56 protein-coding genes are annotated in these 42,325 nt (G+C 68.6%); 45 read left to right on the forward strand and 11 right to left on the reverse strand.

Translation table 11 applies throughout. The annotated features are described in order from the left end of the window. From F0Q34_RS18550 to F0Q34_RS18720, 35 genes are all read left to right on the forward strand, one after another. Window positions 1-70, forward strand: a 70-nt coding sequence (locus tag F0Q34_RS18550; RefSeq protein WP_149813807.1) for an EF-Tu C-terminal domain-related protein, incomplete at its 5' end; no start/stop codon positions are given. 32 nt (window positions 71-102) lie between these two features. After that, entirely contained in the window at window positions 103-411 is a 309-nt protein-coding gene (gene rpsJ / locus F0Q34_RS18555; protein ID WP_007004401.1) for a 30S ribosomal protein S10, read from the forward strand. Between the two features lie 19 nt (window positions 412-430). Continuing rightward, complete coding sequence (gene rplC / locus F0Q34_RS18560) at window positions 431-1,117, forward strand: 50S ribosomal protein L3 (protein WP_149813748.1); 687 nt, start codon at window positions 431-433, stop codon at window positions 1,115-1,117. 10 nt (window positions 1,118-1,127) lie between these two features. Next, window positions 1,128-1,748: a 50S ribosomal protein L4 gene (gene rplD / locus F0Q34_RS18565; RefSeq protein ID WP_149813749.1), complete on the forward strand. Its 621-nt coding sequence runs from the start codon at window positions 1,128-1,130 to the stop codon at window positions 1,746-1,748. A 26-nt stretch (window positions 1,749-1,774) separates the two neighbouring features. Continuing rightward, the gene (locus F0Q34_RS18570) at window positions 1,775-2,071 is read left to right on the forward strand and encodes a 50S ribosomal protein L23 (protein WP_456316252.1); all 297 of its coding nucleotides are present in this window, start codon (window positions 1,775-1,777) and stop codon (window positions 2,069-2,071) included. 4 nt (window positions 2,072-2,075) lie between these two features. Continuing rightward, a complete protein-coding gene (gene rplB, locus F0Q34_RS18575; protein WP_149813751.1) occupies window positions 2,076-2,909 on the forward strand; it encodes a 50S ribosomal protein L2 in 834 nt (277 codons plus the stop codon). A 5-nt stretch (window positions 2,910-2,914) separates the two neighbouring features. Continuing rightward, the gene (gene rpsS, locus F0Q34_RS18580) at window positions 2,915-3,193 is read left to right on the forward strand and encodes a 30S ribosomal protein S19 (protein WP_149813752.1); all 279 of its coding nucleotides are present in this window, start codon (window positions 2,915-2,917) and stop codon (window positions 3,191-3,193) included. 6 nt (window positions 3,194-3,199) lie between these two features. Then, window positions 3,200-3,604: a 50S ribosomal protein L22 gene (rplV, locus tag F0Q34_RS18585; RefSeq protein ID WP_149813753.1), complete on the forward strand. Its 405-nt coding sequence runs from the start codon at window positions 3,200-3,202 to the stop codon at window positions 3,602-3,604. Window position 3,605: 1 nt separating this feature from the next. Beyond that, window positions 3,606-4,283 (forward strand): 30S ribosomal protein S3, encoded by a 678-nt coding sequence (gene rpsC / locus F0Q34_RS18590; RefSeq protein ID WP_149813754.1) that lies wholly within the window; start codon window positions 3,606-3,608, stop codon window positions 4,281-4,283. Between the two features lie 12 nt (window positions 4,284-4,295). After that, window positions 4,296-4,718, forward strand: coding sequence for a 50S ribosomal protein L16 (gene rplP / locus F0Q34_RS18595; RefSeq protein ID WP_149813755.1), 423 nt, complete (start codon window positions 4,296-4,298; stop codon window positions 4,716-4,718). Between the two features lie 4 nt (window positions 4,719-4,722). Continuing rightward, window positions 4,723-4,929, forward strand: coding sequence for a 50S ribosomal protein L29 (gene rpmC, locus F0Q34_RS18600; RefSeq protein ID WP_149813756.1), 207 nt, complete (start codon window positions 4,723-4,725; stop codon window positions 4,927-4,929). 16 nt (window positions 4,930-4,945) lie between these two features. Further along, entirely contained in the window at window positions 4,946-5,239 is a 294-nt protein-coding gene (rpsQ, locus tag F0Q34_RS18605; protein ID WP_149813757.1) for a 30S ribosomal protein S17, read from the forward strand. A gap of 14 nt (window positions 5,240-5,253) precedes the next feature. Beyond that, window positions 5,254-5,622, forward strand: a complete 369-nt coding sequence (gene rplN, locus F0Q34_RS18610) for a 50S ribosomal protein L14 (RefSeq protein WP_109517958.1) — start codon at window positions 5,254-5,256, stop codon at window positions 5,620-5,622. Window positions 5,623-5,624: 2 nt separating this feature from the next. Next, complete coding sequence (gene rplX, locus F0Q34_RS18615; RefSeq protein WP_149813759.1) at window positions 5,625-5,945, forward strand: 50S ribosomal protein L24; 321 nt, start codon at window positions 5,625-5,627, stop codon at window positions 5,943-5,945. After that, complete coding sequence (gene rplE / locus F0Q34_RS18620; RefSeq protein ID WP_149813760.1) at window positions 5,942-6,502, forward strand: 50S ribosomal protein L5; 561 nt, start codon at window positions 5,942-5,944, stop codon at window positions 6,500-6,502. The genes rplX and rplE overlap by 4 nt, the downstream gene beginning before the upstream one ends. Before the next feature lie 66 nt (window positions 6,503-6,568). Beyond that, the gene (rpsN, locus tag F0Q34_RS18625) at window positions 6,569-6,874 is read left to right on the forward strand and encodes a 30S ribosomal protein S14 (RefSeq protein ID WP_149813761.1); all 306 of its coding nucleotides are present in this window, start codon (window positions 6,569-6,571) and stop codon (window positions 6,872-6,874) included. Between the two features lie 9 nt (window positions 6,875-6,883). Then, window positions 6,884-7,282 carry a 30S ribosomal protein S8 gene (rpsH, locus tag F0Q34_RS18630; protein WP_149813762.1) on the forward strand — a complete coding sequence of 133 codons (399 nt, stop codon included), beginning with the start codon at window positions 6,884-6,886 and terminating at the stop codon, window positions 7,280-7,282. Between the two features lie 13 nt (window positions 7,283-7,295). After that, window positions 7,296-7,832: a 50S ribosomal protein L6 gene (gene rplF / locus F0Q34_RS18635; RefSeq protein WP_149813763.1), complete on the forward strand. Its 537-nt coding sequence runs from the start codon at window positions 7,296-7,298 to the stop codon at window positions 7,830-7,832. Between the two features lies 1 nt (window position 7,833). Further along, window positions 7,834-8,196, forward strand: coding sequence for a 50S ribosomal protein L18 (rplR, locus tag F0Q34_RS18640; protein WP_149813764.1), 363 nt, complete (start codon window positions 7,834-7,836; stop codon window positions 8,194-8,196). Between the two features lie 12 nt (window positions 8,197-8,208). Then, window positions 8,209-8,820, forward strand: coding sequence for a 30S ribosomal protein S5 (gene rpsE / locus F0Q34_RS18645; protein ID WP_149813765.1), 612 nt, complete (start codon window positions 8,209-8,211; stop codon window positions 8,818-8,820). Then, window positions 8,813-9,013: a 50S ribosomal protein L30 gene (gene rpmD / locus F0Q34_RS18650; RefSeq protein WP_174242076.1), complete on the forward strand. Its 201-nt coding sequence runs from the start codon at window positions 8,813-8,815 to the stop codon at window positions 9,011-9,013. The genes rpsE and rpmD overlap by 8 nt, the downstream gene beginning before the upstream one ends. Window position 9,014: 1 nt before the next feature. Continuing rightward, window positions 9,015-9,506 carry a 50S ribosomal protein L15 gene (gene rplO / locus F0Q34_RS18655; protein WP_149813768.1) on the forward strand — a complete coding sequence of 164 codons (492 nt, stop codon included), beginning with the start codon at window positions 9,015-9,017 and terminating at the stop codon, window positions 9,504-9,506. 106 nt (window positions 9,507-9,612) lie between these two features. Continuing rightward, on the forward strand, window positions 9,613-10,971 hold the full coding sequence (gene secY, locus F0Q34_RS18660; RefSeq protein ID WP_149813769.1) for a preprotein translocase subunit SecY: 1,359 nt from the start codon (window positions 9,613-9,615) through the stop codon (window positions 10,969-10,971). A gap of 43 nt (window positions 10,972-11,014) precedes the next feature. Then, window positions 11,015-11,662 carry an adenylate kinase gene (locus F0Q34_RS18665; protein ID WP_149813770.1) on the forward strand — a complete coding sequence of 216 codons (648 nt, stop codon included), beginning with the start codon at window positions 11,015-11,017 and terminating at the stop codon, window positions 11,660-11,662. Window positions 11,663-11,884: 222 nt separating this feature from the next. Further along, a complete protein-coding gene (rpsM, locus tag F0Q34_RS18670; protein WP_149813772.1) occupies window positions 11,885-12,262 on the forward strand; it encodes a 30S ribosomal protein S13 in 378 nt (125 codons plus the stop codon). Between the two features lies 1 nt (window position 12,263). After that, on the forward strand, window positions 12,264-12,656 hold the full coding sequence (rpsK, locus tag F0Q34_RS18675) for a 30S ribosomal protein S11 (protein ID WP_040613074.1): 393 nt from the start codon (window positions 12,264-12,266) through the stop codon (window positions 12,654-12,656). 22 nt (window positions 12,657-12,678) lie between these two features. After that, window positions 12,679-13,698: a DNA-directed RNA polymerase subunit alpha gene (locus tag F0Q34_RS18680; protein WP_149813808.1), complete on the forward strand. Its 1,020-nt coding sequence runs from the start codon at window positions 12,679-12,681 to the stop codon at window positions 13,696-13,698. A gap of 27 nt (window positions 13,699-13,725) precedes the next feature. Next, window positions 13,726-14,157: a 50S ribosomal protein L17 gene (rplQ, locus tag F0Q34_RS18685; RefSeq protein WP_149813773.1), complete on the forward strand. Its 432-nt coding sequence runs from the start codon at window positions 13,726-13,728 to the stop codon at window positions 14,155-14,157. A gap of 169 nt (window positions 14,158-14,326) precedes the next feature. Next, complete coding sequence (locus F0Q34_RS18690) at window positions 14,327-15,154, forward strand: NAD kinase (RefSeq protein ID WP_149813774.1); 828 nt, start codon at window positions 14,327-14,329, stop codon at window positions 15,152-15,154. Between the two features lie 203 nt (window positions 15,155-15,357). Then, window positions 15,358-16,950, forward strand: coding sequence for an ABC transporter substrate-binding protein (locus F0Q34_RS18695; RefSeq protein WP_149813775.1), 1,593 nt, complete (start codon window positions 15,358-15,360; stop codon window positions 16,948-16,950). A 4-nt stretch (window positions 16,951-16,954) separates the two neighbouring features. Then, window positions 16,955-17,926 (forward strand): ABC transporter permease, encoded by a 972-nt coding sequence (locus tag F0Q34_RS18700; RefSeq protein ID WP_149813776.1) that lies wholly within the window; start codon window positions 16,955-16,957, stop codon window positions 17,924-17,926. 1 nt (window position 17,927) lies between these two features. Continuing rightward, window positions 17,928-18,860, forward strand: a complete 933-nt coding sequence (locus F0Q34_RS18705) for an ABC transporter permease (protein WP_149813777.1) — start codon at window positions 17,928-17,930, stop codon at window positions 18,858-18,860. 12 nt (window positions 18,861-18,872) lie between these two features. After that, a complete protein-coding gene (locus tag F0Q34_RS18710) occupies window positions 18,873-19,901 on the forward strand; it encodes an ABC transporter ATP-binding protein (protein ID WP_149813778.1) in 1,029 nt (342 codons plus the stop codon). Further along, window positions 19,898-20,899, forward strand: coding sequence for an ABC transporter ATP-binding protein (locus F0Q34_RS18715; protein WP_149813779.1), 1,002 nt, complete (start codon window positions 19,898-19,900; stop codon window positions 20,897-20,899). The genes F0Q34_RS18710 and F0Q34_RS18715 overlap by 4 nt, the downstream gene beginning before the upstream one ends. Window positions 20,900-20,978: 79 nt before the next feature. Further along, window positions 20,979-21,389: a hypothetical protein gene (locus F0Q34_RS18720; protein WP_149813781.1), complete on the forward strand. Its 411-nt coding sequence runs from the start codon at window positions 20,979-20,981 to the stop codon at window positions 21,387-21,389. Between the two features lie 6 nt (window positions 21,390-21,395). On the opposite strand, the gene F0Q34_RS18725 is transcribed toward F0Q34_RS18720, so the two are convergent. From F0Q34_RS18725 to F0Q34_RS18740, 4 genes are all read right to left on the reverse strand, one after another. After that, window positions 21,396-21,860 (reverse strand): Lrp/AsnC family transcriptional regulator, encoded by a 465-nt coding sequence (locus F0Q34_RS18725; RefSeq protein ID WP_149813782.1) that lies wholly within the window; start codon window positions 21,858-21,860, stop codon window positions 21,396-21,398. A gap of 98 nt (window positions 21,861-21,958) precedes the next feature. After that, window positions 21,959-23,089 (reverse strand): type III PLP-dependent enzyme, encoded by a 1,131-nt coding sequence (locus F0Q34_RS18730; protein WP_149813783.1) that lies wholly within the window; start codon window positions 23,087-23,089, stop codon window positions 21,959-21,961. Between the two features lie 429 nt (window positions 23,090-23,518). Next, complete coding sequence (locus F0Q34_RS18735) at window positions 23,519-23,779, reverse strand: hypothetical protein (protein ID WP_149813784.1); 261 nt, start codon at window positions 23,777-23,779, stop codon at window positions 23,519-23,521. Between the two features lie 214 nt (window positions 23,780-23,993). Further along, window positions 23,994-24,689 (reverse strand): hypothetical protein, encoded by a 696-nt coding sequence (locus tag F0Q34_RS18740; protein WP_149813786.1) that lies wholly within the window; start codon window positions 24,687-24,689, stop codon window positions 23,994-23,996. 194 nt (window positions 24,690-24,883) lie between these two features. Here F0Q34_RS18740 and F0Q34_RS18745 point away from each other — a divergent pair, with 194 nt between their 5' ends. The 8 genes from F0Q34_RS18745 (at window position 24,884) to aat (ending at window position 34,048) form a co-directional block, all read left to right on the forward strand. Further along, window positions 24,884-26,863: a BCCT family transporter gene (locus F0Q34_RS18745; protein WP_149813787.1), complete on the forward strand. Its 1,980-nt coding sequence runs from the start codon at window positions 24,884-24,886 to the stop codon at window positions 26,861-26,863. A gap of 61 nt (window positions 26,864-26,924) precedes the next feature. Further along, window positions 26,925-27,257 (forward strand): four-helix bundle copper-binding protein, encoded by a 333-nt coding sequence (locus F0Q34_RS18750; protein WP_149813789.1) that lies wholly within the window; start codon window positions 26,925-26,927, stop codon window positions 27,255-27,257. Between the two features lie 165 nt (window positions 27,258-27,422). Further along, window positions 27,423-27,878, forward strand: coding sequence for a type II 3-dehydroquinate dehydratase (aroQ, locus tag F0Q34_RS18755; RefSeq protein WP_149813790.1), 456 nt, complete (start codon window positions 27,423-27,425; stop codon window positions 27,876-27,878). 34 nt (window positions 27,879-27,912) lie between these two features. Then, window positions 27,913-28,389, forward strand: coding sequence for an acetyl-CoA carboxylase biotin carboxyl carrier protein (accB, locus tag F0Q34_RS18760; RefSeq protein WP_149813791.1), 477 nt, complete (start codon window positions 27,913-27,915; stop codon window positions 28,387-28,389). Between the two features lie 12 nt (window positions 28,390-28,401). Continuing rightward, window positions 28,402-29,745, forward strand: coding sequence for an acetyl-CoA carboxylase biotin carboxylase subunit (accC, locus tag F0Q34_RS18765; RefSeq protein ID WP_149813793.1), 1,344 nt, complete (start codon window positions 28,402-28,404; stop codon window positions 29,743-29,745). Between the two features lie 146 nt (window positions 29,746-29,891). Further along, a complete protein-coding gene (gene mprF / locus F0Q34_RS18770) occupies window positions 29,892-32,540 on the forward strand; it encodes a bifunctional lysylphosphatidylglycerol flippase/synthetase MprF (RefSeq protein WP_149813794.1) in 2,649 nt (882 codons plus the stop codon). Further along, window positions 32,537-33,247, forward strand: coding sequence for an AcvB/VirJ family lysyl-phosphatidylglycerol hydrolase (locus F0Q34_RS18775; RefSeq protein WP_149813795.1), 711 nt, complete (start codon window positions 32,537-32,539; stop codon window positions 33,245-33,247). Before mprF ends, F0Q34_RS18775 begins: the two co-directional genes overlap by 4 nt. Before the next feature lie 156 nt (window positions 33,248-33,403). After that, entirely contained in the window at window positions 33,404-34,048 is a 645-nt protein-coding gene (gene aat / locus F0Q34_RS18780; RefSeq protein ID WP_149813797.1) for a leucyl/phenylalanyl-tRNA--protein transferase, read from the forward strand. Window positions 34,049-34,126: 78 nt separating this feature from the next. Here aat and F0Q34_RS18785 read toward each other — a convergent pair whose 3' ends face one another. From F0Q34_RS18785 to F0Q34_RS18815, 7 genes are all read right to left on the reverse strand, one after another. Beyond that, window positions 34,127-35,554: an alpha,alpha-trehalose-phosphate synthase (UDP-forming) gene (locus tag F0Q34_RS18785; RefSeq protein WP_149813798.1), complete on the reverse strand. Its 1,428-nt coding sequence runs from the start codon at window positions 35,552-35,554 to the stop codon at window positions 34,127-34,129. Continuing rightward, window positions 35,542-37,335: a glycoside hydrolase family 15 protein gene (locus F0Q34_RS18790; protein WP_149813799.1), complete on the reverse strand. Its 1,794-nt coding sequence runs from the start codon at window positions 37,333-37,335 to the stop codon at window positions 35,542-35,544. The genes F0Q34_RS18785 and F0Q34_RS18790 overlap by 13 nt, the downstream gene beginning before the upstream one ends. After that, complete coding sequence (gene otsB, locus F0Q34_RS18795) at window positions 37,332-38,111, reverse strand: trehalose-phosphatase (protein ID WP_149813800.1); 780 nt, start codon at window positions 38,109-38,111, stop codon at window positions 37,332-37,334. The genes F0Q34_RS18790 and otsB overlap by 4 nt, the downstream gene beginning before the upstream one ends. Before the next feature lie 153 nt (window positions 38,112-38,264). Beyond that, entirely contained in the window at window positions 38,265-38,642 is a 378-nt protein-coding gene (locus tag F0Q34_RS18800; RefSeq protein ID WP_241665579.1) for a DUF2155 domain-containing protein, read from the reverse strand. A gap of 11 nt (window positions 38,643-38,653) precedes the next feature. Next, window positions 38,654-38,875 (reverse strand): hypothetical protein, encoded by a 222-nt coding sequence (locus F0Q34_RS18805; RefSeq protein ID WP_149813802.1) that lies wholly within the window; start codon window positions 38,873-38,875, stop codon window positions 38,654-38,656. Beyond that, the gene (gene mlaD / locus F0Q34_RS18810) at window positions 38,872-39,426 is read right to left on the reverse strand and encodes an outer membrane lipid asymmetry maintenance protein MlaD (protein ID WP_149813803.1); all 555 of its coding nucleotides are present in this window, start codon (window positions 39,424-39,426) and stop codon (window positions 38,872-38,874) included. Before mlaD ends, F0Q34_RS18805 begins: the two co-directional genes overlap by 4 nt. After that, window positions 39,426-39,782 carry an NADH-ubiquinone oxidoreductase subunit NDUFA12 family protein gene (locus F0Q34_RS18815; RefSeq protein WP_149813804.1) on the reverse strand — a complete coding sequence of 119 codons (357 nt, stop codon included), beginning with the start codon at window positions 39,780-39,782 and terminating at the stop codon, window positions 39,426-39,428. Before F0Q34_RS18815 ends, mlaD begins: the two co-directional genes overlap by 1 nt. A gap of 256 nt (window positions 39,783-40,038) precedes the next feature. On the opposite strand from F0Q34_RS18815, the gene F0Q34_RS18820 reads away from it, so the two are divergent. Together F0Q34_RS18820 and F0Q34_RS18825 are read left to right on the forward strand one after the other, a co-directional pair. After that, entirely contained in the window at window positions 40,039-41,565 is a 1,527-nt protein-coding gene (locus F0Q34_RS18820) for a hypothetical protein (protein ID WP_149813805.1), read from the forward strand. 19 nt (window positions 41,566-41,584) lie between these two features. Then, a complete protein-coding gene (locus F0Q34_RS18825; protein ID WP_149813806.1) occupies window positions 41,585-42,049 on the forward strand; it encodes a RidA family protein in 465 nt (154 codons plus the stop codon). The last annotated feature ends 276 nt before the right edge of the window (window positions 42,050-42,325 follow it).

The following is a 42,325-nucleotide window of genomic DNA, read 5'->3' on the forward strand; positions in this document are numbered from 1 at the left end:
CCTGCGCTTCGCCATCCGCGAAGGCGGCCGCACCGTCGGCGCCGGCGTCGTCGCCTCCATCTCCGCTTAAGCCGGACAGCGGGAAAGAGATAGGCGCCAGTCATGGATAGCCAGAACATCCGCATCCGCCTCAAGGCGTTCGATCACCGCGTGCTGGATGGCAGCACGCGGGAGATCGTCAACACCGCGAAGCGGACGGGCGCGCGCGTGCGCGGGCCCATCCCCCTGCCGACCGAGATCGAGCGTTTCACCGTGAACCGCTCGCCGCACGTCGACAAGAAGAGCCGTGAGCAGTTCGAGATCCGGACGCACCGGCGTTTGCTTGATATCGTCGACCCCACTCCGCAGACCGTGGACGCGCTGATGAAGCTCGACCTGGCTGCCGGCGTGGACGTCGAGATCAAGCTCTGAGGCCGGGGAGTATCTCGCCATGGCCGCGAAGAATGGTCGCACCGGCCTGATCGCGAAGAAGCTGGGCATGACCCGCTTGTTCAATGACGACGGCTCGACCGTGCCCGTCACCGTGCTGCACCTGGACCAGGTGCGCGTGGTGGCGCAGCGCACGGAAGAGAAGGACGGTTACGCAGCGGTTCAGCTGGGCATTGGCCTGGCGAAGCCGAAGAACGTCACGAAGCCCAACAAGGGACATTTCGCCAAGGCGGGTGTCGAGGCTCCGAGGAAGGTGGTCGAGTTCCGCGTTGCGGCCGACGCCCTGCTGGAGCCCGGCGCCAAGCTTTCGGCGGACCACTTCGTGAAGGGGCAGATCGTCGACGTGACGGGCACCTCGAAGGGCAAGGGATTTGCCGGCGCCATGAAGCGCTGGAACTTCGCCGGCCTCGAGGCGACGCACGGCGTGTCGATCTCGCACCGCTCGCACGGCTCCACCGGCAACCGCCAGGATCCGGGCAAGACTTTCAAGAACAAGAAGATGGCTGGCCATCTGGGTGTTGAGCGCGTGACCACGCAGAACCTGGAGGTCGCCGGTTTCGACCTCGAGAAGGGTCTGCTGATGGTCAAGGGCGCGGTGCCCGGTGCGAAGGGCGGCTACGTGCTGGTTCGCGACGCTGTGAAGCGCGCGCGCCATGCCGATGCCCCGTTCCCCGCGGCCGTGGCCTGAGGGTAAGGACATGCAGGTTCCTGTCATCACCCTGGACAACGGCCAGGCCGGCGAGATCGATCTCCCGGATGTGCTGTTCGCCGCCTCGCCCCGCGCCGACATCATGGCGCGCGTGGTTCACTGGCAGCTCGCCAAGCGCCGTGCCGGCACCCACAAGGTGAAGGGCATGGCCGAGGTTTCGGGCACGACCAAGAAGCCGTACCGGCAGAAGGGCACCGGCAACGCCCGTCAGGGCTCGCTGCGTGCGCCGCAGTACCGCACCGGTGGTGTGGTGCACGGCCCCGTCGTGCGCGACCATGGCTACTCGCTGAACAAGAAGGTCCGCCGCCTGGGCCTGATCAGCGCGCTGAGCCAGAAGGCCGCCGAGGGCAAGCTGATCGTGCTCGACACCGTGTCGCTCGGCGACGCGCCGAAGACCTCCGCCCTGGCCTCTAAGGTCAAGGCGCTGGGTTGGAAGAGCGCGCTGGTCGTCGACGCCTCGGTCGAGGAGGGCTTCGGCCGCGCGGTGCGCAACCTCCCGCATGTGAACGTCCTGCCGACGCTGGGCGCCAACGTGTACGACATCCTGAACCATGATGTGCTGGCGGTGACCCGCCAGGGCATCGAGGCTCTGAAGGAGCGGCTGGCATGAGCGAGACCGCGACCAAGAAGCCCATGATCTCGCGCGAGAAGATGTATCTGACCATCCTCGCGCCGGTCATCACCGAGAAGGCCACCGGCCTCGCCGAGCAGAACCAGGTCACCTTCAAGGTGCCGCTGTCTGCCACGAAGCCGGAGATCAAGGCCTCGGTGGAGGGTCTGTTCGGCGTGAAGGTTCTCGCCGTCAACACGATCCTGACCAAGGGCAAGACCAAGCGGGTGCGTGGCCGCGAGGGCCAGCGCTCCGACTGGAAGAAGGCGATCGTCCGCCTGGCCGAAGGCCAGAGCATCGATCTCACGACGGGGCTCGCTTAACGCCATGGCGCTGAAGCACTTTAACCCGGTCACCCCGAGCGCGCGCGGCACGATCCTCATCGATCGTTCCGAGCTGTACAAGGGCAAGCCGGTCAAGCAGCTGACGGAGGGCAAAAGCCACTCCGGCGGCCGCAACAATCATGGTCGGATCACCGTCCGGTTCCGTGGGGGTGGGCACAAGCAGTCCTACCGCATCGTCGACTTCAAGCGGCGCAAGTTCGATGTGCCGGCCACGGTCGAGCGGCTGGAATACGACCCGAACCGCACGGCCTTCCTGGCGCTGCTGAAGTACGAGGATGGGGAGCTTTCCTACATCATCGCGCCGCAGCGCCTGAAGGTGGGCGACAGCGTGGTCGCGGGTGAGCGCGTCGACATCAAGCCGGGCAACGCGATGCCGCTTGGCTCGATCCCGGTCGGCACGATCATCTACAACATCGAGATGAAGCCCGGCGCCGGCGGCAAGATCGCCCGTTCGGCTGGCACCTATGCCCAGCTGGTCGGCAAGGATGCCGGCTACGCGCAGGTCAAGCTGCAGTCGGGCGAGCTGCGCCTGGTGCGCGGCGAGTGCATGGCCTCGATCGGCGCGGTGTCCAACCCGGACAACCAGAACCAGCATCTGGGCAAGGCCGGCCGTTCGCGCTGGCTGGGCCGCAAGCCGCATCAGCGCGGTGTCGTGATGAACCCGGTCGACCACCCGCATGGCGGTGGTGAAGGCCGCACCTCCGGTGGCCGCCATCCGGTGACCCCGTGGGGCAAGCCGACCAAGGGCTACAAGACCCGCACCAACAAGCGCACGGACAAGCTGATCGTCCGTCGCCGCAACGTGACGAAGGGCTGACCGCGATGTCGCGCAGTGTCTGGAAGGGGCCGTTCGTCGACGGCTACCTGCTGAACAAGGCGGAAGCGGCGAGGAACTCCACGCGCAACGAGATCATCAAGATCTGGTCGCGCCGGAGCACCATCCTGCCGCAGTTCGTCGGGCTGACCTTCGGTGTCTACAACGGCAAGAAGTTCATTCCTGTCCAGGTGAGTGAGAACATGGTGGGGCACAAGTTCGGCGAGTTCTCGCCGACCCGCACCTTCACCGGCCACTCCTCGGACAAGAAAGCGAAGCGGGGCTAAGGCATCATGAGCAAGCCGAAGCACATTCGCGCCCTGGCCGAGACCGAGGCGAAGGCCGTGACCCGCAACATCCGGGTCTCGCCCTACAAGCTGAACCTGGCCGCCGGCCTGATCCGCGGAAAGAAGGCGCAGGACGCGGTCGCGATCCTGACCTTCTCGAAGCGCCGGATCGCGCAGACGGTCAAGGCGACGCTGGAAAGCGCCATCGCCAATGCGGAGAACAACCACCAGCTCGACGTCGACCAGCTGGTCGTGTCGCGGGTGGAAGTGGGCCGCGCCGTGGTGATGAAGCGCTTCCATGCGCGCGGCCGCGGCAAGGCGGCGCGGGTGGAGAAGTGGTTCAGCCACCTTTCCATCGTGGTTGCCGAAAAGCAGGCGGAAGCCGCGCCCGCAGAGCAGGAGGCCGCGTAACATGGGCCATAAAGTCAACCCGATCGGGCTGCGGCTCGGCATCAACCGGACCTGGGATTCCCGCTGGTTCGCCGATGCCGATTATTCCCGGCTGCTGCACGATGATCTGAAGCTGCGGAATACGCTGAAGACCCGCCTGAAGGGCGCCGGCGTTTCCAAGGTGGTCATCGAGCGCCCGGCGAAGAAGCCCCGCGTGACGATCCATGCCGCCCGCCCGGGCGTCGTGATCGGCAAGAAGGGCGCCGACATCGAGGTGCTGCGCAAGGACCTGGCCAAGCTGGCCGGGGCCGAGGTGGCGCTGAACATCGTCGAGATCCGCAAGCCGGAGATCGAGGCGCAGCTGGTGGCCGAGAGCATCGCGCAGCAGCTGGAGCGCCGCGTGGCGTTCCGCCGCGCGATGAAGCGCGCCGTGCAGTCCGCCATGCGCCTCGGCGCCGGCGGCATCCGGATCAATTGCGGCGGCCGCCTCGGCGGCGCCGAGATCGCCCGGATGGAGTGGTACCGCGAAGGGCGCGTGCCGCTGCACACGCTCCGCGCCGACATCGATTACGGCACCGCGACCGCGAAGACCACCTATGGCACCTGTGGTGTGAAGGTCTGGATCTTCAAGGGCGAGATCATGGCGCATGACCCGCTCGCGCAGGATAAGCGCGCGGCGGAGCAGGCGCCGCAGCGCTGAGGATAACAGACAATGCTTTCCCCGAAGCGCACGAAGTTCCGTAAGGCGCACAAGGGCCGGATCAAGGGCGTGGCGAAGGGCGGGTTCACCCTGTCCTTCGGCGGCTTTGGCCTGAAGGCGCTGGAGCCGGAGCGGGTGACCGCCCGGCAGATCGAGGCCGCGCGCCGCGCCATCACCCGTGCCATGAAGCGTCAGGGCCGGGTGTGGATCCGCATCTTCCCGGATGTTCCCGTGTCCACCAAGCCCGCGGAAGTCCGCATGGGCTCGGGCAAGGGCGCGCCGGAATACTGGGCGGCCCGCGTCAAGCCCGGCCGCATCATGTTCGAGATCGACGGCGTCTCCGTGGAGACGGCGCGCGAGGCCCTGAGCCTCGGCGCGGCGAAGCTGCCGATCAAGACCAAGCTCGTGACCCGTCTGGGCGCGGCGGAGGCCTGAGGCGATGACGAAGATCGTGGATGTCCGGACAAAGTCCCCGGATGAATTGAAGGCGATGCTGCTGGACCTCCGCAAGGAGCAGTTCAACCTGCGCTTCCAGCGCGCGACAGGCCAGCTTGAAGCGGTTTCCCGCATCAAGGTGGTGCGCCGCGACATCGCCCGTGTTAAGACCGTCCTGGCCGAGCAGTCCCGCTCGGCCGCCAAGGCCTGACGAGGAGACCCCGGCTATGCCGAAGCGCGTCCTCACCGGGCGGGTGGTCAGCGACAAGATGGACAAGACCGTGACGGTCTTGGTCGAGCGTCGCGTGATGCATCCGCTCTACAAGAAGTTCATCCGGCGCTCCAAGAAGTACGCCGCGCATGACGACGCCAACCTGTGCAAGGAAGGCGATGTCGTGTCGATCGAGGAGTGCCGCCCGATCAGCAAGCGGAAGACCTGGCTGGTGATCGAGCGCAATGGCGCCTCGGTCGAGACCCAGGGCTTCACCGTGGGCTCTGCCCCCGCTGCGGCGCAGGCCTGAAAGTAGGCTGACCGATGATTATCGTTGAGTCCAACCTGGAGGTCGCCGACAATTCCGGCGCCCGCCGGGTTCAGTGCATCAAGGTCCTGGGCGGCTCCAAGCGCCGTACGGCCTCGGTGGGCGATGTGATCGTGGTGTCCGTCAAGGAAGCGATCCCCCGCGGCAAGGTGAAGAAGGGCGACGTGCAGCGCGCCGTGATCGTGCGCACGGCTTATCCCGTGCGCCGTCAGGACGGCACGGTCATCCGCTTCGACCGCAACGCCGCCGTGCTGCTGAACAAGCAGAACGAGCCGATCGGCACCCGTATCTTTGGCCCGGTGGTCCGTGAACTGCGCGCGCGCAAGTTCATGAAGATCATCTCCCTGGCGCCGGAGGTTCTGTAACCATGGCTGCCAAGATCAAGAAGGGCGACCGCGTCCAGATCCTGACGGGCAAGGACAAGGGCAAGCGCGGCGAAGTGCTGCGCGTGCTGCCCGCCGAGAACCGCGCCCTGGTGCAGGGCCTGAACATGGTGAAGCGCCATACCAAGGCGCGCGGCATGGGCGAGCAGGGCGGCATCGTGGAGAAGGAGGCGTCCATCGACCTCTCCAACATCGCGCTGATCGATCCGAAGTCCGACAAGCCGACCCGCGTCGGCTTCAAGGTGCTTGAGGACGGCAAGAAGGTCCGTGTGGCGAAGGCCTCCGGCGAGGTGATCGACGCATGAGCGAGGCAAAGGAACTGCCGCGCCTGCAGCAGCATTACGCTGAGGCGGTGCGCAAGCGGCTGGTCGAGGAGTTCGGCTACGAGAACCCGATGGAGGTTCCGAAGCTTTCCAAGATCGTCATCAACATGGGTGTGGGCGAGGCGGCTGGCGACAGCAAGAAGCTCGACGCCGCGCTGGGTGACCTGACGCTGATCGCCGGCCAGAAGCCGGTGAAGACGCTGGCGAAGAAGGCGATCGCCGGCTTCAAGATCCGCGAAGGCCAGGCCATCGGCTGCAAGGTGACCCTGCGCCGCGCCCGGATGTTCGAGTTCCTCGACCGTTTGGTGACCATCGCCCTGCCGCGCATGCGTGACTTCCGCGGAATCCCTGGTAATAGGGGCTTCGACGGCCGTGGGAACTATTCCCTGGGCCTGAAGGAGCAGATCGTGTTCCCCGAGATCAGCTATGACAAGGTGGACGCGGTTCGCGGGATGGACATCGTGTTCGTCACGACGGCGAAGACGGACAAGGAAGCCAAGGCTCTGCTGAAGGCTTTCGATTTCCCCTTCGTCAACTGAGTTTTTGGAAAACCGCCCCGGCCGCCACTCGCGCGGACCGGGCAGGTTCCGGAGGATTAGACCGCTATGGCCAAGACCTCGGCTGTCGAGAAGAACAAGCGCCGCGAGCGCCTCTCGAAGCTGCACTCCGGCAAGCGCGCCGCCCTGAAGGACGTGATCATGAATCGCGAGCTTCCGGTCGAGGAGCGCTTCGAGGCGACGTTGAAGCTGGCTGAGATGCCGCGCAACGCCTCCAGGGTTCGGGTGCGCCTGCGCTGCGAGCTGACCGGCCGCCCGCGCGGCAACTACCGTAAGTTCAAGCTGAGCCGTAACATGCTCCGTGACTTGGCCTCGAATGGCCAGATCCCGGGTCTTGTTAAGGCGAGCTGGTAAGGGGGCCGCATGTCGCTGTCCGATCCGCTGGGCGATATGTTGACGCGCATCCGCAACGGGCACCAAGCCCGTAAGGCGCGCATCTCCTCGCCAGCCAGCCGTCTTCGCGCCGATGTGCTCGAAGTCCTGAAGCGCGAAGGCTTCATCCGCGCCTACCGCACCGAGCAGGTGCGCCCGGGCGTGAGCATGCTCGATATCGAGCTGAAGTATTCGGAGGGCGAGCCCGCCATCAAGGAGATCATGCGTGTCTCCAAGCCTGGCCGGCGCGTTTACTCCAAGATCAAGGAGCTGCCGAAGTTCTACAACGGCCTCGGCATCTCCATTCTGTCCACGCCGCGCGGCGTGATGAGCGACAACGAGGCCCGCGCCGCCAATGTTGGCGGCGAAGTCCTCTGCCGCGTGTTCTGAGGGAGGGATAAGCATGTCGCGCGTCGGCAAATATCCCGTCACGGTTCCCGCGGGCGTCACTGTCGCCATGAAGGACGGCATCGTTTCCGCCAAGGGCAAGCTCGGCGAGCTGACCCTGCCGGTGGTGACGGATGCGGTGGCCGTGGACATCGAAGGCAGCCAGGTTTCGGTGAAGCCGCTCGGCTCCGACCGTCGCAGCCGCACGCTGTGGGGCACCACCCGCAGCCTGATCAACGGCATGGTGACGGGCGTGTCCACCGGCTTCTCCAAGTCCATGGAGATCACCGGCACGGGTTACCGCGCCGCGGTCCAGGGCAAGGATCTGGTGCTGAACCTCGGTTACAGCCACGAGATCCGCTACCCGATGCCGGAAGGCATCAAGATCACCTGCGAGCGTCCCACGGCCATCAAGGTCGAGGGGATCGACAAGCAGAAGGTCGGTCAGGTGGCTGCCGAGATCCGCGGCTTCCGTGGCCCCGAGCCCTATAAGGGCAAGGGCGTGCGGTACTCGGATGAGGTCATCCTCCGGAAGGAGGGGAAGAAGAAGTAAGATGGCGAACAAGCTCAATCTGCAGGAGCGGCGGCGCGCGCGTCTGCGTTACCAGCTGCGCCTCAAGAGCGGTGGTCGGCCCCGTCTTTCGGTCTTCCGCTCCGGCAAGCACATCTACGCCCAGGTCATCGACGACAAGGCCGGGCGCACGCTCGCTGCCGCGTCCTCGCTGGAGAAGGCGCAGCGCGACGCGCTCCGCACGGGTGCGGACCGCGATGCGGCGAGCATCGTCGGCAAGCTGCTGGCCGAGCGCGCCGTTGCCGCCGGGGTGACCGAGGTCGTGTTCGACCGCGGGCCCTACCTGTATCACGGCCGGGTGAAAGCCCTGGCGGACGGCGCCCGCGAGGGCGGGCTGTCGTTCTAAGGAGCACAGAATATGGCACGTGAACCGAGGAGCGGCGGCAGCGGCGATCGCGACCGCGGCCGCGGCCGTGGCCCCGAGCGCAACAATGAGCGCGAGCCGGGCGACGAGCTGAAGGACAAGCTGGTCACCATCAACCGCGTCGCCAAGGTGGTGAAGGGTGGCCGTCGCTTCTCCTTCGCCGCCCTGGTGGTGGTCGGTGACGAGAAGGGCCGCGTGGGCTGGGGCGCCGGCAAGGCGCGCGAGGTCCCCGAGGCGATCCGCAAGGCGACCGAGCGGGCGAAGAAGACGATGATCCGCGTGCCGATGCGCGAGGGTCGGACCCTGCATCACGATGTGATCGGCGAATTCGGCGCCGGCCGCGTGATCCTGCGGGCCGCCCCGGCCGGCACCGGCATCATCGCCGGTGGCCCGATGCGCGCGGTGTTCGAATCGGTGGGCATGGGCGACGTCGTCGCCAAGTGCACCGGCTCGACCAACCCGCACAACATGGTCAAGGCGACCTTCGCCGCCCTGGCGCGCTGCACCAGCCCCCGCGCTGTGGCCGCCCGCCGTGGCAAGAAGGTGTCCGACCTGTTGGGTTCCCGCAAGGATGCGGAGCCGGTGCAGGAGGCCGCCAGTGTCTGAGACCAAGAAGACCGTTCGGGTGACGCAGGTCGCGTCCCCCATCGGCCGCAAGCCCGGTCAGCGCGAGACGCTGATCGGCCTGGGCCTCAACAAGATCCGCCGTTCGCGCGAGCTGGAGGATACTCCGGCCGTGCGTGGCATGATCCGCAAGGTCGCCCACCTGATCCAGGTTGGCGAGACCACGGAGAAGTAAGATGAAGCTCAACGAGCTGCGCGATAACGAGGGCGCCCGCCCGAAGTTCAAGCGCGTTGGCCGTGGCATCGGGTCGGGCAAGGGCAAGACCTCCGGCCGCGGCGTCAAGGGCCAGAAGGCGCGCACCGGCGTGTCGCTGAACGGGTTCGAGGGCGGTCAGCTCCCGATCTACCGGCGGCTGCCGAAGCGGGGCTTCGTCAACCTGTTCCGCAAGGAATACGCGCCGATCAACATCGGCACGCTGGACGCGGCGATCGAGTCCGGCCGCCTTCCGGCGGACCAAGCGATCGACGAGGCGGCGCTGGAAGCGGCAGGCCTGGTCCGCACCGGCGCCAAGATCGCCGGCGTGCGCCTGCTGGCGCGCGGCGAGATCAAGCGCGCGGTGAAGATCAGCGTGGCCGGCGCCTCCGCGGCGGCGATCGCGGCGGTCGAGGCGGCGGGCGGCAGCGTCACCGTCCTGGCGCCTGCCAAGGAAGAGAAGCCCGAGGCGTAAGCCTTGCGCCTCCCACCCTTGGGAGGTTAGGCAGTCATCACTGGGCTGGCAGCGGCGCCGCGGGAATAGCCCCCTGGCGCCGCAGTCATGTTGAAGGGGCGAAATCATGGCGTCCGCCGCCGAACAGCTCGCGGCCAACCTCAATCTCGGTGTGCTCAGCAAGGCCACCGAGCTCAAGAAGCGCATCTGGTTCACGCTGGCCGCGCTGATCGTCTACCGCATCGGCACCTACATCCCGGTGCCGGGGGTGGACGCCAATGTGATGGCGGAAATCCTGCGCCAGCACGGCAGCGGCATCCTGGGCATGTTCGACATGTTCACCGGCGGCGCCCTGGGGCGCATGACGGTGTTCGCGCTGAACATCATGCCCTACATCTCGGCCAGCATCATCATCCAGCTCATGTCGGCGGCCGTGCCGACGCTGGAAGCCCTCAAGAAGGAGGGCGAATCCGGCCGCAAGAAGCTCAATCAGTACACGCGCTACCTTACCGTGCTGATCGCCACGTTCCAGGCCTATGGCATCGCCGTGGGGCTCGAGAGCATGCAGGGCAGCTTCGGCCCGGCGGTGTATGATGCGGGCCTGTTCTTCCGCATTTCCTGCGTGGTCACGCTGGTGGGCGGCACCATGTTCCTGATGTGGCTGGGCGAGCAGATCACTGCCCGCGGCATCGGCAACGGCATCAGCCTGATCATCTTCGCGGGCATCGTGGCCAATGTGCCCTCCGCCCTAGCCGCCACGCTGGAGCTTGGCCGCACCGGTGCGCTGTCCACCGTGTTCATCATTGCCTTCCTGGTGATCGCGCTCGCCGTGATCGCCTTTGTGGTGTTCATGGAGCGCGCGCAGCGCCGCATCCCGATCCAGTACCCGAAGCGCCAGGTCGGCAACCGGATGTATGGGGGGGAGAACACCCATCTTCCGCTGAAGCTGAACACGGCCGGCGTGATCCCGCCGATCTTCGCGTCCTCCCTGCTGCTGCTGCCGGCCACCTTCGCGGGCTTTTCCGGGGTGCAGACCAGCGACGGGTGGCTGTCCTCGATCACCGCTGCCCTGGCGCATGGCCAGCCGCTCTACATGGCGCTTTATGTGGCGCTGATCGTCTTCTTCGCCTTCTTCTACACGGCGGTGGTGTTCAACCCCGTGGAAACGGCCGACAACCTGAAGAAGCATGGCGGCTTCGTGCCCGGCATCCGCCCCGGCCAGTCCACCGCCGACTACCTGGACCGCGTGCTGACCCGGCTGACGGCCGTCGGCGCCATCTATATGAGCGTCGTCTGCCTGCTGCCCGAGATCCTGATCAGCCAGTATGGCGTGCCGTTCTATTTCGGTGGCACTTCCCTTCTGATCATTGTTTCGGTCACCATGGACACGGTGGCCCAGGTGCAGTCGCATCTGTTCGCCCACCAGTATGAAGGGTTGATCCGCAAGGCCCGCCTGGGCGGCCGCGGCGCGCCCCGCATCCGGTGAGGGAACAGGCCATGTCAGGATGGAAGCTGGGAACGGAGAGGCGATGAACCTGATTCTGCTGGGGCCTCCGGGGGCCGGGAAGGGCACCCAGGCCAAAAGGCTGGAGGAGCGCCACGGCATCGCGCAGATCTCCACCGGGGACATGCTGCGCGCCGAGGTCAAGAGCGGCAGCGAGATCGGCCGGCAGGCCAAGGCGATCATGGAAAGCGGCGCTCTGGTGCCGGACGCCATCATCACCGCCATGCTGGCCAGCCGGGTGTCGCAGCCCGACTGCGCCCGGGGCTTCATCCTGGACGGCTTCCCGCGCACCACGCCGCAAGCCGAGGCGCTGGACGTCATGCTGCGGGACAAGGGCCTGCAGCTGGACCACGTGATCGAGCTGAAGGTGGATGACGCGGCGCTGGTGGAGCGGATCGCAGGCCGCTTCACCTGCGCGCAATGCGGAACGGGCTACCACGACAGCTTCAAGCCGACCTCCAGGCCGGGGGTCTGCGACTCCTGTGGCGGCACCGAATTCGTCCGCCGCGCCGACGACAAGGCGGAAACCGTGGCCGCGCGTCTGGAAGCCTATCACCGCCAGACCGCGCCGCTGCTGCCCTACTACAAGGCGCAGGGCAAGCTGAGCCAGGTGGACGGCATGGCCTCCATGGACGAGGTCGGCCGGCAGATCGAGGCCATTCTCCAGGCCTGAGCCAGGATGGGCCGAGCCGGAAGGCCCAGGGGCGGGATGCGGATCCCGCCCTTGACTCATCGGGCCTTGACTCGTTAAACCCGCGCCTCTCTCGGACGGGGTCCTCCCCGGCCGCGAATTTGGTTGTGTCTGGATCAATACCGTCCGGGCATGACGATCACCTCTTCGCCGGTTCAGGCCGGTACGAACGGGGGTCCCCAGGACCTCAGGAGCAGGCAATCAATGGCACGCATTGCAGGCGTGAACATTCCCACCAACAAGCGCGTTCTCATTTCCCTCCGCTACATCTACGGCATCGGTCCGGCGAATGCGAAGGTGATCTGCGACCAGCTCGGCATCCCCGATGATCGCCGCGTGAACCAGCTGACGGATGACGAGATCGTCAAGATCCGCGAGCTGATCGATCGCGAGTACCGGGTTGAGGGCGATCTGCGTCGCGAGAACGCGATGAACATCAAGCGCCTGATGGACATGGCCTGCTATCGCGGCCTGCGTCACCGCCGCGGCCTGCCCGTTCGCGGCCAGCGCACCCACACCAATGCCCGCACCCGCAAGGGCAAGGCCGTGGCGATTGCCGGCAAGAAGAAGGTGACGAAGTAAGATGGCCCGTCAGCCCAGCGGTCGCCCCCGCAAGAAGGAACGCAAGAATATTGCGTCCGGCGTGGCCCACGTCCTCGCCTCCTTCAACAACACCATCGTCACCATCACCGACAGCCAGGGCAACGCCATCGCGTGGTCCTCGGCCGGCAGCCAGGGTTTCAAGGGCAGCCGCAAGTCGACCCCGTACGCCGCCCAGGTCGCCGCGGAAGACGCCGGCCGCAAGGCGCGCGAGCACGGCATGGAGACGCTGGAGATCATGGTCTCGGGCCCTGGCTCGGGTCGCGAGTCCGCCCTGCGCGCCCTGCAGGCCGTTGGCTTCTACGTCACGGCCATCAAGGACGTGACCCCCATCCCGCACAATGGCTGCCGTCCGCGCAAGCGGCGTCGGGTCTGAGGCGAGGCTGCAGGAGAAAACCATAGTGCTCGAGCGCAACTGGCGTTCCCTGATCCGTCCCGAAAAGCTCGATGTCGAGCCCGGGGCCGACCCTTCGCGCATCGCGACGGTGGTGGCGGAGCCGCTCGAGCGCGGCTTCGGCATGACGCTGGGCAATGCCCTGCGTCGCGTGCTGCTGTCGTCCCTGCAGGGAGCCGCGGTTACGGCGATCCGCATCGACGGCGCGCTGCATGAGTTCAGCAGCCTGCAAGGCGTCCGCGAGGACGTCACCGACATCGTCCTGAACATCAAGCGCCTGGCCATCCGGATGCAGGGCGAGGGCGCCAAGCGCCTGCAGCTCACCGCCTCCGGCCCGGGCGAGGTGACGGCGGGGCAGATCCAGACCACCGGCGACATCGAGATCGCCAATCCGGAACTGGTCATCTGCACGCTCGACGACGGCGCCAAGCTGTCGATGGAGCTGACCGTCGACACCGGCAAGGGCTATGTTCCCGCTTCCGAGAACCGCCCGGAAGACGCCCCGATCGGGCTGATCCCGGTGGATGCCATCTATTCCCCTGTCCGCCGCGTGGCGTACCAGGTGCAGCCGACCCGCGTCGGCCAGCGCACCGACTACGACAAGCTGGTGCTGACGGTGGAAACGGATGGCACGGTGGCGCCGGACGATGCCGTGGCGCTCGCCGCCCGCATCCTGCAGGACCAGCTCCAGCTGTTCATCAACTTCGATGAGCCGCGCCAGCGCGTGGTGGAGGAAGTGCAGGACGACCTGCCCTTCAACCGCAACCTGCTGCGCAAGGTGGACGAGCTGGAACTGTCGGTCCGCAGCGCGAACTGCCTGAAGAACGACAACATCGTCTATATCGGCGACTTGGTGCAGAAGACGGAGCAGGAGATGCTCCGCACTCCGAACTTCGGCCGCAAGTCGCTGAATGAGATCAAGGAAGTCCTCGCCTCCATGGGGCTGAGCCTGGGCATGACCGTGCCCGGCTGGCCGCCGGAGAACATCGAGGACCTCGCGAAGAAGATCGAAGAGCCGTTCTGATTTTCGGCCACCTGAAGGAATAGACCCATGCGTCACGGGGTTGCCGGCCGGAAGCTCGGCGTCACCTCCACCCACCGTATTGCGATGCTCCGCAATATGGCGACCAGCCTGCTCAAGCACGAGCAGATCACCACGACCCTGCCCAAGGCGAAGGAACTGCGCCCCTATGTGGAGCGCATCATCACCCTGGGCAAGCGCGGTGACCTGCATGCCCGCCGTCAGGCTTATGCCCAGATCATGGACCCGAAGGTGGTGGACAAGCTCTTCACCACCATCGCGGAGCGCTACAAGGCGCGCCAGGGTGGCTACACCCGCGTCCTGAAGGCGGGCATCCGCTATGGCGACGCCGCCGACATGGCGGTGATCGAGCTGGTGGAGCGCGACGTTTCCGCCAAGGGCCTGGATTCCGGCCCGAAGCCCGAGCCGGTCGAGACCGAAGGCCAGCAGGACGCGGCCTGAGCCGCTTCCGCGTCTGGCGGGATTGCCTGGAAGGGGCGGGTGGGGAACCATCCGCCCCTTTCGCATGCGTGGCCCCTTGCGGCGGCCGCCGCCGCGCGGCTTGATGGGCGCCCGTGGATGAAAGGCCCATCCCCATGACCATTCCCATGACCCTGCCGCAGCGCCGGCCATGACCGCCGCCCTGCTCGGGCAATCCGCCGGCTTCGGGGACACGCCGGAGCTTCCGGCCGATCTGCATGGCCGCATCGCCTTTCTGGCCGCGCCCACCGACGTGGCGGAGAACGCCCGCGCCCGCTTCATCGCCCTGTTCGGGGATGCGGCGCCCGAGGATGCGGCCGTGGTCGTGGCCCTTGGCGGGGATGGCTTCATGCTGGAGGTCCAGCACCGCTTCCTCGGCCGCAACCTGCCGGTCTATGGCATGAATTGCGGCAGCGTCGGCTTCCTGATGAACGACTTCCACGAGGATGACCTGCTGGCGCGGCTGGCCGTGGCGCAGGCCGCGGTGCTGCACCCGCTGCGCATGCGGGCGCTGGGCGCCGATGGCACGCTGCGGGAGGCGCTGGCCATCAATGACGTGAACCTGCTGCGGGAAACCCGCCAGGCGGCCAAGATCCGCATCCTGGTGGATGGCAAGGAACGCCTGTCGGAGCTGATCTGCGACGGCATCCTGATCTCCACCCCCGCCGGCAGCACCGCCTACAACCTGTCGGCGCATGGCCCCATCGTGCCGCTGGGCGCCAACCTGCTGCCGATGACCCCGATCTCCGCCTTCCGGCCGCGGCGCTGGCGCGGCGCGCTGCTGCCTTCCGAGGCCAGTGTCACCTTCCAGGTGCTGGAGCCGGCCAAGCGCCCCGTCGCCGCCGTGGCGGATTACGTGGAGGTGCGCGATGTCCGCTCGGTGGAGGTGCGGGAAGACCGCAGCGTGCGCCTGACCCTGCTGTTCGACCCCGATCATGGCCTGTCGGAGCGGATCATCGCCGAGCAGTTCACCGTCTGAGCCGCCAGGGGAGGGCGGGGGGGCGGGGAAGCCGCCGCGGCCACCCTCCCATCCGGTGCCTGTCATGAAATTGACGTTTTCGAGCGAAAGCCTGTGCCCATCAGGCCTTTCCGGGGGCCTCGGGGTTTGTCGCGCGCTAGCAGGCCCCCCGCCGGTCTGTTAACGTGGCCGCCGCTACGACTAGATGTCCGGGGGCAGGGATCATGAAAATCGGTATCAAGGCGGCCGTGCTGGCCGCCGTTTCGGCGTTGGCCACGGGAGCCCTGAGCCCGGCCCAATCGCAGAACCTCACCATGGCGGTCGGCGCCCAGATCACGTCGCTCGACCCGCATTACCACGCGCTGTCGCCCAATTTCGCCGTGGCGACGATGATCTTCGACACGCTGGTCCAGTTCGACGCCGACGCCCAGATGGAGCCTGGCTTGGCGGAATCCTGGAAGCCCGTCGCGCCCACCGTGTGGGAATTCAAGCTGCGCCCCAATGTGCGCTTCCACAACGGCAACCCCTTCACCGCGGAGGACGTGGCCTTCACCATTGACCGCGTGCCGGCGGTGCCGAACAGCCCGTCCTCCTACGCCATCTACACCCGCGCCATCGAGCGCGTGGAGGTGGTGGACCCGGTGACGGTGCGCTTCCACACCCGCTCCCCCTACCCGGTGCTGCCGAACGACCTGTCGCAGGTGGCGATGCTGGACCGCGAGACGCATGACAAGGCGTCCACCGACGACTTCAACTCCGGCAAGGTGGCCATCGGCACCGGGCCGTTCCGCTATGTCGACTTCCGCTCGGGCGAGCGGCTGCGGCTGGAGCGGAACGAGGAATACTGGGGCCAGAAGCCCCATTGGAAGGCCGTCGACTACCGCGTGGTGGTGAATGACTCCGCCCGCACCGCCGGCGTCCTGGCTGGCGACGTGGACTTCATCGACCAGGTGCCTACCAGCGACCTCAGCACGCTGAAGCGCGACCAGCGGGTGAAGATCGCGGAGAAGGACGGGCTGCGCATCATCTTCCTGGCGCTCGACCACCTGCATCCCGAAGGCTCGCCCCAGATCACGGGCCATGACGGCAAGCCGCTGAACAAGAACCCGCTGCTCGACCTTCGGGTGCGCAAGGCGCTGTCCATGGCGATCGACCGGCAGGCCATCGCCACCCGCGTGATGGAAGGCGCCGCCATGCCCGCCGGCCAGTTCCTGCCCGAAGGCGCCTTCGGCCATGTGCCGGGCCTGGAGGCACCGAAGGCCGATCCGGAAGGCGCCAAGAAGCTGCTGGCCGAGGCCGGCTATCCGGATGGCTTCCGCATCACCCTGAGCGGCCCCAATGACCGCTACATGAATGACGGCCGCATCGTGCAGGCGATCGGCCAGATGTGGACCCGCCTCGGCGTGCGCACCACCGTGGACGCGCAGCCCTGGACCACCTTCGTGTCCCGCGCCGGCCGGCAGGAGCTGAGCGCCTTCCTGGTGGGCTGGGGCAGCTCCTCCGGCGAGGCTTCCAACCCGCTGCGCTCCCTGGTCGCCGGCTATAACCGCGACAAGGGCTTCGGCACTTCCAACCGCGGCCGCTACTCCAACCCGGAGCTGGACGCCAAGCTGGAAGCGGCGCTCGCCGAGCTGGACGACCCCAAGCGGGAGGCGCTGCTGCAGGAAGCCACCCGCATCGCCATGGAGGATGTCGCCATCATCCCGATCCATATCCAGAAGAACCTGTGGGCGATGCGTCCGAACCTGCGGCATGAATCCCGCGCCGACGAGCTGACCCGGGCGCAGGATGTGCGCCCGGCCGAGGCGGCCCGCTGAGCCGATGAGCGTTTATCTTCTCCGCCGGCTGCTGCAGTCGGTGCTCGTGATGCTGGCGATGTCGGTCATCGTCTTTGTCGGCGTCTTCGCCATCGGCGATCCTGTCGAGATCCTGATCTCGCCCGACGCCGACCAGATGGAGCGGGAGCGGGCGATCAAGGCCCTCGGGCTCGACCTGCCGCTGTGGCAGCAATACCTGTCCTTCCTAGGCAATGCGCTGCGCGGCGACCTCGGCCGTTCCTTCGTGTTCAACGAGCCGGCGCTGCAGCTGATCCTGCAGCGCATGCCGGCCACGCTGGAGCTGGCGCTGGGCGCCACCTTCCTGGCGCTGATCATCGGCCTGCCGCTCGGCCTGTATGCCGGGCTGAAGCCGAAATCGCCGGTGTCCTCGGCCATCATGGCCGGCTCGATCCTCGGCTTCTCCCTGCCGACCTTCTGGGTCGGGCTGATGCTGATCATGGTGTTCGCGGTGCAGCTGGGCTGGCTGCCTTCCACCGGGCGCGGCCCGACGGTGGAGGTGCTGGGCCTGCACTGGTCCTTCCTGACCTGGGACGGGCTGCGGCACCTGGCCATGCCGGCGCTGAACCTCGCCTTGTTCAAGATCAGCCTGGTGATCCGCCTGACCCGCGCCGGCGTGCGCGAGACCATGCTGATGGATTACGTCAAATTCGCCCGCGCCAAGGGCCTGAGCCCGGCGCGCGTGACCTATGTGCACGTCTTCAAGAACATCATGATCCCGGTGGTCACCGTGGTCGGGCTGGAGCTGGGCTCCACCATCGCCTTCTCGGTGGTGACGGAAAGCGTCTTCGCCTGGCCGGGCATGGGCAAGCTGATCATCGACAGCATCAACGTGCTCGACCGCCCGGTGATCGTCGCCTACCTGATGATGATCGTGCTGATGTTCATCACCATCAACCTGCTGGTGGACCTCGCCTATTCGGCGCTCGATCCGCGCGTGCGGCTGGAGAACAAGTGACATGAGCACGACCACCGCCAACACCACGCCAGCGGCGGCGGAGCCCGTCGCCACGCCCAAGGTGGAGGGGCCCTGGCGCCGCTTCATTTCCGAGTTCGCCGAAAGCAAGCTGGCGCTGCTCGGGCTGATCGTGTTCGTGATCATCGCCCTGGTGGCCATCTTCGCGCCCTGGATCGCGCCGCAGAACCCCTATGACCTCGCCCAGCTCGACATCATGGATGGGCGGATGGAGCCGGGCACGGTGGGCGGCGCCGGCTTCACCTACTGGCTCGGCACCGATGACCAGGGGCGCGACATGCTGTCCGGCATCATGTACGGGCTGCGCATCTCGCTGCTGGTGGGCGTCGGCTCGGCGGTCATCGCCTGCGCGGTCGGCGCCTCGCTCGGCATGCTGGCGGCCTATGCCGGCGGCCGCACCGACACGGTGATCATGCGGCTGGTGGACCTGCAGCTGTCCTTCCCGTCGATCCTGGCGGCGCTGATGATCCTGGCCTTCCTGGGCAAGGGCGTGATGAACGTCGTGCTGGCCCTGGTGATCGTCGAATGGGCCTATTACGCCCGCACCGTGCGCGGCACGGCGCTGGTGGAGCGGCGGCGCGAATACATCGAGGCGGCGCAGTGCCTGGCCCTGCCGACCCGGCGCATCATCTTCCGCCACCTGCTACCGAACTGCATGCCGCCGCTGATCGTGGTCGCCACCATGCAGATCGCCCGCGCCATCGCGCTGGAGGCGACCCTGTCCTTCCTCGGCCTCGGCGTGCCGATCACCGAGCCCTCGCTCGGCCTGCTGATCTCCAACGGCTATGAATACATGCTGTCGGGCAAGTACTGGATCAGCTTCTACCCGGGCATCGCGCTTCTGGTGACCATTGTCTCGATCAACCTCATGGGTGATCAGCTCCGCGACGTTCTCAATCCACGACTTAAGAAGTAAGGGACCGGGATTTTGGCTGTTTCCCCCGTCGCCAATTCCTCCGTCGCCGCCACCGCCTCGGCGCCGACGCTGGAGGTGCGCAACCTCCAGACCCACTTCTTCACCCGCGCCGGCGTGGTGAAGGCAGTGGATGGTGTTTCCTTTACCGTGCAACGCGGCAAGGTCATGGGCCTGGTGGGCGAATCCGGCTCCGGCAAGACCGTGACCGGCTTCTCCATCCTCGGCCTGGTGGACGAGCCCGGCCGCATCGTCGGCGGCGAGATCCTGTTCCACGGGCAGAACCTGGCGAAGCTCCGCGAGGAGGAGATGCGGCGGCTGCGCGGCAACCGCATCGCCATGATCTTCCAGGATCCGATGATGACGCTGAACCCGGTGCTCCGGGTCGACACGCAGATGATCGAGACCGTGCTGGCCCACACCAAGGTCAGCAAGGAGGAGGCCCGCCAGCGCGCCCGCGACACGCTGGGCATGGTGGGCATCCCGAGCCCCGATGAGCGGCTGAAATCCTACCCGCACCAGTTCTCTGGCGGCATGCGCCAGCGCGTGGCGATCGCCATCGCCCTGCTGCACCGCCCGGAGCTGATCGTGGCGGACGAGCCGACTACCGCGCTCGACGTGACCATCCAGGCGCAGATCCTGGCCGAGGTGCAGAAGCTTTGCGCCCAGACGGGCACGGCGATGATCTGGATCACCCACGACCTGACCGTGGTGGCCGGCCTCGCCGACGAGCTGGCGGTGATGTATGCCGGCCGCGTGGTGGAGCATGGCCCGGTGAACGAGACGCTGGACAAGCCGCTGCACCCCTATACCAACGGCCTGATCGGCAGCGTGCCCAGCCGCAACAAGCGGGGCGAGCCGCTGCGGCAGATCCCGGGCATGACGCCCTCGCTCCTGAACCTGCCGGCCGGCTGCGCCTTCCGCAACCGCTGCCCCAAGGCGCAGGACAAGTGCAAGCAGGCCCCGCCGCTGGGCGAGCTGCTGCCGGGCCGCCAGGCGCGCTGCTTCTTTCCCTACAACATGCCTGCCGAGGCCGCCGCATGAGCACGCCGATCATTGAGCTGAAGGGCGTCTCCAAGCGCTTCTCCAAGAAGCTGGATCTCGCCGGCAAGCTGGCGCAGAAGCTGGGCGCGCCGGTGAAGGACGAAACGGTGCATGCGGTGGACCAGGTCGACCTCACCGTCCGCAAGGGCGAGGTGGTCGGGCTGGTGGGCGAATCCGGCTGCGGCAAGTCGACGCTGGGCCGCATGGTGGCCGGCATCATGCCGGCCTCCGACGGCGACATCCTGTGGCACGGCAAGCGCCTCGACAGCCTGCAGGGCGCCGAAGCGCGACAGGCCAAGCTGCAGACGCAGATGATCTTCCAGGACCCCTATGCGAGCCTGAACCCGCGCATGAAGGTGGCCGACATCGTGGGCGAGGCGCCGCTGGTGCATGGCCTGACCAAGCGCGGCGAGTGGGACAGCTACGTCGACAACCAGCTGCGCCGCGCGGGCCTGGACCCGAGCTTCAAGCGCCGCTACCCGCACCAGTTCTCGGGTGGCCAGCGCCAGCGCATCGGCATCGCCCGGGCGCTCGCGGTGCAGCCCGAATTCATCGTCTGCGACGAGGCGGTGGCCGCGCTGGACGTGTCGATCCAGGCGCAGATCCTGAACCTGTTCATGGACCTGCGGCGCGAGCTGGACCTCACCTACCTGTTCATCAGCCATGACCTCGGCGTGGTGGAGCATCTCTCCGACCGCGTGGTGATCATGTATCTCGGCCGGGTGGTCGAGGAAGCCTCCGCCGAGGAAGTGTTTGTCCGAGCCAACCATCCCTACACCCAGGCCCTGCTGGCCGAGGTGCCGCGGATCGAGGCGCGCAAGAAAAGCTTCGCCGGCATCAAGGGCGAGATCCCTTCGCCGCTGAACCCGCCTTCCGGCTGCCATTTCCACCCGCGCTGCCCGCATGCCTTCGACCGGTGCAAGGTGGAGAAGCCGGCGCTGAAGGAGATCGCGCCGGGCCACAAATCCCGCTGCCACCTGAATGATCGCGTGGCCTGAAGGCTGGCTCCGACGGGGCAGGGCGCCGCTGTCCTGCCCCATGGCGGCCCGGCCTGGCCTGGCTTTCCGCCAGCGTTGGATGATGGCCTGGCTCGCGCTGGGCGGCTGCGCCATGCAGGATGCCCGGATCGTCGAGGATGCGCGCAGCCACATGATCGGCCTGCAACGCGCCGATCTTTATGTTTGCGCCGGCTTCCCCAGCAAGACCGCCCGCATCGACGTGATGCGGGAAATGCTGAGCTACGAAAGCCGCGGCGGCGAGGCGGGCGGGCTCAACCTGTCCATTCCCGTGGTTGGCGGCATCAACCTGACCGGCGATCCGGGCTATTGCCACGCCACCTTCGAACTGATCGACGGCGTGGTCACCCGGGTGGGGTTCGGCGGCGACAATGACGTGCCGGGCGCGCCATCGGCGCGCTGCGCGCCGATTGTCAAGGATTGCCTGCGCATGCCGCACCAGCCCGGGATCGGGCCGCTCAGGGCGGGATGAGGCGGTTTATTCCTCCGTGGCCTCGGCCACCGGCAGGATCGCGGTTTCCTTGGCGGAGGTGATGGCCAGGATGGTTTCGGTGCGCTCCACGCCCGGCTGGCCGCGCACCTGATCCGCCACGAAGCGCTCCAGCGCCGAAAGGTCGGGCAGGCGCAGCTTCAGCAGAAAGGTCCAGGCGCCGGTGACATGGTGGCATTCCAGCACCGCCTCGGCCGCGCGCATGGCGAGGCGGAAGGCATTCTCGTCCCGCCCCGGCCGCAGCGACACGAAAACAAAGGCGAGCAGGGGGCAGCCAATGGCACCGGGGTCCAGATCGGCGCGCCAGCCGCGGATGGTGCCGCGTTCCTCAAGGCGCTTGACCCGTTCGGCCGTGGCGGACACCGACAAGCCCGCCACCTTGGCCAGCTCGGCCAGCCCTGCGGCGCCATCTTCCTGCAGGGCGACGAGAATGTTCCGGTCGATAACGTCCATGACGCCAGTTTATCCGGCAGTGGCTGCCATAGGAACGATAATTCGGCGCATGGCATCCGTGCTGAACCGGGGCATCTTCCGATGCCCCGCGAGGCGGCTCAGATGTAGTGCTCGGCCAGGGGGGCGAAGCCGTTGAAGCCCTGGCTGGCATAGGTCGTCACATAGGCGCCGGTGGCCAGCAGCTCGACGCGGTCGCCGCAATCGAGGGCCATCGGCAGGCGGAAATTCGACTTCTCGTACAGCGTGTCGGTGCTGTCGCAGGTGGGGCCCGCGATGGTGACCGGCCCCTCGGCGCCGCCATCATGCGGGGTGCGAAAGCTGTACTTGATCGCCTCGCCCTCGGTTTCGGCCAAGCCGCCGAAGCGCCCGATGTCGAGATACACCCAGCGCACCGGGTCGTCCTTTTCCTTGCGGGACACCAGCACGACCTCGGAGGACAGCACGCCGGCATCGCCGACGATGAAGCGGCCCGGCTCCACCAGGATCTCCGGCAGGGCATTGCCGAAATGCTCGACCATGGCACCCATGATGGCGGCGCCGAACTCGTCGATCTCCGGCACCTCGGCGCGGTAGCGCACCGGATAGCCGCCGCCGAGATTGGCCATGCGCAGCTGGATGCCGGCTTCCTTCAGGTCGGTGAACAGCATCGCCACGCGGGCGATCGCGGCCTCATAGGCGGCGGTGCGGGTCTGCTGGCTGCCGACATGGAAGGAAATGCCATACGGGTCGAGGCCGAGGTCACGCGCCAGGACCATCAGGTCGCGCGCCATCTCCACCTCGCAGCCGAACTTCTTCGACAGCGGCCATTCGGCCCCGACATTGCCCACCAGGATGCGGCAATACACCTTGGAGCCGGGAGCGGAGCGGGCGAGCTTGCGCAGCTCCGGCTCGGAATCGAAGGCGAACATGCGGATCCCGGCCTCGAACGCGGCCTTGATCGCGGATTCCTTCTTCACCGTGTTGCCGAAGGACACGGATTCCGGCTTGGCGCCCTGCGCCAGGCACATCCGCACCTCCTCCAGGGAGGCGGCGTCGAAGCAGGAATCGAGGTCCACCAGGCGGCCGAGGATCGGCGCGGCCGGATTGGCCTTCACGGCGTAGTAGATGCGGGCCAGCGGCATGGCGGCCTTCAGGCGGCCATAATTCTCCGCGACGCGATCCACGTCGACCACGAGACAAGGCGTCGCCGGAGCGGCGTCGCGCAGGAAGCGGAAGACCTTCTCGGTCATCGCACAACCCTCCCATAAAGCGGAGGACCGGCCCTTCCAGGCTGCGGCCCCAAGTTGACGAAACGGTCGAACGAACCAGCGACCAGAAGTGGCCGGAGTCAGGCTCGCGCCTTCGCCGGGGTTGCCAGAACGCTTGACGTCGTTGCGTAAACCTTTGGCCGGGTTAGCCGGCCTGGGGCCAGAGGCACGTGCGTACTGCGTCTGGCCGGGCATATAGAGATGTCGCTCCGGACCGCAAAGCCATTTTTCCATTTCCGCCGGTTTTTTTCCGTGAGCTTCTATGACAAGGCGGAAAACCGCCGAAACCCGGCGCGAGTGGCGGGGATGCTCGCGCGTGGAAACGCCGACTCGGGCGAAACTCTCCGATTGGTAACCCGCACCGGGCCGGCTCCGCCCCGGGAAGGGCATGCGGAGGCTTTGGCCAGAACCTTAGTTCATCGCCATGCAGCGGCTGCGGCTGTCCTCGCGGCGGGTGATCACCTGACAGGTGATCCACTTTCCTTCCTTTTGCAGCAGGTAGGCGATGCCGCCGAGATTGCCGGCCACCCCCGTGACCTGCCAGCCCTCGTTCAGCAGCCCTTCCAGGGATTGCTCCAGTTCCTGGAACATCGTCATCTGGCCGGGCGGCGTTTGCCCGCGCGCGGGGAGCGCCAGGAACGGGGCCGCCAGGAACAATGCGAGCCCGGCCAACGCCGGGGCGCCGCTCCGCATCCGCACCGTCAAGGCCCCCTGACGGCGTGGGCGGTTCCCGGCATGCCGCCCCGTTGCGCGGCCATCCGAGGCGGGGCAAGGCGCGCTGCGCCATGGGGAGCGATCTCGATGGTGTCCGGCATGGCGCCAATGTGGCGCCCCGCGCGCGATTGGGAAGGGCGGGCCGGCGAAGGCGATGGGGCCGGACGCGGGATCACGAGGCGGGCGCGGCCTCCGCCGCCGGCTCGATGGCCGAGGAGGCCGGGATGGGCGCCGCTTCCGCCGGAATGTCCTGCCGTGCGTCCGTCGGCGCCTGCGGTGTCGCGCCGGATGCGGCGGCGGGCACGGGCGCCAATGGCGGCGGGGTGGGCTCGGGCCCGGATGGCACCACCAGCGCATCCGTGCCCGGCGCCGGAACCGGCGCGGGGGCGGGCGGGTTGATGTTCGGCACGGTGTAGTCCGCGACGATGCGCGCCTGGCTGCCGGCGATCACCAGCACCTTCTGCCCGATGGCCAGCGGCGTTTCATCCCGCTGGGTGACCGACACCAGCTCGCCATTCGGCTTGCGGACGATGTACTCGTAGCCCGGAGTGGAGCCGACGCCCTTTTCCACCGCGGTGCCCAGCAGCCCGCCGATCAGCCCGCCGCCGATGCCCGCGAAGGCCGAGGTCACGTCGCCGCCCCCGACCCGCGTGCCGGCCACGCCGCCCGCCGCCGCGCCGGTGACCGTTCCCGTGGTGCCATCGGCCGAGATCTCGATCTGCCGCCGCCCGATGACCACCCCGGCTTCCACCTTGTTGGCCTGCTGCACGGCGCGGCTGGAATAGCTGTCGGGGGAATAGCTCGGGCTGCAGGCGGCAAGGCCGGCCAGCGCCAGGGCCAGCAGGCCGTGCCGGGCATGAGCGTTCATCGGGGCCTCCATCAGTTTCGCCGAAGCCGGCGGCGGTCAGGCGGCTGCATGGCCCGTCCGGTGCCCTGATGCAACCCAAGGATGTGGCGACGCAGGCGGATCGCGGAGAATGTTTCCTTTCGCAACCCGCCCCGCCGCCACGGTGTTGCCTTGCCACTTCCGCCCTGGCGGAGCGCGCGTCGCAGGAGGCATGCATGGCCGATCCGACCCCGCCGGAGGGCGTTCCCGCCACTGCCCGGCCGGACCGTGTGGTGGCGCTCTGGGCGGGCGCCCTGATCGTCGCCTTCGTGCTGTTCGGCGCGCTGGCGCCGGACGCCGCCTCCACCACCTTCAGCGCGGCGCAGGATTGGATCACCAGCGAGTTGGGCTGGTTCTACCTGCTGGCCGTGGCGTGCTTCCTGATCTTCGTGGTCGGGCTGGCGGCCAGCAGCCATGGGCGGGTGCGCCTCGGCCCGAACCATTCCGAGCCGGAATTCAGCTATGGCGCCTGGTTCGCCATGCTGTTCAGCGCCGGCATGGGCATCGGCCTGGTGTTTTTTGGCGTGGCGGAGCCGGTGACGCATTTCATGGCGCCGCCGGAGGGCGATCCCGCCAGCATCGCCGCCGCGCGGGCGGCGATGCGGCTGAGCTACTTCCACTGGGGCCTGCATGCCTGGGCCATCTACGCGGTGATCGGCCTCAGCCTGGCTTATTTCAGCTTTCGCCATGGCCTGCCGCTGACCCTGCGCTCGGCACTTTATCCGCTGGTGGGGGAGCGCATTCATGGCCCGATCGGCCATGCCGTGGACATCTTCGCGGTGATCGGCACCATGTTCGGCGTCGCCACCTCGCTCGGCCTTGGCGTGCTGCAGGTCAATGCCGGATTGTCGCACATGGCCGGCGTTCCGGTCGGCTTCGTCACCCAGGTCATCCTGATCGCGGTGATCACCGCCATGGCGACGCTGTCCGTGGTGTCGGGGCTGGATCGTGGCATCCGTCTGCTGTCCAACGCCAACCTGATCATGGCCGGGCTGTTGATGGCATTCGTGTTCGTGGTCGGGCCGACCACCTTCCTGCTGCGCGCCTTTGTGCAGAACCTGGGCGGCTATATCGACCAGTTCGCCCTGCGCACCTTCAACATGTACGCCTATGACCCGAAGGACTGGCTGGGCGACTGGACGCTGTTCTACTGGGGCTGGTGGATCGCCTGGTCACCCTTTGTGGGCATGTTCATCGCCCGCATCTCGCGCGGCCGCACCATCCGGCAATTCGTGCTCGGCGTGCTGCTGGTGCCGGCGGGCTTCACCTTCGCCTGGATGACGGTGTTCGGTGACAGCGCCCTGCACCTGCATCTTTCCGGCGCCACCGAGGCGGTGTCGCAAGCCGTGCAGCAGGACGTGACCCTGTCGCTGTTCGTGTTCCTGGAGCAGTTCCCCTTGTCGCTGGTCAGCTCCTGGTTCGCCATGCTGCTGATCGTGACGTTCTTCGTCACCTCCGCCGACAGCGCGGCCCTGGTGGTCAGCACCATCGCCGCCGGTGGCCGGGAGAACGTGCCGGTGTCGCAGCGCATCTTCTGGGCGGCGTCCTCCGGCGTGATCGCGGCGGTGCTGCTGGCGACCGGTGGGCTGCAGGCGCTGCAAACGGCGGCGATTGTCAGCGCCCTGCCTTTCGCCGCGATGATGCTGCTGATCTGCTATGGCCTGTGGCGAGGCCTGGCGCGGGAAGGGCTGCGGCACAGCGCCTTCGCCCAGAACCTGCCGCCGCGCCTGGCGCGGTCCTGGCAGCGCCAGCTGCACGGCATCCTCAGCTATCCGCGGCGGGAGGAGGTGCATGCCTTCCTGCGCGACGTGGCGGCGCCGGCGCTGGAAGCGGTGGCCGGGGAGCTGCGCGGCCGCGGCCTGCAGGCGGAGCTGCACCAGCGGGAAGGCGGTCTGCGGCTGATCTCCATGCCCGGCGCGCCGGAGGAATTCCATTACGGCCTGCGCCTGCGCGAATACGCCCTTCCCAGCTTCAGCTATTTCGAGACCGCCGCCGAGGCGCAGCAGCGGGAGCATTATTACCGGGCCGAGGTGTTCCTGGAGGATGGCAGCCAGGATTACGACGTGATGGGCCTGACGCGGGAGGAACTCATCCAGGATGTGCTGAGCCAGTATGACCGCCACTTCCAGTTCCTGCACGCCGTTCGCGCGCGCTGATCCGGCAACCGCTCCCCACCGGCTCCGTTCCAGAAGGACGCAGCCACAAGGGAGCCACCCCATGCACCACCTGTCGGAGGAAATGCAGGCCTGCATCGAGCAATGCCTGAAATGCTACGCCACCTGCCTGTCCATGGCGTCCGGCCATTGCCTGGAGGCGGGCGGCGAGCATGTGGAGCCGAAGCATTTCCGGCTGATGCTGGCCTGCGCCGAGATGTGCCGCGCTTCCGCCCATCTCATGCTGCTCGGCAGCCCGCAGCACCGCCAGAGCTGCGCCGCCTGCGCCGAGATCTGCCGCGAATGCGCCGAGGATTGCGAGCGCGTCGGCGACATGGAGGCCTGCGTCGCGGCCTGCCGCGCCTGCGCCGAAAGCTGCCGGGCGATGGCGGCCTGATTCCGCGCCCCGCGCCGCCGGGGCGGCCAGCAATCCCAAGGGGTTAGGAGGCGCGGCGGCCTGCCATCGCGCGGGCTGGCCGAGCGTGCCGGTGCCGCCGCCGCTTGCAGGGCGGAAACCCATCGTGCTACCGCCGCCGACCGGACCCGGACGGAAACCCGCATCGTGAACCCGCCGCTGATCTTTGTGTTGAACGGACCCAACCTGAACCTGCTCGGCACCCGCCAGCCGGAAATCTACGGGTCCGAAACCCTGGACGACCTCGAGGCGCTTTGCGCCGAGACGGCCGATGCGCTCGACCTCGCCATCGATTTCCGCCAAAGCAACATCGAGGGCGAGCTGATCTCCTGGGTGCAGGAGGCGCGCTCGGTGGCGGCGGGCATCATCATCAATCCGGCCGGCTATTCGCACACCTCGATCGCGCTGATGGATGCCCTGCTGGCATCGGATCTGCCGGTGGTCGAGGTGCATCTGAGCAACATCCACCGCCGGGAATCCTTCCGGCATCTGTCCTATGTCTCCAAGGCGGCCCAGGGCGTGATCTGCGGCCTCGGGCCGCATGGCTACGCCCTGGCGCTGCGCGGCATCGCGGGCATCCTCGCCCAGGCCGAGCAGGACTGACGGGCACAGAAAAGAGGTTCCCACAGGAACGATCATGAGCGGCATTTCCTTTGGCCCGGACGCGATCCGGGCGCTCGCGCAGATCCTGCGCGAGACCGACCTGACCGAGATCGAGCTGGCCGACGGGGAAAGCCGCGTCCGCGTCACCCGCAGCATCACTGTGGCCGCGCCCATGGGCATGGCGATGGCGGCGCCGGTAGCGGCCGCGCCGGCCCCCGCCATGGCCAGCGTGGCCGCGGCGCCGGCCGCCGGCCCGGCCGAGGTCGATGCCTCGACCCCGGGTGCCGTGACCTCCCCCATGGTGGGCGTCGCCTATCTATCGCCGGAGCCGGGCGCCGCCCCCTTCGTGCAACTGGGCGCCAAGGTGGCGGCGGGGCAGACCCTGCTGCTGATCGAGGCGATGAAGACCTTCAACCAGATCAAGGCGCCGAAGGCCGGCACGGTCACGCGCATCCTGATCGAGAGCGGCACGCCGGTCGAATATGGCGAGCCGCTGCTGGTGGTCGAGTAAAGGCACCAAGTGATGTTCAAGAAGGTGCTGATCGCCAACCGGGGCGAGATCGCGTTGCGCGTCCACCGCGCTTGCCAGGAGATGGGCATCCGCACCGTGGCGGTGCATTCCACCGCCGACGCCACGGCCATGCATGTGCGGCTGGCCGATGAAAGCGTCTGCATCGGCCCGCCCGCGGCGCGCGACAGCTACCTGAACGTGGCCGCCATCCTGTCGGCGGCCTCCATCACCGGCGCCGAGGCGATCCATCCCGGCTATGGCTTCCTGTCGGAGAACGCTTCCTTCGCCGAGATGGTGGAAGCGCATGGCTTCACCTTCATCGGCCCGACCGCCGAGCATATCCGCATGATGGGCGACAAGATCGCCGCCAAGCAGGCCATGGCCTCGCTGAACGTGCCGCTGGTGCCCGGCAGCGATGGCGAGCTGTCGAGCTTCGAGGAAGCGCGCGAGGTCGCCGAGCGGATTAAGTATCCCGTGCTGATCAAGGCCGCCGCCGGCGGCGGCGGGCGCGGCATGAAGGTGGCCCATTCGGCCGACGAGCTGGAGGAAGCCTGGCGCGTCGCCCGCACCGAGGCCAAGGCCGCCTTCGGCAATGACGCCGTCTACATGGAGAAGTATCTCGACCGGCCGCGGCATATCGAGCTGCAGGTGCTGGCCGATACCCATGGCAATGTGGTGCATTTCGGCGAGCGCGACTGTTCTCTCCAGCGCCGCCACCAGAAGCTGGTGGAGGAGGCGGGCTCCCCCGCGCTGACCGCCGCCGAGCGCGACGCGCTGGGCGCGCAGGTGACGCAGGGCCTGTCGAAGCTCGGCTACCGCAATGCCGGCACGCTGGAGTTCCTGTGGCAGGACGGCCAGTTCGCCTTTATCGAGATGAACACCCGCCTGCAGGTCGAGCATCCGGTGACCGAGATGGTCTGCGGCATCGACCTGGTGAAGGAGCAGCTGCGCGTCGCCGCCGGTGAGACGCTGGGCTACGCCCAGTCCGACATCACCTTCGGCGGCCACGCCATCGAATGCCGCATCACCGCCGAGGACCCAGTCACCTTCGCGCCCTCGCCGGGGCGGGTGACCACCTACCATGCGCCGGGCGGGCTCGGCGTGCGGGTGGATAGCGCACTGTATTCCGGCTACGCCGTGCCGCCGCATTACGACAGCCTGGTGGCCAAGCTGGTGGTGCACGGCAAGACGCGGGCCGAGGCCATCGCCCGCATGCGCCGCGCGCTGGAGGAAATGGTGGTGGACGGCATCCGCACCACCCTGCCGCTGCACCAGCGCATCATGGCCGACCCGCAATTCCAGTCGGGCGACTACACCATCCACTGGCTGGAACGCTTCGTCGGCCTGCGGGACTGACGCCGGCTGGCACGGTGCGGCGGCAAGCGGCCGCAACCGTGCCACACCCCGCTCATTAATGGCCTACGCCCATGGGGCGGGCTGCCGGGGCTGAGATGGCCACCGGGACGTCGTCCCGGCGGCCGTGACCGAGCCGGGAAAAGCCAATGAGGGGCCTGAGCGCCGAACCGTCCAGCGTGGTGGAGGACCCGCCGGAAAGCCCCGTTCCCGTGGCGGCGCCGGCATGGGCGCGGCGCTTGCGCGTCCTGCGCCCCTGGCTGTTCGTGGGCGTAGGACTGGTGATGGCGGCGCTGGCGGCGACGGCGCTGAACGCCCTGTCGCGCGAGCTGGACTATGCCGCCGTCACCGCGGCCTTTTCCGGGCGCTCCAGCGGGATCATCGCGGCGGCGGTGCTGGCCACCGCCGTCAGCTTCCTGGCCATGACGGGCTATGACCTTTCGGCGTTGCGGCACATCGTGCCGGGTGCCGTGCCGCCCCGCATCGGCATGCTGGCGGCGTTCTGCGGCTTCGCCCTGAGCAACTCCGTGGGTGTCGGTGCCTTCACCGGCAGCGCCGTGCGCTGGCGCATCTATTCGGCGGCGGGGCTGGACCCGACGCGCATCGCCCGCGTGCTGGTGTTTGTCACCGCTTCCTTTGTGATCGGCCTTTACGCGGTGGCGGCGCTCGGGCTGCTTTACGCGGCTGGGCCGATGGCCGGCTGGTTCGGCCTGCCGGCGTCGCTTCTGCGGCTGCTGGCGCTCGGGCTGCTCGGCATCCTGGCGGGGCTGGCGGTGCTGGGGCGGCTGCGGCGCGGCATCCATTTCGGCCGCTTCGCCCTGCGCGTGCCGCCGGCCCGCCTGATCCTGTGGCAGGGCCTGGTGTCGCTGGTCGATATCGGCGCCGCCGCCACGGTGCTGTGGCTGCTGCTGCCCCCTGGCGCGGTGGACCTGCCTTCCTTCATGGCCCTGTACGCGGTGGCCATTGCCGTCGGCGCCGCCAGCCACCTGCCCGGCGGCATCGGGGTGTTTGAGGCGGTGGTGCTGCTGGCCTTCCGCCACGCCGATGTTCCGCTGGCCGAGGTGGCGGCGGCGCTGGTGCTGTACCGCGTCATCTACTTCGCCCTGCCGCTGGCCCTGGCCATCCTGCTGCTGGCGGGGTTCGAGGTCAGCCGCCGCGCGCATCTGCTGGCCGGCGGCACCAAGGCGGTGCGCGCGGCGACGCGGCTGATGCCGCGCTTCCTGGGCGCCGCTTCCTTCGCCGCCGGCGCTGCCCTGCTGCTGGGGGGCGTCACGCCGCCCATCACGGGCCAGGCGCCAGGGCTGCTGGCGCCGGCGCTGCCGGTGCCGTTGTTCGAGCTGTCGCACCTCCTGGCCAGCGTGGGCGGGCTGGCGCTCATCTTCGTGGCGCATGGGCTGGTGCACCGGCTGGATGGCGCCTGGTGGCTGGCGCTGGTGCTGACCGGGATCGGCCTCGCGCTGTCCGTGGCGCGCGGCGGCGGCGCGCTGGAACTGCCGCTGCTGCTGCTGCTGGGGGTGGCGCTGCTGGTATCCCACGGCCGCTTCGACCGCCGCGCCCGCATGCTGACGCCCAGCCTGACGCCGGGCTGGTGGCTGGCTGTGGCCGGGGTGGTGGCCGCTTCCGCCTGGCTGTTGTTCTTCGCCCATCGGGACGTTGAATATTCGCGCCAGCTCTGGTGGCAGTTCGAGCTGGATGCTTCCGCCCCGCGCGGCATGCGCGCGACGCTGGGGGCCGTGCTGGCGCTGTTCGCCGCCGGGCTGTGGACCCTGCTGCGCCCCGCCCGCATCCGCGTCCATCCGCCGACAGCGGAGGAGCTGGACCGCGCCCTGGCCATCGTGGCGCGGCAGGACCGCGCCGACGCCAACATGGTGCGCATGGGCGACAAGGCCCTGCTGTTCTCCGATGCCGGCGATGGCTTCATCATGTATGGCCGGCGGGGCCGCTCCTTTGTGGCCTTGTTCGACCCGGTCGGCCCCAAGCCCAGCCGCGTCGATCTTGTGTGGCGCTTCGTGGAGATGGCCGACGCGCAGGGCGGACGGGCCGCCTTCTACCAGGTGCGGCCGGAGAACCTGCCGCTCTACATCGATGCCGGCATGCGGCCGCTGAAGCTGGGCGAGGCGGCGCGGGTCAGGCTCGACAGCTTCGAGCTGAAGGGCAAGGCGCGCCAGCCGCTGCGCTCGGCGCTGAACCGCGCGGAGCGGGAAGGGCTGGGCTTCGCCGTCCATCCGCCGGAGGAGGTCGGCCCGCTGCTGCCGGAACTGGCCGAGGTGTCGGCCGAATGGCTGGCGCAGCACAAGGCGCGCGAGAAGGCCTTCTCCCTGGGCGCGTTCGAGCCGGGCTATGTGGCTTCCCAGCCCGTCGCGGTGGTGCGGGACGCGGAAGCGCGGGTGATCGCCTTCGCCACCCTGCTGGAAGCTCCCAATGGCCGCACGGAAATCTCCATCGACCTGATGCGGCACCGCGCGGAGGTCCCGCCCGGCACCATGGATTTCCTGTTCCTGCGCTTGATCCTGCGCGCGCAGGAACTGGGCTACGCCTATTTCGACCTGGGCATGGCGCCCTTGTCCGGCCTCGCCGCGCATCGCCTGGCGCCGGTCTGGCACCGGCTGGGCGGGCTGGTGTTCCGCCGTGGCGAGCGCTTCTACAATTTCCGTGGCCTTCGCGCCTTCAAGGAGAAGTTCGATCCGGTCTGGGAGCCGCGCTATCTTTGCACCGAAGGCGGGCTCGATCCCTGGATGGTGCTGGCCGACGTGGCGGCGCTTCAGGCGGGAGGCCTGCGGGGCGTGATCGGCAAATGAGGCGGCGGCATCTCCTGGGCGCTTCCGGCGCGGCATGGCTGGCGTCCTCGCCCGCCCTCTCGCCGGCCCTGGCGCAGCGCGACACCTCCCGCTGGCTGGTGGAAATGCCGGCGCCGCAGAAGCGCGGCGACAGCTTCGCCATCATCCTGTCCGGCGATGGCGGCTGGCGCGACCTCGACCAGCAGGTCGGGCGCTACCTGCGCGATGCCGGCGTGCCGGTGCTGGGCTTCGATTGCCTGAACTGGTTCTGGACCCGCCGCAGCCCGGCGGAGGTGGCGGCCGAGCTGGACCGGATCATCCCGCTCTACGCCGCGAAGTGGCAGGCGCCGCGCCTGGCGCTGATCGGCTATTCCTTCGGAGCCGACGTGCTGCCCTTCGCCTGGAACCGCATGCAGGCGGAAAACAAGGCGCGGGTCCGGCTGATTGCGCTGCTGGCCCTGGCCCGGGACGCCGCCTTCGAGATCAGGATCGGCGACTTCATCGGCCTTTCGCGCCCCTCCGCCCTGTCCACCACGCCCGAGATCCCGGGCCTGCCGCCGGAGCTGGTGCAATGCACCTATGGCGCGGAGGAGGAGGCGGAAACCGCCTGCAAGGCCTTCGAGGGCACGGCGGCGCAGATCATCCGCACGGGCGGCGGGCATCATTTCGACGAGGATTACCGGGCGCTCTCGAACCGGATCCTGGCGCGGCTGTTTCCCGCGGGCTAGAGCATTTTCCGTTCGCACTGGCTCACGTCGAATGCTCTGGCTCCTTGTTCTGTCGAGCATCTTCACCCGATCAGGCGGTCCCGCCCGATCGGGATCTGCTCCAGGCGGAAGGCAAGGCTGGCGCTGGGCCGGCCCTGCCGCCATGATGGAAGAACAATGTCGCGCCGCCCGGTGATGATTACCCCTGAGCTGCTGCTGCGGGCCTACCGGGCTGGCCTGTTCCCCATGGCGGAATCCCGGCGCGGCGACCGGCTCTACTGGCTCGACCCGGAATGGCGCGGGGTGCTGCCGCTGGAAGGCTTCCACCTGCCGCGGCGGCTGCGCCGCACCGTGCTGTCCGGGGCTTTCACCGTCACCGCCGACGCGGATTTCGCCGGCGTCATCGCCGGCTGCGCCGCGCCCGCGCCAGGGCGGGAGGATAGCTGGATCAACCCCGAGATCGAGCGCCTGTTCACCGAGCTGCACGAGATGGGCCACGCCCATTCCGTGGAGGTGTGGCAGGAGGGATGCCTGCTGGGCGGGCTCTACGGCGTGTCCCTGGGCGGTGCCTTTTTCGGCGAAAGCATGTTCAGCCGGGCGCGCGACGTGTCCAAGGTGGCGCTGGTGCATCTGGTGGCGCGGCTGCGCCTGGGGGGCTTCACCCTGCTGGACACCCAGTTCATCACCGAGCACCTGGAACAGTTCGGCGCGGTGGAGATCCCGCGCGCCGAATACAAGGCGCGGCTGGAGCGGGCGCTGGCCACCCGCGCGCGCTGGTTCAGCGAGCCGGAAGGGTTGGAGGAGATGATCCGCGCCCTGTGAAGCCCCGGGCGCGGCCCGGCCACGCGCGGCCCCGCCCTGGGGAAGGGCGGCGGGAAAAGAGGGGAACCGCCGTCGCGTTCAGTTGCGGGCCGGGCTGGACCACATCATGTCCTGTTCCGGCAGCGGCATTTCCTCCAGCTCGGTAAGGAAGTTTTCCGCCCAGCGCATGGCCGTCTGGTCTTCCAGGCCGCGCATCATGCCTTCCCAGCGTTCCTTTCGTTCGCCCAGCGGCATCTTCAGCGCGCGGTCGAGCTGCACGGCCATCGCCTCGGCATCCAGCGGGTTGACCAGCAGGGCGCCATCCATCGCCTCCGCCGCGCCGGCGAACTGGGACAGGATCAGCACGCCAGGGTCTTCCGGGTCCTGCGCCGCGACATATTCCTTGGCGACCAGGTTCATGCCGTCGCGCAGCGGTGTCACCAGCCCAACCCGTGCCGCGCGGTAGAAGCCAGCCAGGGTGTCGCGGGCCACGGCGCGCGCCACATAGCGCACCGGCGTCCAGTCGAACTCGGCGTAATCGCCGTTGATGCGGCCGGCCAGCGAGTCCAACTCCCGCTTCAGGTCGCGATAGGTGGCGACCTCGTTGCGGCTGCGCGCCGCCACCTGCAGATAGGTGACCCGGTTGAGATGCTCGGGGAAATTGGCCAGCAGGGCGCCGAAGCCGCGCATCCGGTGCGGTAGGCCCTTGGTGTAGTCCAGCCGCTCGGCGCCCACGATCAGCGAGCGGTCGCCCATGCTGTTCAGCAGGCGCTGGGTTTCCGGGCCATAGGCCGCCTTGCGCGCCAGGGTGGCGAAGCCGCGCGTGTCGATGCCGATGGGATGGGCGGAAAGCTGGGTGCGGCGCTGCTGGCCGGCCACCTCTCCGCGCACCCCGCCCATGGCATCGGGGAACAATCCCAGCCCCTCGGCGAAGCAGTTCAGCAGGCCGCTCAGGTCGCTCTTGGTCTGCACCCCCACCAGATCATAGGCCAGCAGGTCGCGCAGCAGCCTTTCGGCATCGGGAAGCGCCGAAACCACCGCGAAGGGCGGGAAGGGGATGTGCAGGAAGAAGCCGATCCGCTGCTTGGCGCCCAGGGCGCGCAGCTCCGCCGCCATGGGAATAAGCTGGTAGTCGTGAATCCAGACCGTGTCCTGCGGACCCAGCAGCGGCAGCAGCGCCTGGGCGAATTCACGGTTCACCCGGCGATAGGCTTCCGCGTCCTTGCGGTCATATTCCATCAGGCCGAGGCGGAAATGGAACAGCGGCCACAGCGTGCCGTTGGAATAGCCGGCGTAGAAGCCCTTCTGGTCCTGCTCGTTGAGGTCGATGGTGGCGTAGTCGATGCCGCCCGCGCGCACCCGCCTGGTTTCCGGCCCGCCATCCTTGCGGGTTTCGCCACTCCAGCCGAACCACAGGCCGCCGCTGGATTTGAGCACGTCCTTCAGCGCGACGGCCAGCCCGCCCGCCGCGGGCTCACCCCGGCGTGGCACCGCCACCCGGTTCGAAACAACAACTACCCGCCCCACAGACCGTGCTCCCAGGAACGGCTCAAACGCATCGCCGACAGAATCAGACCAACATGGGAGTAAGTCTGAGGGAAGTTCCCCCACAGCCGGTTCCGGGTCGGGTCCAAGTCTTCCGCGAGTAATCCCAGGTGATTCCGGCATGATATTATGCTCCCGAACATGGCGCGCGCCTCCTCCGTCCGGCCAGCGGCGGCGAGCGCATCCACGTACCAGAACGAACAAACCAGGAAGGCGGTTTCGGGTTTCCCGAAATCGTCGGCCATATCATAGCGATACAGAAAACCATTATGCATGAGGCGCCGCCCGATCAGGTCGAGCGTGCCGAGAAAGCGCGGATCGGTGGCGGGCAGGAAGCCGATCTCGGGCAGCAGCAGCAGCGCGGCGTCCATGCCGTCGCTCTCGAAGCTTTCCACAAAGGCGCCGAGATGCGGGCGGAAGGCGCGCTCGCAGATCACCGCATGCAGCTTGCGGGCCGATTTCGCCCATCGCTCCGCCCGGTCGGGCAGGCCGAGATGCTTGGCGATGCCGGCCAGCCGCGCCATGCCGGCCCAGCACATGGCGGCCGAGAAGGTGTGGATGCGCGCCCGCTCGCGGTATTCCCAGATGCCCGCATCCGGCGTCAGGGCGCGGGCTTCCGCCTGCTCGCCCAGGGTTTCGAGCAGGCGGAACAGGGATTCGCCGGCCGGCCGCGGCAGCCGCTTGTCGAAGAACATCTGCGCCGCCGCCATGATGACGGAGCCGTAGACGTCGTTCTGCACCTGCTCCGCCGCCTGATTGCCGACGCGCACCGGCCCCATGCCGAGGAAGCCGGGCAGGTGCTCCTCGATCCGCTCCGGCATGGGCAGGGAAGGCACCAGAGGGTAGCAGGGCTTCAGCACGCCGCCCGGGGAGATCGCCACCACATTGGTGACGTAGCGGATGTAGTCCTCCATGGTGCGCGTCGCGCCCAGCCGGTTCAGCGCCTGCACGGTGAACAGCGCGTCGCGCAGCCAGCAATAGCGGTAATCCCAGTTGCGCTCCGTGTTCGGCGCCTCGGGGATGGAGGTGGTCAGCGCCGCCACCACGGCGCCGGTTTCCTCGAAGATGCACAGCTTCAGGGTGATGGCGGCGCGGATCACCGCTTCCTGCCACTCGAAGGGCAGGTGCAGGCCGCGCGTCCAGTCGAGCCAGTAGGTCTCGGTTTCCCGCAGGAAGTCGAGGCCCAGCGTGTCCACGCTGTCGGAGGCGGTTTCATCCGGCCCGAGCAGCAGCGTCACCGGCTGGTCGAGCAGGAAGGGCGCCTCCTCCGCCAGGCAGGCCAGCGGGGCATCGGTGGTGATGCGCAGCGCCGCCTCGTCCGAGAAGAAGCGCAGATGGTTGGAGCCGGAGCGCCGCGCCGGCTTGTCCCGCCCCCAATGGGCGCGCGGCCGGATCAGCAGCCGGATCAGCGGCGTGCCCGACAGCGGCTCGATCCGCCGCACCAGCATGGGCGGGCGGAAATTGCGGCCATAGCGGCGGAAGCGGGGCGCGAAGTCGGTGATGCGCAGGCGGTTGCCCTTGTCATCCTCCAGCTCCGTTTCCAGCACGGCGGTGTTGCGGCGATAGGCTTGGTGCGTCCGCTTCAGGCCGACCATCTCGCATTCCATGAACCCGTCCTGCGGGTCCTCGCCGCCCAGCAGGGAGCAGAATATCGGGTCGCCGTCGAAGCGTGGCCAGCAAAGCCAGGAACAGCGGCCACGCCGGTCGAACAGACCGGCGATGATGCCATTGCCGACAGGGGCGAGATCGAGGGGCTGCGTCATGCCTCCAGCCGATCCGCCAGGCGGCGCAGCCAGTCATGCACGGCGACCGGGCCCGCGAAAGCCAGCGGGATGCGGTAGCCGGTACCGCCCAGAGCGCGGCAGGCCTCGATGCCGTATTCATCCGTGACGTCGTCGCCGATGAAAAGGGGCACGCGTCCGGCGAAGGGCGGATGCCGCATCAGCCATTGCACCGCCGTGCCCTTGTCGGCGGCGCGCGGCCGCAGCTCGGCGGCGGCATGGGCGGGCAGCACCTGGAACTCGGTGCCGGCGACCAGGGATTGCAGGAAGGCGGTGGCGGCCTCGCCCTGCTCCGGCACGGCGCGGAAATGCAGCACGAAGCCATGCCGCTTTTCTTCCAGCAGAAGCCCCGGGCGGGCGCGCACAAAGGCTTCCGCTTCCTCACGCCAGGCCGGCGGCGGGGAAGGGGGCAGCGGCATGGGGGGGATATGGGCACCCGGCAGGGCGGCACCGTCGATGATGCTGCCATGCTCGGCGGCGAAGGCGATGGGCGGCGGCTGGTCCTGGCCGCCCCGGGCCAGCTCCTTGGCGACCTCCAGTCCGCGCCCGGTGACGATGGCCACGGCGCCGCCCAGCCCCGCGGCCAGCCGCGTCAGCAGGGCCGGCAGGTGCGGCGGCACCACCACGGCATCGGGGCGCGGGGCGATCTCGATCAGCGTGCCATCCAGGTCCAGGAACAGGGCGGCATCGGCACCCGGCAGGGGAGGGGATGGGGGAGGGGGCAGGGGCGGGCCGTCGGGAAGGGCGGTTGGCTCCATGGTCACTCCAGATCCGGCGGCCGCCGCGGAGAAGGGAGCATCCATCCTCCGCGGGCGGCCTGGGCTTATCCTCGGGGTAATGAAGGGAGGGGGAAAGGTGACGGGGCGTTCACGCCTTTGTGTGCCCCGTGGCGCGGGCCGGCAGGTTCTGGGTCAATGGCAAGCCAGCACCCGCAGGTCATAGACCGGGTGTTCCAGCATGGCGATGCCGGGCGCGTTGGCGAACATCCAGCCGCTGAACACCGGCTCGCCTTCCGCCTTGTTGCGCACATCCGTCACCTGCAGCCAGGCGGCGGCATCCGGCACTTCCTCCGGCGGGCGGGCGTTGCAGGCGCGCAGGGTGATGCGCAGCGTGCCAAAGGCCGTGATCCGGTTCAGCGGCGCTTCCAGCAGGGTGACGCGCGCCGTCACCTTGTCCAGCGCCTGCAGGGAGGCGGTGCGCTGCGGCACCCAGCCCGGATCCTGCTGCGCCGAGGCGGACGGGACGACGGACAGCAGGGCCAGGCCCAGCAGGGCGGCCGGGAGCGGCATGCGGCCCCGCATCAGGACGCGGCCCGGCGCGGGCTGGGCAGTTCGGCCACCATCTCGGCCAGGATGCGCCGCATGGCGGCCTCGTCCACGCCCATCAGCACGGCGTCCTCCAGAAGGTCGGTCAGGGTCTGGGCGGCCTCGGCATGGTTCTCGGCCAGCACCTTCAGCTTTTCCCGGCAGGCCACGGGCCGCCCATCGGCGCCGGGCCAGGTGGCGGGCGCCCGCAGGCTCATGGCCGGGCAGGAGCCGGGGACGGGGCGGCGGGCTGAGCCGGCGCCTCGGCCGCGCCGCTGTTCGGCTTGCTGTTCTGCGCGGTCAGCTCGGTCACCGAGAAGATGAAGCGCCCCAGCAGCGACTCCAGGCTCACGGCGGACTGGGTGATGGAGATCTCCCCCCCATCCTTCAGCATGGTGTCGGAGCCGCCCGGCACCAGCGCCACGTACTTGCCCCCCAGCAGGCTTTCCGAGGTGATCTCGGCCGAGCTGTCCTCGGGGATGTCGAGGCCCTGCTGCAGGTTCAGCCGCAGCACCGCGAGATAGGTGCGCGGGTCGATATGCTGCTCCACCACGCTGCCGACCTTCACCCCGCCGATGCGCACATCGGCGCCGGGCGCCAGCCCGTCGATCCGGTCGAAGCGTGCCGTCAGGTGGACGCCGGCGCCGCCGCCCAGGCTGCGCCCGGACTGGTTGATGGCAAAAATCAGGAAAAAGGCCGCAACGGCCAGGATCACCGCCCCCGTGATGATCTCGGCCCAGTTGCGGCCGCGCGCTGCCGAGGCCGCCATCAGCTGCCCGGCGTCCAGGCTTCATAGTCGCCCGAGGTGGGCGGCCGGCGCTCGCCCTGGCCCTGATGCACGGAAGGGCGGTAGGCGAGGGCAGTGCCGGTGCGGTTCGGCCGGTGTTCCTGCTGCCAGGAATACAGCTTCTTCTCTGGCAGCGGCGCATCGGTCACGTGGTGCAGCCAGCAATGCCATTCGGGCGGCACGGTGGTCGGGTCGGGCTCCCCGGCATAGCGGACGAAGCGCCGCTTGCGGCCATAGCCCAGCCAGGACTTGCGGCTCTCGTAATAGGTGTTGCCGAAGCGATCGGTGCCGATCTTGCTGGCGCCGAAGCCAGTGGTCAGCCTTTGCAGAAAGGACATGGGCGGTCGGTTTCCAAACAGGCTTCGAGGAGACCCCCGGGCGCCCTTCCGGAGGGAACCCTTGTGGGAGATCCCTGGAAAGGTTCCCGGGCAGGAGCCCCGTTCCGGGGGGATGAGGCGCTGCGCCGGCTTCCTTCGCACATGCGGCGGCCGGGGGAAAGAGACGCCTCATCCATACCTTATATTGCGGCTCCGGCAGGCGGGTTGCCACCCGATGTGGCTTTCGCCCGGCGCAGGCAAGAGGTAGCCTGGGCGCATGGCACGCACCACCCGGCAGCACCCGATCTGGGACGGCATCGCTTTGCGTCGCACCCGCGCGGCGGCGGACCCTGATTCCGATCCGCGCCCGGTGGCGCTCCCCGCCACCTGGGACGAAGGCGCCGCCGCCGCCCTGGCATCGCTGGCGCCCGGCGATGGCCCGGTCGCCCTGCCGGCGCTGGCCGCCGCCTGGATCGGCCGGCTCCTGGCCAAGGGCCTGGAAACACGGCAGCTCGACCCGGTTCGCGCCCCCGCGCTGGAGGTGGCGCTGCATGGCCTTCTGGCGCAGCGCCGCGGCGCCCCCGGCGCCGCGACCTGGCGGGGGGAGGCGCGCGCTGAGCCGCGCTTCGTGCTGAACCTGCCCGCCTTCCTGGACGAGGCCGGCGGCTTCGACTCGGCGGCCTATGCCCGCGCGGTCGGCACCGCCGTGGAAGCGCTCGACATCCTGTGCGGCGGCAAGGCGGCCCGCCTGCGGGTCGGATTCGCCGATCTCGCCGGACTGCTGGCGGGGCTGGGCCTCGCCTACGACTCGGCGGAAGCCCGCAGCGTCGCCACCTGCCTCAGCGCCCTGACGCGCGGCGCCGCCGAATGCGCCAGCGCCCGCATCGCCGACCGGCTGGGCGCGCGCGAGCCCGCCGCGCTGCTTTGGCCGGCGCCGCCGGCGGATTGCGCCGTGCCCGGCCTCGCCGCGGCGGCCCGCCGGGCGCTGGACCTGGCCGGGGCCAGCCACGGGCTGCGCCACCAGGGCTGCTTCGCCCTGACCCTGCCCGACGCGGCCGAGGCGCTGCTGGGCGCCGAAACCGGCGGGCTGGCTCCGGCCCAGGGAGCCACCCGCTTCGCGCATGACGTCGATGGGCGTGTGGCCGAAAGGCCGACCCGTGCCGCCCTGCGCGCCGGAGCCGAGGCCGCGCGCCTGCTGGCCCCGGTGGCCGAGGCCGCCCGCGCCGCCATGGAGGCGGCGGTCGCGCCCTATCTGCATGCCGCCAGCCCGGCCCCGCTGGCCCGGCCGCAGCCGGCCCGCCCCTTGCCGCCGCCACGCGCCGCCGCCGCCCGGACCCAGCTGTGGCGGGTGGTGGTGGGTGGCCAGCGCGTGACCTTGCAGGCCGCCGAGTCGGCGGAAGGAAGCCTGACCTCCATCGCCCTTTCGGTGGCCGGCCAGCGCGGCCCCGCCGAGATCATGCTGCAGGCGGTGAATATCGGCCTGGCGCGGGGCGTGCCGCTGTCCGACTATGTTTCCGCCTTCGCTTATGCGCAGGGCAGCATGGCCGGCGGCGCGGTGGGGCCGGTGGAGGGGGATGGCGATATCCTTTGCGCCACCTCCGTGCTGGACTGGGCGTTCCGCCGCCTCGCCCTGACCTATCTTGGCCCCGCCGAGGCGCGCGCCCTTTGGCCCGATCCGCGGCTGGAGGATTGCACCGTCGAATCCGCCGGCGCGCCGAATGACCGGGGGCCGATGCTGCCGCTGCCCCTGCCGCAGCAGCCATCCCCCGCCGCCCGCCGCCGGTCCTTCCGGCTGGTCGGCTGACATCCCAGGAGATTCCCGCATGGCCGGACGCATCGAGGCCCGCCTCGCCGAGCTTGGCATCACCCTGCCCACCCCCGCCGCCCCGGTGGCCAATTACGTGCCCTTCGTGCTCAGCGGCGCGCTGGTGGTGGTGTCGGGCCAGGTGCCCATGCGGGATGGCAAGGTGGCCTATTCCGGCAAGCTCGGCAGCACGGTCAGCCAGGAGATCGGCCAGCAGGCGGCGCAGCTTTGCCTGGTGAACGTGCTGGCGCAGCTTAAGGCGGCGCTGGGTGACCTCGACCGGGTGAGGCGCGTGGTGCGGCTTGGCGGCTTCATCGCCTGCACGCCGGAATTCACCGCCCATGCGGCGGTGATGAACGGGGCCTCCGACCTGGCGGTCGCGGTGTTTGGCGACCTTGGGCGGCATGCGCGCTCAACCATTGGCGTGCCTTCCCTGCCCATGGATGCCGCCGTCGAGGTGGAAGGGATGTTTGAATTCGCCTGATGGCGGCGTGCCGCTCCGCCACGCGCGTGGCGGCGGCGGAAGGCCGCATCCGGAGATTGCGGGTGGCGGTGCGCATTGCAATTTTTCCGGTTCCGTAACGGACATGTTATGTTGCGGTAGCGAATTGACACGGCCTCGTGAGCTATGCCGCGGGACGAGCTGGGTATCGTCGGGCGACGATCCAGGAGGCCCCCGGACATGGAAGCGACGCGCAGCGCCCGGCCGCTGATTTCGGTTGTGGCGCCCTGCTACAATGAGGAAGACGGGCTGCGGGAG

It is taken from the genome of Teichococcus oryzae (assembly GCF_008386565.1).
GTDB classification, from domain to species: Bacteria; Pseudomonadota; Alphaproteobacteria; order Acetobacterales; family Acetobacteraceae; genus Pseudoroseomonas; species Pseudoroseomonas oryzae.

Bases quoted from the DNA above. Each gene is read 5' to 3' on its own strand.
- rpsJ (WP_007004401.1), top strand. From the start codon at position 103: ATGGATAGCCAGAACATCCGCATCCGCCTCAAGGCGTTCGATCACCGC.
- rplC (WP_149813748.1), top strand. From the start codon at position 431: ATGGCCGCGAAGAATGGTCGCACCGGCCTGATCGCGAAGAAGCTGGGC.
- rplD (WP_149813749.1), top strand. From the start codon at position 1,128: ATGCAGGTTCCTGTCATCACCCTGGACAACGGCCAGGCCGGCGAGATC.
- rplB (WP_149813751.1), top strand. From the start codon at position 2,076: ATGGCGCTGAAGCACTTTAACCCGGTCACCCCGAGCGCGCGCGGCACG.
- rpsS (WP_149813752.1), top strand. From the start codon at position 2,915: ATGTCGCGCAGTGTCTGGAAGGGGCCGTTCGTCGACGGCTACCTGCTG.
- rplV (WP_149813753.1), top strand. From the start codon at position 3,200: ATGAGCAAGCCGAAGCACATTCGCGCCCTGGCCGAGACCGAGGCGAAG.
- rpsC (WP_149813754.1), top strand. From the start codon at position 3,606: ATGGGCCATAAAGTCAACCCGATCGGGCTGCGGCTCGGCATCAACCGG.
- rplP (WP_149813755.1), top strand. From the start codon at position 4,296: ATGCTTTCCCCGAAGCGCACGAAGTTCCGTAAGGCGCACAAGGGCCGG.
- rpmC (WP_149813756.1), top strand. From the start codon at position 4,723: ATGACGAAGATCGTGGATGTCCGGACAAAGTCCCCGGATGAATTGAAG.
- rpsQ (WP_149813757.1), top strand. From the start codon at position 4,946: ATGCCGAAGCGCGTCCTCACCGGGCGGGTGGTCAGCGACAAGATGGAC.
- rplN (WP_109517958.1), top strand. From the start codon at position 5,254: ATGATTATCGTTGAGTCCAACCTGGAGGTCGCCGACAATTCCGGCGCC.
- rplX (WP_149813759.1), top strand. From the start codon at position 5,625: ATGGCTGCCAAGATCAAGAAGGGCGACCGCGTCCAGATCCTGACGGGC.
- rplE (WP_149813760.1), top strand. From the start codon at position 5,942: ATGAGCGAGGCAAAGGAACTGCCGCGCCTGCAGCAGCATTACGCTGAG.
- rpsN (WP_149813761.1), top strand. From the start codon at position 6,569: ATGGCCAAGACCTCGGCTGTCGAGAAGAACAAGCGCCGCGAGCGCCTC.
- rpsH (WP_149813762.1), top strand. From the start codon at position 6,884: ATGTCGCTGTCCGATCCGCTGGGCGATATGTTGACGCGCATCCGCAAC.
- rplF (WP_149813763.1), top strand. From the start codon at position 7,296: ATGTCGCGCGTCGGCAAATATCCCGTCACGGTTCCCGCGGGCGTCACT.
- rplR (WP_149813764.1), top strand. From the start codon at position 7,834: ATGGCGAACAAGCTCAATCTGCAGGAGCGGCGGCGCGCGCGTCTGCGT.
- rpsE (WP_149813765.1), top strand. From the start codon at position 8,209: ATGGCACGTGAACCGAGGAGCGGCGGCAGCGGCGATCGCGACCGCGGC.
- rplO (WP_149813768.1), top strand. From the start codon at position 9,015: ATGAAGCTCAACGAGCTGCGCGATAACGAGGGCGCCCGCCCGAAGTTC.
- secY (WP_149813769.1), top strand. From the start codon at position 9,613: ATGGCGTCCGCCGCCGAACAGCTCGCGGCCAACCTCAATCTCGGTGTG.
- F0Q34_RS18665 (WP_149813770.1), top strand. From the start codon at position 11,015: ATGAACCTGATTCTGCTGGGGCCTCCGGGGGCCGGGAAGGGCACCCAG.
- rpsM (WP_149813772.1), top strand. From the start codon at position 11,885: ATGGCACGCATTGCAGGCGTGAACATTCCCACCAACAAGCGCGTTCTC.
- rpsK (WP_040613074.1), top strand. From the start codon at position 12,264: ATGGCCCGTCAGCCCAGCGGTCGCCCCCGCAAGAAGGAACGCAAGAAT.
- rplQ (WP_149813773.1), top strand. From the start codon at position 13,726: ATGCGTCACGGGGTTGCCGGCCGGAAGCTCGGCGTCACCTCCACCCAC.
- F0Q34_RS18690 (WP_149813774.1), top strand. From the start codon at position 14,327: ATGACCGCCGCCCTGCTCGGGCAATCCGCCGGCTTCGGGGACACGCCG.
- F0Q34_RS18695 (WP_149813775.1), top strand. From the start codon at position 15,358: ATGAAAATCGGTATCAAGGCGGCCGTGCTGGCCGCCGTTTCGGCGTTG.
- F0Q34_RS18700 (WP_149813776.1), top strand. From the start codon at position 16,955: ATGAGCGTTTATCTTCTCCGCCGGCTGCTGCAGTCGGTGCTCGTGATG.
- F0Q34_RS18705 (WP_149813777.1), top strand. From the start codon at position 17,928: ATGAGCACGACCACCGCCAACACCACGCCAGCGGCGGCGGAGCCCGTC.
- F0Q34_RS18715 (WP_149813779.1), top strand. From the start codon at position 19,898: ATGAGCACGCCGATCATTGAGCTGAAGGGCGTCTCCAAGCGCTTCTCC.
- F0Q34_RS18720 (WP_149813781.1), top strand. From the start codon at position 20,979: ATGATGGCCTGGCTCGCGCTGGGCGGCTGCGCCATGCAGGATGCCCGG.
- F0Q34_RS18725 (WP_149813782.1), bottom strand. From the start codon at position 21,860: ATGGACGTTATCGACCGGAACATTCTCGTCGCCCTGCAGGAAGATGGC.
- F0Q34_RS18730 (WP_149813783.1), bottom strand. From the start codon at position 23,089: ATGACCGAGAAGGTCTTCCGCTTCCTGCGCGACGCCGCTCCGGCGACG.
- F0Q34_RS18740 (WP_149813786.1), bottom strand. From the start codon at position 24,689: ATGAACGCTCATGCCCGGCACGGCCTGCTGGCCCTGGCGCTGGCCGGC.
- F0Q34_RS18745 (WP_149813787.1), top strand. From the start codon at position 24,884: ATGGCCGATCCGACCCCGCCGGAGGGCGTTCCCGCCACTGCCCGGCCG.
- F0Q34_RS18750 (WP_149813789.1), top strand. From the start codon at position 26,925: ATGCACCACCTGTCGGAGGAAATGCAGGCCTGCATCGAGCAATGCCTG.
- accB (WP_149813791.1), top strand. From the start codon at position 27,913: ATGAGCGGCATTTCCTTTGGCCCGGACGCGATCCGGGCGCTCGCGCAG.
- accC (WP_149813793.1), top strand. From the start codon at position 28,402: ATGTTCAAGAAGGTGCTGATCGCCAACCGGGGCGAGATCGCGTTGCGC.
- mprF (WP_149813794.1), top strand. From the start codon at position 29,892: ATGAGGGGCCTGAGCGCCGAACCGTCCAGCGTGGTGGAGGACCCGCCG.
- F0Q34_RS18775 (WP_149813795.1), top strand. From the start codon at position 32,537: ATGAGGCGGCGGCATCTCCTGGGCGCTTCCGGCGCGGCATGGCTGGCG.
- aat (WP_149813797.1), top strand. From the start codon at position 33,404: ATGTCGCGCCGCCCGGTGATGATTACCCCTGAGCTGCTGCTGCGGGCC.
- F0Q34_RS18790 (WP_149813799.1), bottom strand. From the start codon at position 37,335: ATGACGCAGCCCCTCGATCTCGCCCCTGTCGGCAATGGCATCATCGCC.
- otsB (WP_149813800.1), bottom strand. From the start codon at position 38,111: ATGGAGCCAACCGCCCTTCCCGACGGCCCGCCCCTGCCCCCTCCCCCA.
- F0Q34_RS18800 (WP_241665579.1), bottom strand. From the start codon at position 38,642: ATGCCGCTCCCGGCCGCCCTGCTGGGCCTGGCCCTGCTGTCCGTCGTC.
- F0Q34_RS18805 (WP_149813802.1), bottom strand. From the start codon at position 38,875: ATGAGCCTGCGGGCGCCCGCCACCTGGCCCGGCGCCGATGGGCGGCCC.
- mlaD (WP_149813803.1), bottom strand. From the start codon at position 39,426: ATGGCGGCCTCGGCAGCGCGCGGCCGCAACTGGGCCGAGATCATCACG.
- F0Q34_RS18815 (WP_149813804.1), bottom strand. From the start codon at position 39,782: ATGTCCTTTCTGCAAAGGCTGACCACTGGCTTCGGCGCCAGCAAGATC.
- F0Q34_RS18820 (WP_149813805.1), top strand. From the start codon at position 40,039: ATGGCACGCACCACCCGGCAGCACCCGATCTGGGACGGCATCGCTTTG.
- F0Q34_RS18825 (WP_149813806.1), top strand. From the start codon at position 41,585: ATGGCCGGACGCATCGAGGCCCGCCTCGCCGAGCTTGGCATCACCCTG.